Here is a 52847-nt window from a genome sequence, read left to right as displayed (position 1 = left end):
GCAGTGCACGCACCATGGCAGGTGAAAATCGGTGAGCGCGTCGGTATCGAGGGCCGCATCGCCGTCCGGGAGCGGCGTTGCCATCGATTGCGCCACGGCCGGGTTGGCGTCCTCGAGCTGGGTTTGCACGAAGGCGCGCGGAAACCCGGCGCCGCAATCCAGGCATTTGGCGTGGTGTATGTTGCCGTGCAATTCGAGCACGGCGCGGCTGCCGGCCTGGTGGTGCAGACCGTCGACGTTCTGGGTCAGGATGAAGCCGATCCTGCCGCTGGCTTCCAGCGCGGCCAGGGCCTGGTGCCCGGGGTTGGGCGTGGCCTTGGCCAGCACCGGCCAGCCCACCATGCTGCGCGCCCAATAGCGGCGCTGCACCGCGGGCGAGCGCCGGAATTCCGGCCCCTGGATGGGTTGCTTGCCCCGCCGCGTGCCCTCGCGGTCGCGGTAGTCGGGGATGCCCGACGCCGTTGACAGGCCGGCGCCGCTGAGCACCAGCGTACGCTTGTGCCGGTCGAGGAAGGCGGCCAGTTGCTCGGCGCGATCCTGGACCGTGAACTGGACAGTGGCTTGGACAAAACCGGCTTCTGCCATGTTGCGAAATCCTCCCTATGCATGGGATCGTAACACTCTTGCTGTGGCCCCTCGAACACGATTCCGAGGTAAAACCTCCCGTGAGGAAGTGTACTCATCCCGCACCGGCGGCGCAGTGCACAGCGATATCGACGGGAAGCGCTACCATCCCGACAGGCTGATGTGAGACAGCGACCATGGGCACGAGATTAAGTAGTAAATTGGTTCTCATGCCACGCTGAGACAAAAGAGCCCAGCAAGATCCACGTCCGATCAAGAAGATCAACGGAGGCATTATGCCGCAAGATGATGTGTCGGCCGACAAGAGCTCCGTCCTCGTCAGGTTCATCGAGAGGCTGAAGAAGCATCCGGTTACCTTGATCATCGTCGCGCTTGGTGCCGCCGTGGCCTTCGCTGCTGCTTTGAAACAGAATGTCGAACAACTCGCACCGAAAGAGGACGCGCCGCCCCTCGTTCGGGTCCAGCATTTTCAGGTCAGCGGGGATGCCGTTTCACTCATGCTGATGGGGAAGATAGATGGGAAACTGAAGGATTTGCTAGGTGGACGTCCGATCGTATGGCAGAACGACATCTACCGTGCCGCCGAGGCGTTGCATCGGCGATTCGGCCGCCCCCTCGGCGCGAACAGTTTCAATGAATCACTGTCCGATGCCGAGGCAAAGTCGATTTCGTCCGAAACGCCGTTGATCAGCGGCGCGATGCAGCAGTCGCTTGGCATCCCCGCAGAAGAGGCATTCGCGCACCTCGGGCAACCGATAATGGGAAAGGACTGGCAGATCGCGTTCGTTGAGGAGATGACGCCATTGGAAATTTCCGAAGCCATGGCGAGCGGCGAAATGCAAGCTTCCACTGTGCAGTTCTCGAAGCTCATCGGCTGCGACAAGGTATTGCATCTGTTGCGTTCGACGGATGCCGCGGAGCAGGACCTGTATGCGGAGTTGGCTAAGGGTGCATGTCGTGGGATGAAATTTGCCGTCACTGCACGTTATTTGGATACGTCCTGCGGAGGCCAGGGCTGGGAAGTGATATTGACCCTTCCCCAGATTCGGATGGACGTGCTCGTTGTACAGAATATCAGCGACAAGCCTATAAAAATCAACAAAATAGTGAGCCCAAATCATGAGCCAATGCGAGTCGGCGATGGAACCTTGCTCAAAGAGGATCGACTGATCATCCCGACAGGCCTGTCGCTCGCAAATTCCGGGGGAGCCAATCTGGAGCCTACGCCGGTTTTCCCGCTTTCGAGATTGCGGCCGCTGACCACGGGACTCGACCGATCCATTTCCTTCGTAACCACCCCCGAAATCGACACGGGTGCGGCAGCGGAGGAAGATGCCGTTGCCCCAGAATCGCTCCCGTCCAACGACGAAGCCACCGAAGGGGTGGAGGAGAGCGAGAGCGGCGAATCACCAGGCCCGAACGAATCGGCTGCGCCGGGCCAAGCTTCTTCTTCCGAATCGCTCCCGACAGGCGAGACAGGGACAACTATCGACACTGTCGCAGTCAACGGGGCTGAAGTTCCCTCAGCCCAGCCCGACGGCGAGGTACAGCCGCGCACGGTTACCGTCTTCGCATTGACTGCAAGAGAAATTCTTCAACGATATGGCGATGCCCAGTTACTTGCCTCGAGTAGCGCGAGTATCGCACCTGATTATTTGGTCGCGGACCTCGAGGTCAACGGGCGCAGGATCGCGGTCGACCCGATCTCTGCTGGCGGTACGTATATATCGAATTCATTCCCAGGCGGGAGTTGCCCTCGGTTGTACCTGCTGACGAACGACGGCGCGTTGCGCGGGATTGGGAAGATACTTGTTGGCCGAAACGCGAAAGCGCTTCTCGGATCGAACCGCAGGCATCTAACCGAATGGCCGGAGCAAATTATTGTCAGAGAGCTCGATCCGGAGACAAGCTATCTGCACGACGTCAGCGTCGTCTGTGAACGTCCCGATGGATCGACTTTCAGGGCGCCGGGAACGCTCGCGAGGTCGACGAAACCCGAATATCCACTTACCTTGAAACAAGGACAGAAGATCGCTTTCGGCTTCGCCGCTCCACCGGTAGCCGACGAGTGCGAGACGATCTATGTCGAGGTAAGCGGGTACTATATCGAAACTGCAATCAAGGTGCCCAAGTCCTAGGGAAACAAACTTCGCCGTTTTAAGCGCGCCACACCGTTTCGAGCGGTTCACGGAGGGCGCCTATCTTGCCGATACGGCGATCCCTCCCGCGATCATGCCGAAGGCAAGCACGTGATAAAGATGCGGCGCCTCGCCCAGGAAGGCCGAGGAGAGCAGGGCCGTGAACAGCGGCGTCAGGTTGATGAAGAAGGCGCCCAGGCTAGGTCCCGCGCGCTGCACGCCCGCGCCCCAGAAGCGCATGGCCAGGATGGCCGGCCCGATGGCCACGTAGAGCAGAGCCGCCGCCACCTGCCAGCTCCAGGCGATCTCGACACCCTTCAGGGCCCATTCGCCGCCCGCCAGCGCGGCCGACCACAGCGCGCCGTAGCCGACCTGGGCCAGCAGGAAGGCGGCCCAGTCCTGGCGCAGCGCCGGCACGTCCTTCTGCTGCATCAGCATCCAGCTGTAGAAGGACCAGGCGATCGAGGCCAGGATCATGTAGAGGTCGCCCACCACCAGGCGCAGCGCGGCCAGCTGCTCCAGGTCGCCGCGGCACAGCACCACCAGCACGCCGAGGATCGAGAGCACGGCGCCCGCCACCTGGCGCGGCTTGACCGGCACCCCGTAGAACAGGCGCGCGACCAGCAGCATCCACACCGGCATGCCGGACGCCACCAGGGTGACATTGATCGGGGTCGAGGTTTGCAGGGCCAGGTATTGCAGGGAGTTGTACAGGCCGACGCTGAGCAGGCCCAGCATGCTGTAGCGGCGCCAGTTCGCCAGCACTCCGTTACTGCTGCGCAGGGCGGCGCGGCCCAGTGGCACCAGGATGGCCAGCGCGAGCACCCAGCGGATCAGGTTCAGGGTCATCGGCGGGACGGCGTCGCGCACCAGGCGCCCGACCACGGCGTTTCCGGCCCACAGGATGGGCGGGATGGTCAGGAACAGGATGGTCGAGGGCGTGAGGGCTTGGCGGTTCATGGCGGGATGCGGCCCGCGAAGCGGGCCGGTAGAGCGGGGGAAGCTAGCGCCGGCGCGGCGTCAGCACGCTCGGCAAGGCCTTGGGCAAGGTGTCCGGGAAATCGCGCGAAAAATGCAGGCCGCGGCTCTCGTGGCGCGACAGGGCGCTGCGTACGATCAGGTGGGCGACTTCGACCAGGTTGCGCAGCTCCAGCAGGTCCGGCGTGATGCGGAAGTTGCGGTAATACTCGTCGATCTCCTCCTTGAGCAGCTCGATGCGGTGCTCGGCCCGTTCGAGGCGCTTGGTGGTGCGCACGATGCCGACATAATTCCACATGAAACGGCGCAGCTCGTCCCAGTTGTGGGCGATCACGACTTCCTCGTCGGCGTTGGTGACGCGGCTTTCGTCCCACGCCGGCAGCGCAGGGTTCTGCACCGCCGGCGCGGCCGCGATCTGGTGCGCGCAGGCGCGGCCCACCACCACGCATTCCAGCAGCGAATTGCTGGCCAGGCGGTTGGCGCCGTGCAGGCCGGTGCAGGCGGTCTCGCCCACGGCGTACAGGCCCGGGATGTCGGTGCGGCCGGCCAGGTCGGTGACGATGCCGCCGCAGGTGAAGTGCACCGCCGGCACCACGGGAATCGGCTCCTTGGTGATGTCGATTCCCAGCTCCAGGCAGCGCGCGTAGATGGTCGGGAAGTGCTCCTTGAGGAAGGCCGGGTCCTGGTGGCTGATGTCCAGGTGCACGTAGTCGAGGCCGCGCTTCTTCATCTCGAAGTCGATGGCGCGCGCCACCACGTCGCGCGGGGCCAGTTCGCCGCGCTCGTCGTGGGCCGGCATGAAACGCGTGCCGGCGGCGGCGCCCGCCTCGGGCGGCAGCTTGAGCAAGCCGCCTTCGCCGCGGATCGCCTCCGTGATCAGGAAGGACTTGGCGTAGGGGTGGTACAGGCAGGTCGGGTGGAACTGGATGAATTCCATGTTCGAGATGCGGCAGCCGGCGCGCCAGGCCATCGCGATGCCGTCGCCGGTCGCCGTGTCGGGATTGGTCGTGTACAGGTAAACCTTGCCGGCGCCGCCGGTGGCCAGCACCGTGTGCTCGGCCTCGACGGTCAGCACTTTGCCGTTGCGCTCGTCCTGCACATACAGGCCATAGCAGCGCGGCTGGCCCACTAGATGGGGCGCATTGCCCTGGACGCCCTTGCCGGTGAGCTTGTCCGAAGTGACCAGGTCGATGGCGCAGTGGTGCTCGAACAGTGCGATGTTGGGGTGCGCGCGCACCTTCTGCTCCAGGGTCACCTGGACCGCGTGGCCGGTGGCGTCGGCCGCATGGATGATGCGCCGCTGGCTGTGGCCGCCTTCGCGGGTCAGGTGGAAGCCCAGTTCCGCCGTCTCGTCGCGCGTGAAGGGAACGCCTTGCTCGATCAGCCATTCGATCGCTTCGCGGCCATGTTCGACGATGTAGCGGGTGGCCGCTTCGTCGCACAGGCCGGCGCCGGCTACCAGGGTGTCGGCGATGTGCTGGTCGTGGCTGTCGCCCGAATCGAGCACCGCCGCGATGCCACCCTGGGCCCAGTTGCTGGCCCCGTCGAGCAGTTCGCGCTTCGAGATGATCGCAACCCGCTTGGTTTGGGCCAGGTGCAGGGCCACCGACAGGCCGGCCAGGCCACTGCCGACAATAGCGACGTCATATTTCATGGCAAATGTCATATTTGTACAGAGGCATCACTATAAGCGATTTGCGTCCGGCGCGTTTGGGCGGCAGCGGCGGGCGCAAGATGCCGATACGGTACGACGGCGCACGGATGGGCAGGCAGGCCCGGGCTAGGATCGGGACTTTCACCACGACGAGGATTTGCCATGTCCAGTAACGACACTTCCGCCCACGCCGCCGCGCTCGCCGACAAGATCGGCGCGATGCGCTTCGCCATGTTCACCTTCCGCGACCAGCACGGCCACCTGGCCAGCCAGCCCATGACCAACCAGCAGGTCGACCGCGAAGGCGGCCTGTGGTTCTACGTACGCAGCACCACGGCGCTGTGGGACAGCATCCCCCATGACCCCGAGGTCAACGTCAGCTTCGCCAACAACGAGGACAGCACCTATGTCTCGGTCAGCGGCACCGCCGAACGGGTGGTCGACCGCAGCCAGATCAAGGCCTTGTGGAACCCGATGGTGCAGGCCTGGTTCCCGGCCGGTCCCGAGGACGAGCACGTGGTGCTGGTGCGCGTCGCGCCGCACGCGGCCGAGTATTGGGATTCGAACGACAGCAAGATGGTGCGCCTGTTTGCGATGGCCAAGGCCGCGGTGACGGGATCGACGCCGGACGTGGACGCAGACCACGGCAGCATCCGTCTGTAGGCCGCGCCGGCAGTCTTGCCGCGCTGCATAGCTTTCGCTTACAGTAGGCGTTTTGATACTGGAGCGCAGCATGGAGAACATCCAGCGCCGCACGCGATGATCGGGCCGCTGGAACTGGCGGCCAACGCTTTCACCGCCGTGGCCATCGTGCTGGCGGGACGCAACAGCGTCCACACCTGGTGGACCGGGATCGTCGGCTGCAGCCTGTTCGGCGTGCTGTTCGCCGAGAACCGGCTGTATGCGGACGTGCTGCTGCAGGTGTTTTTTGTCGCCACCGGCATCCTGGGCTGGTGGCGCTGGGTGCGCGGCGACCATGGGGCGCCGCTGCCGATCACCCATGCCGGCCCGCGCACCCTGTTGTGGATGGCGCCGGTTGGCATCGCCGCGACCGCCGGCTATGGCGCGCTCCTGCATTACTACACGAATGCCTACGCGCCTTTCGTCGATTCGGCGGTGCTGGTGTTCAGTGTGATCGCCCAGCTGCTCATGATGCAGCGGCGCATCGAGAACTGGCCGGTCTGGCTGATGGTGAACACGGTCGCCGTGCCGCTCTACTTCAGCCGCGAGCTGTACTTGACCTCGGCGCTCTACGCCGGCTTCTGGATCAACGCGATCGTTTCCTGGATCTGGTGGCGCAAGCTGGCCCGGCGCGAGGCGCAAGCGCAGGCGCAGCTGGCCATCACGGGCTGACCGTCAAGGGCTGACCGTCAAGGGCTGACCGGGGGCAGGTCGCCTTCGTCCTGGTTGCCGCCGGTCTCGGGCGCGCCCATCCCGGTGGCCATCGGGCCAGCCTGGCTGGAGCGGGTGTCCCGGGCGCCGCGGTTGGTGTGGGTCATGGCGCTGTCGGCGGCCTCGCCGGCCATGCCGCCCTGGCTTTCCAGCGTTTCGCCTGAAGGAGCGTTCTCGGTCTCGCCGGACTGGTTGCGGGTCAGGCCGTCGCCGCCGCTGCCGCCGGTTTCCCGCTGGGTTTCATGGCTGGGCGTCGCGCCTTGCTGGCCGGACGTCGCGCCACCGACGCCGATCGTGGTCGACGGATCGTCCTGGCGGCCTGGTGTGCTTGCGGGTGAAGTCATGACGGCCTCCTGTCGTGGGGGAGGCCTATTGTGGCGCGCGCCGCGACGCGGCGCTATCGGCGCGCCGTCGGCGCGGCTGTAGGACTAGGCTGAAGCGGCTTCAATTGTAGTGCTTGTACACTGCGGCCTTGCCGCCATTCTTGATCAGGAACACGTCGTAGGGATCGCTGCGCGGGCCTTCCATGCCCGGCGAGCCGAGCGGCATGGCCGGTACGGCCAGTCCCACGGCCTTCGGTTTCTCCGCCAGCATGCGCTTGATCTCCGCCGCCGGGACGTGGCCTTCGAGTGCATAGCCGTTCACGCGCCCCGAGTGGCAGGAACCGTACTGTTCCGGAATGCCGAATTTCGCGCGGTAGTCGGACGGGTTCTCGACATCCTGAGCCTTGACGGTAAAACCGTTCGCTTCGAGGTGCTTGACCCATTCCTTGCAGCAGCCGCAGGTCGCGGTCTTGAATACCTCGACCACCGGCTGGGCAGCCGCGGCGGCGAGGGGGAGCCCGAACAGCACCGCACTGGCGGATTGGATGAGGAAACGCTTGACCATGCCTGCTCCTGGTGGAATCTGTGAGCCTGCCGGCCTGGCCGGGCAGGAAAATCGCCGTCACTATACCAGCGCGCGGGGCGCGCATGGTCCGACCGCGCCCGCCAAATTGTATCGAAGCGTGTCAGGCCGGGATGGATCGGACGCATGGCCGGGCTACCGCGCGGCGCAGCGGCGATGCTATACTGTACATAAGCACAGTATTCCTCGCCTCCCATGTCCATCCCGCCGGCCCCGCAACCGCCAGTCTTCCTGCCCATCGACCTCGACCCCTTGCCAGAGGACGGCCTGGACCGGGCCGCCGCGACCCGCCCCGAGGCGGGCCTGGGCCGCCATACGCACGACGAGCCGGTGACGGATGCCCGCACCGACGCCGAGCTGGCGCGCGAGTATATCTCGCATGGCGAGCTCAGCCCCAAGTCGATCGCCAACGTGCAAAAGGAGCTGTACCGCTTCCTGACCTGGTGCCGCGAGGAAGCCGGCAAGACCTTCCGCCAGCTCAGCGTGGCCGACCTGAACGCCTACAAGGAATTCCTCAAGCAGCCGCCAGCCACCTGGATCTGCACCACCAAATGGCCGCGCAGCGACCCGCGCTACCGGCCGTTTTCCGGACCCTTGTCCGACCCCAGCCGGCGCCAGGCGATGATCGCTGTCAAGGGTGTGCTGACCTATGCCGAGCAGACCGGCTACCTGCGCCGCAATCCGGCGCGCCTGGTCAGGAATGTGCGGGCGCCGCATGCCAGCCGCATCACGCGCTATCTGACGCCCGAGGCGATCGCGCTGGCGCTGGCCACGGTGGAAGGGCGGCCGGCCGCCGGCGAAGCGGCCCTGCGCCAGCGCGAACGCGACCGTTTCCTGCTGGTGGCCTTCGCCCAGACCGGCGCGCGCCTCAACGAGATCGTCGGCGCCCACATGGGCGCGATCTACAGCGAAGGAGACGGGCGCTGGTGGCTGGACGTCATGGGCAAGGGCGCCAAGCCGCGCCGCCTGCCGGTGCCGCCGGCCATGCTGGCCGCCTTTCGCGACTACCGCCGCGCCTTCGGCCTGCTCGAACAGACCGGGCGCGCCGACCGCATGCCGCTGGTCCTGTCGAGCCGCAGCAAGGAATTCGTGCGCTTGACCGACGAAGCGGCGTCGGAAGCACTGAAGGCCGTGTTCCAGGCGGCGGCCGACGAGGCCGCGTCCAGGGGCGACGGCGACAGCGCATCGGCCTTGCGCCAGGCCTCGGCCCACTGGCTGCGCCACAGCATGCTGACCAACCACGCCAACAACGGGGTCCAGCTCAAGACCCTGCAGGATACGGCCGGCCACGCCAACATCGCGACCACCGCCGCCTACCTGCACAAGCAGGATCACGAGCGTCACGACGAGATCGTCGGCGCCCCGGGCGCCAAGGGACTGCTGTAGGTAGCCCTCAGACGGGAATCGAGGAAGTACCGCCGGCCGCGCTGCCGTAATTCTGTAACTCGTCGAGTGACAGACGGCGGTCGTTGAGGGCGGCAAGGATGGAAGCAAGCTGTTCCGGATCGGGCTGGATGTAGATGATGCGCTGCTCGAGCTGCTTGTCCCAGTAGGGCGTGTAGGGAACGGCCGTTTCCGCCATGACTTTCGCGTCGAAGCTGCCGTCCTGGAGTTCGCCTACCAGCGTGATGCGCGCCGTGTCCGGCGTCGTATTCTTCACGGTAATGTTCATGCTCTTCCTTTCGAATGATCAGTTCGCATGACCCATTGTCCCGCAGCGAAAGCCCGGGCGCAAACCGTCCGCGCCTGCCGTGCGCGCCGTGGCCGCGCTCCCCAGCGAAGGGAGCGGCGCGACGAAATCACGCGGCCAATCCCTGGTCGCCGATTCCGGGATGCCTCAGCGCCGGCCGTCCCGGGCTGCGGCCAGGTCCGAGAATATGTCCACCGGCAGCGGGAACACGATGGTCGAGGTCTTGTCGCCGGCGATCGCGCTCAGGGTCTGCATGTAGCGCAGCTGCATCGCGCCGGCCTGCTGGGACAGCACGAAGGCGGCCTGCTGCAGCTTCTCCGAGGCCTGCAGCTCGCCTTCCGCATGGATGATCTTGGCCCGCCGCTCGCGCTCGGCCTCTGCCTGGCGCGCGATGGCGCGGATCATCGATTCGTCGAGGTCGACGTGCTTGATTTCGACATTGGCCACCTTGATGCCCCAGGCATCGGTCTGCACGTCGAGTGCCTGCTGGATGTCCATGTTCAGGCGCTCGCGCTCTGCCAGCATTTCGTCGAGCTCGTGCTTGCCCAGCACCGACCGCAAGGTCGTCTGCGCCAGCTGGCTGGTCGCTTCCAGGAAGTTGGCGACCTGGATGATCGCCTTGTCCGGGTCGACCACGCGGAAATAGATCACCGCGTTCACCTTCACCGAGACATTGTCGCGCGAGATCACGTCCTGGGTCGGGACGTCGAGGACCACGGTGCGCATGTCGACCCGCACCATCTGCTGCAGCACCGGAATGATGATGATCAAGCCCGGACCGCGCACACCCCAGAAGCGGCCCAGCTGGAACACCACCCCGCGCTCGTACTCGCGCAGGATGTGGATCGCGGCCGCCAGCAGCCCAAGCACGAGGACCAGGAGTCCTCCGATGCCGATACCGATTTCGAAGATCATGCTCATCCTCCCCGTTTATCCTTCCTGCTCGTGCTCGACCGGTTCCACCCGTACCGTCAGGCCGTCGCGGCGCAGCACCCTCACCATCTGCATCGGCCGGAGGGGCGCGTCGCTGACCGCCTTCCATAATTCCCCTTCCAGCCGCACCCAGCCTTCACATCCGCCCGCCGTCCGCACGCTTTCGACCCGGGTCAGGGAGCCGGGCAGGCCGGCGGCCCCGCTGGTCACGGGCCGCCTGCGGGTGGCCAGCGCAACCCGGGCCACGCCCACCAGGAGCAGGGCGCTCATGATTCCCAACGCCAGGACCAGGACCGGCGGAATCCCGAAACCGGGCAGGGTGGTGTCGATCAGCATCAGCGACCCTGCCACGAAGGCCACCACGCCGCCCAGGCCCAGCACCCCGAAGCTCGGCAAGAAAGCCTCGGCCACCATGAACATCAGGCCGAGCAGGATGAGCGCCAGGCCGACGTAGTTCACCGGCAGCAGCTGCAAGGCGTACAAGCCCAGCAGGAGCGAAATCGCGCCGATCACCCCGGGCGCCACGAAGCCGGGATTCATGAACTCGAACACCAGACCATAAATGCCGATGGTCATCAGGAGCAGGGCCACGCTGGGGTTGGCGATCGTGGCCAGGAAGCGGTTGCGCCAGTCGGATTCGATCGGCACCACGGAAGCATCGCGGGTGTGGAGCTGATGGGTTTTCCCGTGCACGAGCAGCTTTCGGCCGTCGAGCTGGGCCAGGAGCGACGGGACGTCGTCGGCGATGAGTTCGATCACGTTCTGCTGCAGGGCGTCGTGGGCGCTCAGGCTCACGGCTTCGCGCACCGCGAGTTCCGCCCATTCGGCATTGCGGCCGCGCATCTGGGCCAGGCCGCGCAAGTAGGCGGCAGCGTCGTTCACCTGCTTTTTGGTCATGGGCGCGTCCGCATTCTTGCGCTCGGGCGCGTCCTTGCCACGCTCATTGCCGCCGCCCTGACCGGGTAGCGGCGCCTGGCCCGGCCCCGGCTGTTGCGGACCAATGCCGATCTCGACCGGCGTGGCCGCGCCCAGGTTGGTGCCGGGCGCCATCGCCGCCACATGGCTCGCATACAGAATATAGGTGCCGGCGCTGGCGGCGCGTGCGCCGCTGGGCGCAACGTACACGACCACCGGCAGCGGCGCGGTCAGGATGGCCTTGATGACGGCGCGCATCGAGGTGTCGAGGCCGCCCGGCGTGTCCATTTGCAGGATCACGAGCTGGAACCGGCGGCTGGCGGCGTCCTGGATACCACGTGCAATGTAGTCGGCTGTCGCCGGACCGATGGCGCCGTCGACGCTCAATAGGCCGACGCTGCGGCCACCCGCCGCGGGCGCATGCGTCCATGCCGCGAACGCCATCAGCGCCACGGCCAGTAGGGACCAGCATTTTCGCCAGCACATCGTTCTCTCCAAACATGCGCATCGACGCCGCGTCATGGCTTTGACCGCTGAGCGTTGCCATCGGTTTCGTTTGCTTGCATGTACGTCCGTGACGAACGCTGCGGAGCGAGTAAGTTCAGTCTACACCGCATTTTTACCATCGGGCGCGTTTGTGCCGCGTCAGCTTCGCAGCCGGCGATCGGCCTACAGTCTGGTTTCAGCGCCGCCGGCACCGGAGTCCGCGCATGGTCCCGTGCGGCAACCAACTTCGAGCAATGGAGCACAACATGAACCAGCAACCAGACAAACGTCCCCGCATCGGCCCGTGGGCGCTGGCGGCCTTGCTTGGGCCCCTGGCCCTGGCCGCCAGCAGCATGGCCAAGGGCGGCGGGCAGCCTGCCTTACCCGAACAGGAAGCCGCCGTGATCGCGCCGGACTTGGAAAGCCCCGACCATCGCGTATACGGTCCGCATTACTACAGCGTGGTGAACATGCCGATGGAGGAGGGCGCCAATGCCTACCTCAACGAGAAGGGGCAGCTAGCCTTTTCCTCGTCCGTCTTTGGCGATGCGGGCTTCTTCGATGGCGAGCGCATGTACTCGCTCGGCTCCCTGGGGGGCGGCTCCACTGTGGTACGGGGCCTGAACAACCGCGGCGTAGTGGTCGGCGACACCCTGGATGCCGGCGAACCCTTCGGCGCACAGCGCGCCTTCGCCTGGACCGCCGCACGCGGCATGCGCGCGCTCCCCGGGCCGCCCGGTGCCAGTGCACGCGCGGTCAACGACAAGAACCAGGTAGCCGGCGCCATCCCGGCGGCCGGCATTACCGCGCGCGCTGTGCGCTGGGATCCGGACGGACGGCTGCGCATGCTGGGGCCGCTCCCGCTGTCGCTGTCCGAGGCCTGGACCATCAATGACGCCGCAGTGGCGGGCGGCTTCGCCGACGTGGCGGACGGCAGCATCCACGCGACCGTCTGGGACAGCGCCGGCCGCGTCACCGACCTGGGCACCATGGGGGGCCTGCGCGGCTTCACCTATCACGTCAACAAATGGGGCGCGGCGGCGGGGGTCTCCGATAACGCCGCCAACGACAGCGAACTCGCCTTCTATTGGAGTCCGCGCAGCGGCAGGGTGCCGATCGGCGCACAGAGCGCCGGCATCCGCCTGGTCGCGGCCCTGAACGACCGCGGCGACGTGGCGGGCCTGACCCAAACCGGCGGGAATGTTCTGCCCTATCTCTGGTCACGCTCGCGTGGCCTGGTGCTGCTGCCGCGCGGCGGCGCACGGCTGGCCGACCTGGTCGACCTGAACAACCGCGGCGAGATGGTCGGCGCGCTCGAGCGCCGGCCGGGCCAGGGCTTCCGGGCGGTGCGCTGGCCCGGGCCGGCCAAGCCGCTGGACCTGACCACGCGCGTCTACCGGGCGCCGCCCGGTCTCGTGATCCATGCGGCGACAGCGATCAACGATGCGGGCGTCATCGCAGCGCATTCGAACGCGGGGCTGGTGCTGCTGCGTCCCGGCACCCGGGGCACCGACGCCCCCGTGCTCGGGCCGGTCGCCGGACTACCCGGTGAAGCGGCGCTCGGCGCCGAGCTGCGGCTGTCGCTCGGCTTCGTCGACAATTCACCCACGCAGAGCCACACGGCCCGGGTCGACTGGTCCGATGGCTGCACTGCGCCGCTCCCGCTCTTGCGCGAGGCGCGCGGCGTCGGCCGGATCGATTTCCAGCACCGTTTCTGCGTAGCCGGCATTCACACCCTGACCGTGACGATCGCCGATTCGGGCGGGCGCCAGACCCAGGTGCGCAGGGAGGTCTTCGTCCACGAACCGGGAATGGCCACACTCAGCGGCCGCGGAGCCCTCGCGGCCGCGGGCGACGCGGCCGGCCCGGCCTCCGGGCCGCTGCGCTTCACGCTCTGGTCGCCGCTCGGCGCGCAGGCGGCGCCCGCTTCGCAGGCAGGCAAGGCAGGGCCGCTTCTGGTCCTGTCCGGCCCGGTGGAGTTCCGTGCCGACCGGATCCTTGCCGCGACCAGGGTTGGACGGGCGGCGCGCCTGGAGGGAACAGGGCGCCTCAACGGACGCCCGGGCCACCGCTTCCAGCTCGAAGCGATTGATGCGGCGGAGGGGAGGGACAGCCTGCGCATACGCATCACGCACACCGACGCGGCAGGCCAAGAAGCCGTCGACTATGACAATGGCAGGCCCGCGAAGGCGAAGCCTGCCGGCGCGAAGGGCGCGCAAGGGCAGGACGAGGTGGTCGAAGGGCAGCTGGCCTTGCGCGACTGAAGCGCACCCGGAGCGGGGTGGCGTGCCAAGTCGCGAGGCAGGGCGCTTCGCCCGGAGGGCCGCGTACCGCTGGACCCTCCGGCAGGCCCCTTGCGGCCTGGGGGCCGGGCGGGTTTGCTATTGTCTCCACGCGAATCCACCGACCCCGGCGCCGCTTGCCGGAGATCCGCTCATGGAAGAGCCTGCCGCTGCGGCGCAAGTAAATTTCCAAGAAGCGAAACTTTGCTCAGGAAACGCACGAGAACTCACTCGACATTAGCAGATATATTGTCGAGTATGCGTCATCGACAGGGAAACGCTTGTTTTTCCCGGCTCCCCCCGGTACATTGCCTTCCTTGCAAGTTGGGGAGGGATTTCAGCAATGCGCGTACAAACCGTTTCCTCAGGCGCGGAAAGCGACGCGAACGAAGATGTGGTGGTCTTCCACGAGGCCCCCGGCAGGCTCGACCTGCTGGTGATCGACGGCGGCACGTCGGTCGCCGAACGCCACTACATCGACCCGGAGCGCGGCGATGTCGTCTGGTTCGCGCAGGGCTTCGCCGATCAGCTGGTCCGCTACGCGGACACGGGACTGGCGCAGCACGAGTGCGCGCACCGTGCAGCCGCATCCTTGCACGAGGAATTCATCCGGCGCGCCGGCGGCATCGAGGTGCCGCTGCACGCGTGGCCGATCGGCGCGATGACCTGGGCCCGCATCGAAGACGGCGAGCAAGGCCGACGGCTTCGGCTGTACAGCCTGGGCGACTGCACGACGCTCCTGTACACGCCGGAGGCAGGCGTGGCCGATCTCGATCCTTTCGTGAATCCGCAGGAAGCCGTGCTGCAGGCCGAGATCGCGCGGCTGCTTGCCCAGGGCGTTACCGACGCGGCGCAGCGGCGCGCACGGCTCCTGCCGATGCTGCGCGCGCGGCGCGAAGCGCAGAACAGCTGGCCGTCGCCGTCCATCCTGTGCCTGAAGCCGGCGGGTCCCTTTGCTGCGCGGACCGTCGAGCACGAGCTGCCGCCGGGATCGTCGCTGCTCGTGATGACGGACGGTTTCTATCGTCTCGTCGAACCCTACGGACTGTACACGTCCGAAGAACTGGCGCTGCGCTGCCTTGACCTTGGACTCGATGCGGTGCTGGACGAGCTGCGTGCGTACGAGCGCGTAAGCTTCGGCGGCGCCGCACTGGCGGTGAAGCGGGCCGACGACGCGTCCGCGATCTTGTGGCAGGCGGTTTGATGGCCAGGGAAGACCGCGCGCCGGAGACGGACAGTAGCTTGCCGTCTCACGCGGTCACAGGTCCCGGCAAAGGCGCGGTGTCGCGGGTAGTCCGCTTCCTACAAGCGGAGGGGGCTCACGCTGGATAGTGCGACACCGGTTCAGTTACCCCTCGAACTACCTGCCAACAGATAGCGCATTTAACATAATATAGATTATGCGTAAAACGGGGACGTGAACACATCGAGCAAAAACGCACTATGCCGGGACGTACAGACCGGCCCTCGACAGCCAGAGATACTCACTCTGGCTTTTTTTACAACTCGACTAGGAGGCACTGTGCGATACCCGAATCTCAGATACGGCAATCCCACCGAAATGGCTTACTACGCAATGGGCGTGCCTCTGCCCGTGCTGGCGCGCCGGCTCCGGCGCGACGAACGCACCGTGCGCGACTGGCTCAACAGCCGCACGCGCGTTCCCTGGTGGGTTCCTGAGATTCTAAGGCTCCAGCACCTAGAGGCCGATCTACGCCACCGGCAAATGGGCATGGGGCCGCTTCCCGCCCGCCTTGGTGTCGTCACGGCCGATGTGATCGCCCTGGCGCCGGTCGAGAAAAAGCCCGCACTCGGCGGGCTATCGGTTCGCGGTCCGGTCCGCAAGGTATCGGGCCAGTAAGTACACGGCCGCAGCCGCATACAGGATGTGAACCGGCTTCACTTCTTCTTGCGCTTAAAGCGGCCGTTTTTGCCGCGCGCTGGAGTGCGCTTCTTACCCATGCTTTTTTCCCTTCAGTTGGTCAACGAGGAACTCGATTTGCACCTGTAATTTCGTGATGCGCCTTTCGAGCACGATGATGTATCCGAACGCCGGAAACACAAGCACGTTCGCATACTGCAGCAGTTCGGCCATGGTCACTTCGCCGCCCCGCGCAATTTGATATACATGCGCTCACCAATGATGAACGACATGCTCGCGCCGCTCAGGTCATACAGGAGCGCGAGGAAGATCGGGTCCACTCCGGCATAGGTGCCGGCAACCGTTGCCGCCACCACGCCGCCGCAGACCACGTACCGGAACGCCCCGCGCAGGTTCACCACCCATTGCGCCGCGCCGTCTGGCAGCTTGTCCAGCTCGGCGAGCGCCTGGACGCGCCGCGTCTGCGCTTCCATCAGCTGGATTGCCTCCCCTACGTTCTGCGGCTGAGCGCCCGCGCTGCCGGTGAACTTGGCGATCAGGCCGCGCAGGCCGTCCGAGAGTGCCGGCACAAGGGCCGGCGCGATCATGGTCAGTAGGCTCATATGGTCAGCCCCACAGGGTGTTTCCCTTGTCGTCTTTCAGGGTCACGGATTGGGATGCAACCCAATCACGCAGCCGAGGGAAGCGCGACAAGATGAATGCGGCGATCAGGATGCCGCCGAGGACAATCAAAGCCTCGCGCGCCACTTCCGGCACGCTCGGCACGATCTTTTTCAGGTTGACAGGTACGGTCATTTCAATGGGTCCAATCGTAGATTGCGCCGCCAAGGGTCCAGCCCTCTTTGCCGGTGAAGTACTCCCCGACGTTGTTGACGCCTCGATAGATCAGGTTGTTGTCGGATGCTGGATTGAACGCGCCACGGAACAAAACTCCGTCCTGATAGTCCGCGATCTGGTTCCCGTCGCTATTCGTGAGGTACTGGTAGAAGTCGACCGCGTACGGCGCGCCCAGCGGCAGCAAATCGAGCGCGACATTCTCGCGCGGCGGATTCCACAGGTCGTACAGGTCGCCACCGATGGAGCCCTTGCTCCCGGTGATGCCCTGGTAGATCGCCGTCGCGCCCTGGTTGATCACGTTTCGGCCGTCCGCAGGATTGACGTACGGCGCGACGGCCGTCGCGGCCTCGCCCAGCTTTCGCTTGGCGAACCACGCCGCCGCCAGCAGCACCACGCCGGCAATTCCCACCGCGATCAGATCGCCCTTGACGCTCACGCTACCACCCCATCTGGTCTTGCCCGCCGTCGAGGTAGGCGTCAAACGGGCTGATCATGCCGAGGTAGTCGGTTTCGTACGTGCTTTCCAGCAGGCCCGGATACGGATCGCTGTAGGACACAAGCGAATCGCTCTCGCTTACCGGCTTGCCGTCCATGGTCGTGAGCTGGCCGTACCAGTTGCGGGTAAAGCCAGTGTCACTGTCGTTGCTCATCGAGTTGCTGAGGGCCTTCCAACCCGCGCCCAGGAGCGCGCCCCACATTTCGCCGTTGATGTTAGTCGCCGGCCGCTGTTCGGGCGTATACATGACGCCGGCCGCTTGGAGTTGCGCCGCCGTCATGCCACCACCGGCCAGCGCCGGGGGATTCGCCGCGGCGCGTGCCTGCGCCTGCTTTTGCACCACCAGATACACGGCCGCGCCGATTGCGGCCACCAGTACGAGCTCTTTCATACGTATTCCCCTGCCCGGTTCATGATGACCGTGTAGTAGTCGCGGGTTTCGGCCGGCGCTGCCGCCAGCCCCTTGCGTTGAACATTGCCGATACCCCAGTTGTACGCGGCAAGCGCTTCGGTCCACGTCCCGGTGGATCGGTACAGCTTCGCGAGGTAGCGCGCCGCGCCTGGCACTGCGTGCTGCGGATCGAGCGCCGCCGCTTCGCTGCCCAGCTCCTCGCGGGCCGTCGCCGGCATGAATTGGGCAATGCCCAGCGCGCCGACGCGCGAGCGCTTCGCGCCGCTGATGACCTCGGGCAGGAACCGCGATTCCTTCCAGAGCAGCCACGCGAGCACCAGCACGGGCACCCCATGCAGGCCCGCCGCCCAGGTGATCAGTTCTTCGTAGGGTGCGGAGCCCGAAGGCCAACCGCCGTTAATTTTGCTAGTCATGGTGTCCACCGCGTCCAGAATGTTGTTCGATTCGTCGTCGCCGGCCGTTGCGCCTTCACTCGGCCATGCGTAGTACATCGCCGCCGCGACGATCACCGCCGCCGCGAGGGCCGTACTGGCTTTCATGGTCACGCCTCACGCATGTTCAGGAATGGCCAGCAGTCCTCCCCATCCTTCGCCAAGAAGAACAGGGCGTAACCCGGAGGAACCGCGAGCGGCTGCGGCAAAGGGACCTCCACGCGGAGGGCGCCGGTCATCGTTGGAATGGTCAGCACCGATGCGCCGACGTCCGCGCCGAGGATTCGCGTGATCGCCTGGAGGGACGTTTCCGCACCACTCTTGACGATGTTTGCCCAGCCGAAGCCAGCACCCGCCACTGGCCCGCCCGGTTTCTTGTTCAGCGGCTTTTTCAGGCTTCCGAACCACGGGAAGTTGACAAGGTCCGGGTCCCCTTCCCATTGCGCGATGCAGATATTCACTTCGCTGGCGATGATCGCCCCTGCAGCATTGATCACCGCAACGTTGAGCTGCTCGACATATGCCGTGGATACCGCGCTAGCCGGATTTGCAAGGCCACCGAAGACCATATAGCCCGCGCCCACGCCCGCGCCTAGCCGAGTGCCGCCCACATAGCAGTTACCGCCCTCGGTGATCGTGCTGTAATCGGAATTCGTCTTGAACGTGCCTTCGCCTGCATACATCGTGTCGTCGCGAAAGTCGAAGTCTCCCGCGAGGATCACCCCGACGTTGCCCGCGCCGGACAGGTCTTTGACGCTCAGGCCCGTGAACTCCTCGCCCCAGACGCCCTGCCCTGGGATCAGGTCGATCACGCGCCCTTTGCTGGTCGTGACGCGAACACGGCCGATGCCGCTGATGTACTTGAAGAAGCGGCCGGTGGCTTCAATGCGCTGCGCGCCGCCCGCCGTAACTTGGAAGTCGTATTGCATGGCTCAACCTGCCTTTCGCTGGAAGGCCGCGAGAGCCAGCACACCGGCTACCGCGAGCACCCCCAAAATAATTTGTTTTTGCGAGTTGGTCGTGCCTTTCGCATCCGCGTAGGCGTCTGCGGTCGCGGCCTGCGCCACCTGATACGCCGATGCCGTTTTCGTCGTGGCATCCTGGTATGCCTGCCGCGCCGTCACAAGCGCGTCTTGCGACATGGTTGCCGCCGCGCTGTAGGCATCGGCCACGCGCTTGCTCGCGTTGTTCACGCTCACGTTCGCCGCGCTGAAAATGCTGTCCGCATAGTTGTAGGCAGCGAGCGTCTGTTTTGACGCCCCATCAAGCGCTTGCCCGACCACCGTCACCACGCCCGCAATCGCGCCGCCGTCGGTGACGTTGGTCACGTTCGTGCTTCGGTTCGACAGGTCGTAATTGCTGGTCGTGGTGGTGTTGACCTGCCGCTGGTCGTTGTTGGTGGTCTGGCTTGTGGTGGTCGTTTTGTTGCTGTCGAAAAGTCCCATTTCTTACCCCTACTTATGCTTGAGGTACAGGTACAGCCCGACGCCGATCAGCACCAGAAATGCCGGGTTCGCCAGCAGGCTACCCGCGCCGGCCGCTACGGCTCGCGCCGTTTCGCGCACGGTCGGCATTTCCGTTTTTGCGTTGGTGCTCGTCGCCGTGCCGCCCCCGATGTTCACCACGAAACCGGAGTTATCGAAGTTGGTGGTCGAGTTGAGCGCCGCCGTCTGGCTTGGCGGCGGCGAGCCCGCAATACTGCCGAGTGCCATGATTCCCGCGCTCCACGGGTCCATTGGGGCCGCAGCCCTCCCCGTCGCCATTACTTGCGCCCCGAGGTGGCGAACAGGATCACCGCGCCGATGATCAGCCACGGCATGAGCCCGCCCAGGCTACCGCCGACAGTCGGTGCGACGGTCGCGGTAATCTGCTGGTTAGTCTGGCCGAGCTGGTACACACGGCCCGATTGATCCACGCCGTAAGCCTGCGCCGGGTCGTACATGCCTTGGGTAGCACGAAGCTCCCGATCCACGTACGCCCCGATGGCATAGCCGGCTGTAGCCTGGATCCAGGCGTCCCAGCTACCGCTTTGCTGTTGTTCGTCCATGACGGCCCCTTAGAACGCGCCGAGCGGTTCCAGCAGTTCGGCCTCGACCGTGATCGTTTCGCCGGCCGAGAAGGTCGCGAGGACTTCCATGGTCTGTGCGTTGCGGGTGTTCAGGACTTGGCTTTGCACGTCGTCCACGATGGCGTCGTACACGTACAACCCGGCTTGCGGGACCTTGCGATATTCCGCCTGGTTGTAGTCGTTCAGCGTCTTGATCGATTCTTCGATCACAATGCCGTTTTTCTTGATCAGCAGGCCGGTCATATTCGCGCTGAAGAAGTGCAGACGCTTGAAGATCGAGCCGCCGTCGGCCGGCGCGAGGTGGGGAATCGGGATCGAGAAGGTCCCGGCCGCGCCGATGGTCAGCGTGGTAGCGTGAACCTTGGCGATCAGGCCCTTGGTCGCTTGCTGCGCCGGGTCCATTTGCGGCGCGTTCACTTCCGCGAAGGCTTCCAGTTGCGGAGCGGTCGCGCCGGCAATGGTGACTTCCAGCTTGAGATTGGAAATGCCGACGGTGGTGTCCAGGCAGCCCAGGTTCTGACCCAGCTCGGTCTTTGCGCGGATTTCGGCGAAGTCGATGGTCAGGAAGCCGGCATTCGCGGTGATGCCGCGATACTGGTTGCGCGAGTCCAGGCGGGGGCCGGTCGAGTCGTAAATGATCTTGCCGTTCGCCTTCAGGACGATACCGGTAATCATGGACTTGGTGAAGCTGGTGCCGCTCAGGCGCAGCATCAGGCGTTCGATGGTGTAGCCCAGCAGGCCGTTCAGGTCGCAGGTTGCGATGCCGTTCGGTACGACGTTCTGGAAGGAGTAGGTACGGATGCGTGCGCCCATGATTCCCCCTTAAGCCAGTGCGTCTTTGAGAACCGGCGCTTTTTTCGCGACGATCACAGCGCCCACCGCGATAGCGCCGGCACTCAGGGCCGGATGCGGGGCGAACTTGTAGACGGCGAAGCAGATGCCGAGGGCCATCCCCAGCTTCATCATTTCCGATTGCGTCAGCATTTCATGTGTCCTTAGTAAAAAAAGTGAGACTTCGTTTAAGAAGCCTCACTTTCTCCAATCGGACGCCGATGCGCGAATTTCTTGCCTTAGGCACGCTCCCTAAGGGGCCTTGCCGGGGACCTTGACGCGCCCGAATTTAATTTCCTTGGTGCGGACATTCTTGTGGATGTATTCCAACGGCTGGAGGGCTTGAATATCGCTCAGGGACACGCCCAGGGCGCGCGCCATGGTCTTTTGATCGTCGTCGTAGTTGAGGAATCCGCAGTGGATTTCCGTGCAGTTTGACCAGAACGCTTTATCAACCTGCGCCGGCCTCTGGCTGGCGCCGATCACGCGCAGCCCCTTATGCCGGCCCACGCTGGTGACCATCTTCCAGCCAGCCGGCGCGAACGATGGCGAGGTGACGAACGCCAGCTCCTCTACCACCAGCCGCAGATCGCCCACAGTTACCGCCGCTTTGCAGAACAGATCAAACTGTTTTTGCCGTACCTTGTCCTCAAACGAGGGCAGGAACGCCGTGCGGAACTGCTTGCCGGTGAGGGTCTGGAGCGCGCTCGCGATCTTCTCAGTCTGCATATCGGTCAGCGGGCCATACTCGCGCATGTAATCCCAGATCAGCAGGCGGCGCTCGGCCTTCTTCAACGCATAGTTCTTGATGTAGACGCCCTTGCCGCTGCCGGTCGCGCCGATGACCGCGATCACATCGGCGTCGTTCGCCTGATTCGTCCTCATGCCGCCGCCAGCGCCCGGTCCTGCGCCTCTTGGAATCCATAGTCCCCCGGCTTGAGCGCCGCCCCGCCTGCCGTGACCACTTCGGCCGGCCGGGACGGCTTGCTGTGCTCCAGCGGCTTGCTGGCGGCGCGCGCCGCGATATCGGCCTTGACGCCTTGGACGGTCGCCCAGGCGATAGGGCCGCACACGAACAGCGCGCCGATCTCCTCCTGATACTTCCCGCCCCACTCGGCCAGATTCACGTTGTACTTCGCCAGCACCGGCCCGAGGGACGCCGACACGGCCTCGCAGGCTTCGGGGGTGTACACCTCGGCCAGCGAGGGGTACAGCTTGCTCAGGATCGGCACGGACACGCCGAGGATCATCGCCACGCCCTGGCGGTTCGCATCGGCCAGCGTAACCGCCTGCGCCTCCTCCTGCGCCGCCTGGAGCGCCTCAGGCGCTTGCGCGGCCTGCTCGCCGTCCAGTTGGTCGGCCTGCAGCATCAGGCCGGCCAGCTCATTGCTTGGGCTCGCGCCCGGTTCGTTTTCGTTGATGTTCATGCGGCTTTGCCTTTGTTCAGGAACCCCAGCGGATCAAACGGGGTTGCGGGTTTCTTCGGTGCCTTAGGCTGCTCGACAGGTGCCGGCGCGGCCGGGGCCGGCGCGGGTGCCTTAGGCACGCTCTCAGGCGCTTGCGCGGGCAGCTTCGCGCGCCACTTCGTGGCGGCGGCGGTCCCCTTCTTCGCGAACGCGGACACGTCGCATTCGTCGCACGACACGGTAAGGGTGCCGGCTTCGTTCTCTTTCAGCACGACAGGATGGCCGCAGCAATCGCAAGGGATGCGGCCCAGCTTGGTTTTTACGGCGGCCATGGTCCTGCTCCTTACAGCGCGCGGATGTGCGAAACGTCCAGGCTGTACACGATGCCGTCGTGATCCATCTTCACGTCGACTTCGCCTTCCGAGACACCATTGACCACCACGCTTTTGTCGGCGACGACGTAGCCGGCCTGCCCCGCCGACAGCAGAACATCGCCGTCTTCGTCCATCACATCGTCTTTCACAGCCACCGATTGCATCGATTGAAAGCCCATTTTTACAGCTCCTTTTTCAGTTGTTGCCAGTTGAGGTAATCCGCGAGTTCGTGAAAGAATTCTTTCACCGGGCCGCGAAGGAAGAACCCGTATTGCTTGACCAGCGCGCACGCGCGCCGCTCCAGTTCAGTGTTTTTGTCACTCATCGTTGTATTTTCGTTTCAGGGTGTTCAGGTGGCTCTCCGCGTGGCGCGGGGAGTGCTTACGGAACAGGATGGCGGCGCGCGCATCGTCGGCGCGGCTCCACGTTTGCGAATCGGGGTTGCCGTAGCCCGCGTTCTCTACCCGGTCAACCTTGCCACGGGTCGCCCTGGCTTTCTTGTGCAGGTCTGGGGCGTTGTCCGGCCGCGTCCAGGCGGGCGCGCCGGTCGGCCGTTCCGGCCACGGCGTACAGTTATTTACACCAGTCCGAGGGAGGGTAAAGCGGACGTTGCCGCTTTCGTTTTTGCCCTCGACTGTCCACCTGTAATGCACCCCCTCATAGACCTCGTTGGGGAACGCTGCAGCGTAGACGCCGACCGGCTTCTTACAAACTTTCTGGCTGTATCGGCCGTTAATCTCCACCTCGCGCGCGGCCACGCGCACGGCCAGCCGGCGACGCGGCACTGTCGGCCCGCCCTGCGCCCAAAGGTAGGCGGCGAAGTCGGCTTGCTTCGCCACGGCCGGGTCGGTAGATTCGATTTTCTGGACGGCAGCGTGCGCCTCGCGCACTGCCTCGGGGGCGTTCTGGAGGGTCTCCGCCTTGATGCGGCGAAGCTCTCGCCACACCCCGATAGGCGCGCCGCCGATCTGCTGGAACTGGCGAATCCCCCAGGCCTGCGACCAGTAAGTGACGCGCGCCGATGGCGTGATTTCGACTTGGCCGAAAGTGTCTGGCGCAACGATGTATGTCTGTCCGCTTTCAAAGGTCTTGTGATCGCCAACACCTGTACCGTCAATGTTTTTGCTCACATACTTGGCAATGTAGCCCGCCGCCGTCCCCTTGCCCGCCTCGATGCGCACCAGCTTGACGCGGTTTTTCTGCGCGCCGGCTTCCTGGCCTTCGTCCAGCAGAGCGTAGTGCTTTACGGTCTCTTCCGCGTCAGCCGAGCGATCGCGCTCCACGAACAGCAGCAGGTGCCAATGCGGGCATCCGTCGCTGTGCGGCTCGGCGATGCGGAACCCGTACGGCCGGATTCCCTGGCGGTGAAGCGCGGCGCGGATCAGCGCCCACACGGCGACGAGGTAGGCTTGCGCGTCGCGCGGGTTCGAGCCGTCATACTTGGCATTCGTGCCGCCCACGGAGTGGAAGCGCGACGGGCAGGTGATCGTCCAGAACAGGCCCACGTGCCGCAGGGTGTCGGCCACCTCTTCAAATCCCCGGATGCGCGTCATCAGCTCATTGCGCCGGTTTGCCTTGTTGGCGGTGCCCTTGTCGGCCAGATCGGCGACAGAGTAGCTCTGGCCGTGTTCGTTGGTCGCAATCCGGTTCTCCAGCAGTTCCGCGTTGGCGCGGTTCTGGCGCTCCTGCATGAGCGCGGTTTCGCGGCTTACATAGGGATCCGTCTTGACGTAGGTAAGACCGAGCTGAATAGCGGTATGTTCAAACCGGCGCTTGAACTCGGTGCGCAGGTGGCGGCGCCACCATGCCTTATCGAGTGCGCGGGCGAGCTTTTCCTCATCGGTGTCGCCGCGCGGCGCGGCGATTCCGCGCCGGGCGCACACGCCCGCCACGGCTGCGAGAATCGCGTCAGCGGTCCCCAGGTCGTGGCAGAAGGCCCAGCACTGGCGCACGGAAACCTCGGCGGCGTGCCAGATCGCGGGCTCGCCGGTGGGCGCGCCGGTATCGGTGGCGAGGGGAATCCGCTCGTCGTCACACAATAGGCGGTCGATCAGATCGACCTTGCCTTGATGCGCCTCCTGCCCGTCGCGAGCGAACAGCGCGTACATGGCGCGCGCCATCCGGGTAGGGATGCCCCAATTCAGCGTGCGCATCAGTGAGCCCGGCTGGAGGTGGTCGGCATCGCGCCGCCCTGCATGCATTTCTGCACCTGCGCCAGATCGGCCATGAGCCGTTCCAGCGCTACCCAGATCAGGCCGCGCTCGAGCGCATCAAACTTGTTCAGGGTGTCGCCCGCGCGTTCCTTCGGCAGCTTGGCCGACATCACGGCCACCATGCGAGCCGCAAGCGGCGCGCGCAGCCAGAACGCCGCGCGCATCGCCTCGACATCGACCGGGCGCGCGACGATGGCGCGGAGGGCCTGTACGCGCTCCTGGCGCACTTCCTCAGGCACGCGCGCCACCTGCTCACAAACTGCGGCGAAGTCCGCCAGATAGGCGTAAGTGTTGATTTCCTCTGGCGTGGCGCGCGGGCCAGCGACGGAGGCCAGCGCGGCCAGTTCTAGGCGCTCGGCTTTCATGGTCAGCGCTTCCGCAGGTATTGGGTGCGCAGCAGGGCCGCAATGGCTTCGTTCGCGGTCTGGCCGCGCGCCTTGCGCTTCGCGTGGAACTGATCGACCAGTTCGGCCGGGAGGTTGACCGTCAGGCCCTTGAGGCCGCGCGCCTCGCGCATCTTGTCCAGGCGCGAGCGCTTCGGCGGACGTTCGCCGGCTAGATCGTGATCCGGCAGCAGATCGGGGGTGGTGGTGGCGTGGGGAGCTTTCATACGGCGCGCACCTGCTCAAGCATGAAAGCCACGGCGTTGTAGGCGCGGTTCCATACTTCGCCCATCGCTTCGCGCTGCTCGGGCGGGAGGGGCATCATCTCCACACCGGCGCGGCACTTGAATAGCTCGGCTTCGCGGTCCATAAGGGCGACGAGCAGTTCCACCCGCGCCGCTTCGCTTAGCTGCAGGGTGACGTTTTTGTAATCTTGTGTAACAGACATGTGGCCTCCTCAGGCGTTTTTGTCTCTCAGGCAGAAGTGCCGCGCGGCGGGCTTTGCGCCCCTTGCGCCTGAGGAGACTAGAGATTTCCGCGCGGCATGAGCGGATATTACAACGCTACGGCGTTATAACGCAACGGCAATATGTGGCGCGTGCGCTGCTTGTCGCATGCGAAACAACGGTGTAAGGTTCGCCCATCGCCGCACATGTGCGGCCTTAGCCCTGAGGAGAGCTATGACTACCATCGAATATTTGGACGCGGTGAAAGCCGCAAAGGGACTGACTTCGGACTATCAACTAGCAAAACTGCTAGGTTTTCCGTTGTCATCGGTGAGCAGCTACCGTACCGGCCGCCGTTTTTTTGATGACGAAGCCGCCTTGACGGTAGCCCTAGCGCTGGGAGTGAATCCGCTCGTCGTGATCGCCGCCGCGAATGCAGAGCGGGCAAAAACGGACGAACAAAAGGCCCGGTGGACGGGCCTCATGGAAAAATTTTCCGCGTCTTTTAACACCCTCCTATCCCAGTGGGACGGGCGTGAACGCAGGGCGTTTGCGCGCGGATAGGTAGTAACGTCCCCGTTTTACCAGTTATAGATTATGCGCTCTTCGGTCCGGTGTGTGCTCGCTCTCGTCCTCGCTGAGCTTGCTCAAGGAATGGAGCCTCTTCCAGGCACGGTACGATCCACCTGGTTCAGAACGTATAGCTGAGTGTGAGCCTCGCGGTACGCGGCTCAACTGGATGAAAGTGCACGTCCTCCTGGCCGCCGGATGCTTCGCCCTCCAGTCGCGACACGTAAAAGTAGTCGATGTCGCTGGCTTTCCGGTCCAGGAGATTGAAGACATCCAGCGTCAGACGCACGTTTCTTCCCAGCCGGTAGCCCAGTCGCCCATATACCATTGCCGTCGACGCAGACTGCACCGATTTGTCTTCCACCAGCGGCCGTGGGCCGAAGTAGCGGATCGTGAGGTTGCCGAACCAGTTGCGCCATTCGGTGACCGTGATGCCGAATGAACCGACGCGGTTCAGTGAGCCAGGAATAAACTGCCGCGCCGGGTCCAGGTCCCGGTAGCGCGCGCGGGACAGCGCCAGGTCCAGGTCCAGCAAAAGCCACGGGCGCACCACATAGTGATTGTTCCATTCGATCCCGTCGCGCCTGCTGGCGCGGCTCGCTTGCGTTTCGCCGGCGTCCCCGACGAACACGAGTTCCGAGGCAATGTCGAGCTGCCACAGCGCGAGCGAACTTTGCAGGCCGCGGATGGGTTCCGAGCGCAGCCCAAGCTCGGCACCTCGGGTCGGCACCAGCGGCGTCACCGGCAGTGAGGGCGTGCCGTCGTTCAGACGTGTCTGCGTCGTGCCGCGGGCATCGTTACTGTGGAATCCCCGCCCGCCATTGATGAAGAACTCGGTATCGCGCCACGGCCCGGCGACGAGCGACAGCTTCGGCAGAGTGATCGTGTCGTGCCTGCGGCCCGAATTTCCCTCGATACTGCTGGCGACATCGAAGCGATAGCGATCGTGGCGAAGGCCGGCGACCGTGCGCAGCCAAGGCTGCCACCGGATCGCGCTTTCGAGATACATGCCTGCACTCATTTCGCGAACCTTGTCTTCGCGTACGAGATCGCTCCGCTTCCTTGCGTTCGAACTGTAGAGAGCGACCGGGTCGAGCCAATCGCCGCGGCTCTGGATGCCGACGGTATTCTGAATTGAGAAACCCCCTGGCCGCGCATTCCACTGGTAGCGACCATTCACGCCTGCCATCCGGCGACGCTCGCTCTGGTTGAACTGGTCGCCGTTTTCCGGATTCTTCAGGAAATAGGTAAAGTTGCTGTACAGGTCGAGCGTCGAACGCATGAGGTAGGCTTCCAGGCTGAGGCGCCCTTCTCCGGCCGGCTTGCGTAGCGCATACGCCAGGCTATAGCGTGAGGTCTCGCCGCCGTCGCTCGCGTCTATCGTCCCGAAGCGGTCCAGTACCTTGTTCCGGACGGCGCGCAGCGGAACCTGGTCCGTGGCGTTCCAGCGGTTGCGGTATCCCATTGCCGTGATCTTGTAGCCGTCCTCTGCGTTTCCGGCGCTGTAGCGCAGCAGTCCTTTGTATTGCCGTAGCCGCTCCGCAACCGCCCATGGGCCGTCATTGCCGAGTCCTTCCACCGCATACAGGAGTGCACCGCCCTTCAGTTGCCGTGCATCGGCCAGCACCGCGCGCCGGTAGCCATTCCTTCCCACCGTCAGCGTTGCATGTCCCTCTTCCATCCGGTCGAGGAGGTGGATGCGCGCGGCGCCGGCGGAGGCAAAGTCGCCCTCCTCGGCAAAATACGGCCCCTTTCGGTAAGCGATGCGCTGGACAAGTTCGGGAATCAGGAAGTTCAAGTCCGTGTATCCCTGGCCATGCGCATGGGTGCGCATGTTGACTGGCATGCCATCGACGTAGGTGGCGAAATCGGTGCCGTGATCAAGGTTGAAGCCGCGCAGGAAGTACTGGTTCGCCTTGCCGTCGCCGCTATGCTGGGTCACGATAAGCCCTGGCACGAATTCCAGGATCTCGCTTGTCCGCAGTGCCGGGCGATTGACAATCAGGTCGGCATTGATTGTGCCTTCGCTGGCCGCGTCGCTCGAGCCGACCGCGTTGTCGTAGTGGCCGGTCACCTTGACTACCGCGACCGGTTCCGGACCCGCCGCATGGCAGCTCGCGCTCATCGCCAGCGCGATGGCCAGGGCCGAACTCCTTGCTTGCATGCCGTCTCCTGAGATAGCTACCGTTTATCATCCGCCGCCAAGCCGGCCGGGCGCGTCCGCGCAGGAACCGCGCCAGTGAGGGAGAACCGCGTCAAAGAGATATACGCAGACTTGCGCATGTCGGATTTAAGAATGCAGCGATAACACGCTTGGCCGAACGACCGACGAGCTGGCGCGACCGGCCGGGCGTACTGCGCGCTGTCCGTTTTTGCTGGCTTGAGATAGGAATGTTTGTATTGCCGAGTTAGAATCTTTGCAGCACGGCCCAGAATAATCCAGCAAGCATTTCCATAAAGGCTTACGTGACCTCCGACCTCGACATGAACGATCGCCTGCGTCACCTGCTCGGACGCACGGCGCTTGGCGACCACGCCGCATTTCGTTCCCTTTACGATGCCTCGTCGGCGAAACTGTTTGGCTTCGCGCTGCGTATATTGAACAAGGACGAACTCGCGGAGGAAGCGCTGCAGGAGGGTTTCGTGTCGATCTGGCACGCTGCGGCCGGGTACCAGCCACACTTGTCGGCGCCCCTGACATGGATGGCGACCATCGTGCGCAACAAGGCACTCGACATGTACCGGCGCCAGGCCGGCACGGCCGACATCGACGCAGAATCGATCGAGACCGACATCGTGCTGGCACTGCAGGACCCCGCCAGCGGGCCGCAGGACAGGCTGCAGTTGTCCGAAGAAGCGCGGGCGCTCGCACGGTGCATGTCGACCCTGGAGGGCAAACAGCGACAGGCAATCGGCATGGCGTATTTCCACGACCTGTCGCACAGTGAAGTCGCCGAACAGCTGAGCCTCCCGATCGGCACGGTCAAAACCTGGATCCGGCGCGGACTGGAAAAGCTCAAGAACTGTCTCACCAAGCGGGCCATGGCATGAATATCGATAACAATCCTGTGTTGCGCGAGCGGCTCGCTGCCGAGTACGTGCTCGGCACGCTCAAGGGCGGTGCGCGGCGCCGCTTCGAGCGCTGGCTGCAAACCGATGCGCTCTTGCGCGCGACCGTCACGCAGTGGCAGCGCCATTTCAGCGGCTTCGCCGAACTTCCGCGCGCGGTCACTCCCCCCGCGCGTGTCTGGACCGGCATCGAGCGTCGCCTGGGCATGTCGCGCGAAGCACCGTGGTGGCAGTTCTGGCGCGGCGCCGGTGCCCGCGTGTGGGGCGGGCTCGCGGTCGCAGCCGGCGCCCTGGCCGTGACCATGGCTGTGATGCTCAAGATCCAGGTGCAGCCGCCGGCGCTGGAGCAGGTGGCAACCCTCACCGACGACCAGGCACGCACCGCCCTGGTCGTTGCCGCCGACGCCCGCCGCGGTCGCCTCGAGGTGCGGGTGGCCGAAGGCATTCAGGTGCCGAGCGATCGCACTCTGCAATTATGGGCGATTACGAAAGCGGGCAAGCCGCGTTCGCTCGGCATCTTGCCGGACAACCGCAGCGCCAGTCTGGCGCTCGACGAGCGTGCGGTCGGTGCGGATGTGATGCTGCTGGCGATTTCTCTCGAGCCGAAAGGGGGATCGCCCGACCCGACCGGCCCGACCGGCCCGGTCCTGTACAAAGGCAGCTGGGTCAGGCTCTAGCCGGGTAGCAGGCGCAGGTCGAACGCACGTTCGGTGAACCAGAATGCGGCCACCAGGATGATTGCGCTCGACCCGCCGGCCAGTACCACGCGACGGTAGAAGCGCGTTGCGCGCAACGCGTAGCTGATCGGCAGGAACGCGGCGACGATGGCCAGCTGCCCGAGCTCCACGCCTGCATTGAAACCAAGGAGTGCGCTCGCCAGCGCGCTAGGCGGCAGTCCAAGATCGCCCAGCACGCTGGCAAAGCCGAAGCCGTGCAGCAGGCCGAAAACGAAGGCGGCCAGCCAACGCCGCGAATGCGTCAAGGGTACGACGTTATTGAGCGCGGCCAGGATCACCGACGCCGCGATAGCGGTCTCTACCCAGCGGGTAGGCAGGGAAACGATGCCCAGGGCGGCAAGACTCAAGGTGATCGAGTGCGCGACGGTAAAGGCGCTCACCACCTTGACCACGTCGACCAGGGCCAGGCGCAGGCTCGATACAGGTTGCCATCCGCCGGCGCGCCACGCCAGCACTGCCGGCAGCAGGAGCGAAAGCAAGAACAGGATGTGGTCGAAGCCGATCCAGATATGCCACACACCGTGACGCACGTAGTTCAGGAAGCCGGCTCGCGGTGCGTTTTCAAGCTCGATGCTCGCCTGCGCCTCATCCCCGCCGAGAACCAGGGTCTGGACCGCCGCACCGCGGCCGATGCCGACCAGGCCCCTGTGCTGGGGATCGATGTCGGCGAACAGGCGGTAGCCGATGGCCAAGGCCCCCCCTGCCTCGCAATCGACACGGAACGGCAACACCGTATAGGCGCCGTCGGTATGCCGATCGATGAGTTGCTCCCCTGCCTGCAAACGGCAGGGACGGCCGCCCCGTTCGATCCTCAAGCGCGAGAGCGCGTAAGCCGCGATGTCTACGTGGCGGGTGCGTACCTCATCCCAGGTGAGCTGACCGTCATTGTCGGCGTCCAGGCCGATCGCATGTTCCAGGTCGCGCAGTGCGATATCCCAGCGCCCTTGGACCGCCACTTCTTCCGGTTCGAGACGCAGATAGGCGTCGCTCGGTTTGTGCGCCCACGCAGGCAGTGCGATGCACAAGGTGACCCAGGCAAGCAAAAGATGGCGGATCATCCGGACTATCCTTTCAAGCGGCTGGCAAGCCGCCGCAAATGCACATCTTCGACCCCGGAACCTCGCATCCAGTCGAGCACCGATCGAGCAGCCGGTGCATCGTTCGCCGCCAGGGCAGCCTCCAGCAGGACGCGCGCATCGGCCGGTTCGCGCTGGCTGTCCCAGTTGCGACGCGCCAGTGCGAGCGCACCGGGTGCGTCTCCCAGCAGCCCGAGGCGATAGCGCGCGTGGTCGCGCAGGTGGACACCATCGCTGCGGCGGGCCGCGGCGTCGAAGCGTGCAGCCAACTCGGCCCGTGCGTCCTTGAGTTCGGCGCTCGCCGGCCGCGACGCCTGCAACGCCAGCGCACTGCGAAGCAGCAGGCCGTCGACGCCCTTGTGCGGCGTCAGCAAGCGGATGGCGTCTTCATGACGGCCGCCGTCCATCAGGAAGTCGGCATAGGCAGCGAGCAGGTAGGCGTCGCCCGGCGCCAAGTCCATGGCGCGGCTGAACCGCCCTTGCGCCGTCGCGGTGTCGCCGCGCCGTGCCGCCATCTCGGCCAGCGAGATCGCGATCCAGCCATCGACGGCGGGATCGCTTCCGCCATCCCTCGCAAACAGGCCGGCCAGCAGGCGTTCGCTCGCGAGAAGTTGACCGGTGACTGCGCCCACATTCGCGGCGCAGCCCGCGGCAACCAATGGCGCGGCCAACGCGGCCAGGCGCGCGCAGCTGCGCCTGGCGGCCGGATAGTCGGCGCGGACGGTTTCGATGGCGGCGCGGGTCAACCACGCCTGGGCGTTATCCGGCTGACGCCTCGTCACCGCCTCCAGGTCGGCCAAGGCAGCATCGAAACGGTGCTCGGACTGCAGAAGGCTGGCCCTCAGCAGGCGCACTTCAGGTGGCGGATCAGCCATATTCCACCATGGAGAAAGTGCCGCCTGCGCGTAGCCAAAGTAGCGCGGATCGGCCTCGCGGCGGCCCGCCGCGATGTAGTGGCGCGCAAGCTCGGCGGCACGCCCGAGCTTGCGCGGTTCCGCAGCCAGGCTGGCGCCGAGGCGGCGCAGCTCACGCTGGCGCGCGTCACCGCGCCAGGGCAGCACCTCGACCACGTCGGCGCCACTTGCCGGCCGGTGCGGCGCCGCCTGGGCCAGCCCCGCACCCAGGACCGGCAGTGTCAACAGCACCGCCAACATGCCCCTGCCCTTCATGGCCCGACCGCCCCTGGCTCGGTGTCGTCCGGCATGGAAGGCGCGCCGTCGTCGAGTGCGATCGGCTCGGTGTCGTCCGGCTGGGCGGCCACCAGCTGACTCACCCGCACGAAGTACGCATCGGTGCCCGCCATCGGCGGGGGCGGTGCCTGCACGGGCGGCGCAGGGTGCGAATCGTTGCTGCCGCCGCAGGCCACCAGCAACAGGCTAGCCGCGACGATCGATAGCTTCTTCATGATGTCCTCCTTATTGCTGCGGCGAGCCGGGCAGCGGGGTCTTCAGGTAGGGGAAGCTGCCGTTGACGAAGCTCGCATCCAGATAGGCGCCGTCAGTGAAACGCAGGCTGCCGGCCGGCGCATCGCCCGGGGCGCACCCCAGGTTCAGGGTGCACAGCTTGCCCATTACCACCCGCAGGGCGATATCGACCACGTCGTCACCCGGCCTGCGCCCGTTCGGGAAGCCCGCGTTGTCGCCGTCGATCACGCCCAGGCGTTTCTGCGCCGCGGGCGCGACCGGAGCGATCGACGTGTTCAGGCGCAGCATTTCGGATGGCGTGACCTGCGCGGGCTGGTTGAGGCCCTTCACACCCGTCAGGAACGCAGCCACGAGGTCATTGCGCGGGAAGTTGGTTGGCGCCTTGGCGCCGGCGCTGCCATACAGGATCTCGACCAGGGCGGGCAGTGTCGGGTTGGTGACGTAATCAGCGAACTGGGTGTCGGCCGAGGGTTTGCTGTGATTGAAGCGGTCCTTGTCCTTCAATCCAATCACGACCTCGTTCACCAGCGGCATGCCCAGGCGCGAGACCTGGGTCCAGGCACCCCCCTCTTTCGAGGCGCTGGCGCCAGGCGCGGGGTTGAGCAGACGCCCCTGGCGCATGCTGGCCGTCGTCCAGCCGCCGATGACGGGATCGTTGCCCGCGGTGAGGCAGGCGATGGCAACCTCGAGCTCGATGCTGGTGACGTTCTTGCCCGCCAGGTCGTCGCGGGTTGCGCGCTCCGCACCCGCGCTGAACTCGACCGCGGGCGCCTTGATGTTGATCAGGTCGAAGGTCTCCCCCAGGTTGACCACGAATGGATCCTTGCGCTGGCCGACGAACATGCGTCCAGGCGTGGAGCAACCAGGGATAGTTACCTCATACACGTGCTTGGCCGCATAGGAGGCATAGTCAGGGATCGACTTGTTGCCGATGTTGTCGACCGGCTTGTCGAAGACGGCGCCACCAGCGCCGGTGAGCTGGGTGCGCGTGCCGCCACGCCGGTCGCCGCGCGCGACATTGACGGTGTAGGTTTCGCGCACGTTCAACCCCGCCGGGTTACGGTCGTTGATGGCGCCGCCGTTGATGACGAGGGGAATGGAGACTTGCTTGCCGCCGACCGTCAGCTTGGTGTCCTTGTTGGTGTTCTGGAAACGGAATTGGAAGCTGATGTCTTCCTTGGCGTCGCCATTGTTGTCGATGTGGATCTCGTACAGCGCGTCCGGATCCATCGCAAAATAGTTGGGGCCGGCACCCGGATCCTGCAGCGGCACGTAGTTCGCGATCATGGTCACGAACGCCTGACGACCGGGTTCATAGCTGCGGAACATGTAGAAGTCGGTCGCGTCGATCTTCGGGTGCTTGGTAATGAACGGCGCCTCCCGGTGGCTCGATGCCTGGGCGGCCGGGCTGGCGAATGCTCCTGCGCACAGAGCCAGGGCAAGCGCCCGGCTGAGCGCTCGCGTTGCGATGAAGGACATGGTTTTTCTCCCGCTGACGTTGATAAGAAGGCATGACTGCATTCTTTATACGTACGGGGCCGCGCACTGGATTCAGCATGCGGAAGAAAAATCCCGAAAATTTACCTTGCGTCGTGTCGGCCAGGCGTTGGACGACCAGGCCAGGCGGGGCTCGCCCGAGGCAGGCTAGGGCCGATGCGGGCGTGTGCCGCCTGGCGCGAGACCGAGTATCCGCAGAGAAACAGACAACGGGATGTTCCGTCTGTCAAAAAAGCGTGCCGCCTGTAGCACACCGCGGGACGCCCGCAGGTCGATGCCCATATCGACCGCGAGGGCTGTGGCTGTATCGGTTCGTTTGATCATTCCACATGATAAGCCTGGTTTGCCGCGCGCACGGCTGATTCGGCATCCTGCCTGCTGAGAGAGCGGGACCGCACGCACGCCGGCGTCGCGCCGGCCCTTCCTCGGCGAGTCGCGCGTATGCAAGCCGAACCTGCTGAGCAGCCTTCGCCGCCGGGATTTGCCGCCCATTTCCTGCTCATTGGGGCACGCGGCGGCACCTCGGTGCTGGTCATGCGTGGCCTTGGTGGGCCGCGCAGGCCCTCCGGTTCAGGCGTTTGCCGCTAGGCTGAGACCCTCTCGCGCGCCGGCGCTTCCCGCCTCGGTCCGGCGCGCAGGAAGCAGGCCGCCACGGCGCTGATCACGATCAGGGTGAGCAAGGATCCCTCTACGCCGAAGGCGCCGCCGGCCAGCCATGACGGTCCGGCCAGCTGGCCTTGGAGCAGGCCGGACTGCGATGCATGGCCCGACACGGCTGTCGAGAACACCTGTCCCACGCAGAAGTTCCAGGCGACGTGGCTGGCGATGCACAGCCACAGCGTCCGGGTGCGCATGTAGATCGCCGCCTGCAGCACACCATAGGCCGCCAGCGCGGCCACGGCGACAGGGCCGACGCCCTCGTTCGGCAAGTGCGCAAGGGCGAACACCATGGCCGAGACGACGATGGCCCGCATGCTGCCGATCGCCTGCTCGGTAATCCGGAACACGATGCCGCGAAATACCGATTCTTCCGCGAGACCGACCAATAGCAATTCCGCCAGGGGCAGGAACAGCAGCGGCGTGATCCCGTTGACGCCGTCCAGCCGGTACACGCCGAGCAGTGCCAGCACGGCGAAGACCGTGCACACCATCCCTGCTCCCAGTCCCAGCCCCAGGGCGCTGTCACGCGCGGCGCCGGCGGCGGCGAACTCCGTCAGCGCACGCTTCTCGATACGGTGTGCAAAAAACCGGTAAGCCAGGAAGGAGAGCAGCGCCGCCAGCAGTTGCGGCCACACCACCCGGTACGGCTTGTCGACCAGGTGATGGACCAGGATCATGGTGAGCGGCACCGGCGCGAAGCTCAGCACGGCGCCGGTCACGATGCTGATGAAAGGATGGGCGTTGAAGCGCCTGCCTTGCGGCGCCGTGGCGGCGGAGATGGCGGTGGTGTCGTGCATGGACAAATCTCCTGTCGAGTACAGCAAACAATACTTATGCGGACGCCCTCTTGCCTGCCCTGCGCGCGGCTGCCGCTTTCGGCGGCGCGGTGTGCGCTTCGCCTTCCTGCAAGCGCAGGCGCGCGGATTCGATGCGCTCGCTGAACGGTCGCCGGCCGAGCGCGTCGATCGCCTGGGCCAGCGCCAGCGACAGCGGCGTGTCCAGATCGGCGTCCAGGCTGTCGGCCGCCAGCTTGGTGGCGCGCCAGCATGCCTGCACCCGTGGCAGCAGCGCACTGCCGGCCGCGCTCAGACTCACCACGCGCTGGCGCGCATCATGTTCGCCCGGTGCGATCCGGATCAGCCCTTGCTTCTGCATCAGGGCCACGGTCTGGGTCGCCGCAGGCTGGGTAATGCCCGACCGTGCGGCGATCTCGCCGATGGTGACTGCCTCGCGCGCCGCCAGGACGCGCATCACCGGCGTATAACGCGGCCGGTATTCGGGCAGGTCCGCGGCCACGTACGCCTCCTCGACTGCACTGTCGAGCAGTTCGATCAGATGGCGCAATTGGGTTCCGAGTCCTTGTTTCATAGAATGAATCATATCAGTGCTTATATAAGCGGTAAAGTAAATGCCCGGCCCGCACGCATTTCATGCTTGGAGGGTGGGATTCGGGCTGGTGAGGGCGGTCGAGCGACCGCCGAAGCGGCTAGGCTGCGCTGAGCTCGACGCGGTTGCGGCCGCGCTCCTTCGCACGGTAAAGCGCCTCGTCGGCGCGCACCAGGAGGGCATCCAGGGTATCGCCCTCCGCGCCCAGTTGCGCGACGCCGACGCTGATGCGCACCACCAGTCCTGCCGGCAGGTCGCCGCAATCGATGCGCTCGACCGCCTCGCGCAGCCGCTCGGCCGCGCGCAGCGCATCGAGTTCGCCCGCGCCGCGCAGCACGACGATGAACTCCTCGCCGCCGGTGCGGCCGACCGCATCGCCGGGACGCAGCGCGCCGCGCAGGGCGTGGCCGACCCGCTGCAGCACCACGTCGCCGAGCGCGTGGCCGTAACGGTCGTTGATGCGCTTGAAGTAATCGATGTCGAGCGCCGCGACCGACAGCGCGCCGCCCTCTTTCCTGGCGCCGGCGAAGGCCTCCGCCGCGAGCGCCATCAGGCTGCGCCGGTTCGGCAAGCGCGTGAGTTCATCGGTCATCGCCAGGTCGCGCATGCGCAGCCCGATCCTGCGCTGGCGCAGGCCAAGGATGCACAGCACCACGATCGCCGCCGCGCTCGCGGCGAGCGCCGCCAGCTGCCAGCGGCGGATCGACCTGCCCTTATCGAGCTCGATGCGCTGCACCGCATTCTGGTACTGCAGCCCGGCGTTGCGCAGGCGCGCTTGCTCGGACTCGAACTGGACGCGCAGGCGGGTCGTGCGTTCGTCCAGCATCCGCTTGTGCAGCGCCGCCTGCACGGCCATCATGCGCGCCTGCGCCGCGTAGGCGGCCTTCCAGTTGCCCAGGGCTTCGTGGGTCCTGGCCTGCTCCTCATAGATCTTCTGCAGGAAGCGGTCGTTACGCTCTGTTTCGAAGTGCTGCTGCGCCGCCTGCAAATCCGCCAGCGCCTGCGTATGGCGGCCGGCACGCCGCAAGGCGCCGCCCCGCGAGAGCCGGATCGCTGCGACCAGGCCCGGATCGGACTGGGGCAGGCCGGACGCGATCCGCAGCGCACCATCCAGCATGGCGAGGGCCGCGGCGTGCTCTCCCGTCTTGGACAGGACCACCGCATAGGCCCGCTGGTCGGTTGCGATATCCCCGGCCACACCGAGTTCCTTGTCGATCTTGAGGGCCAGCGCGAAATGTTCGCGCGCCTGCGCCAGGTCGCCCTTGTTTTCGCTGGTGCTGGCGATGTTGAAGTGCGCGGTCGCGGCGGCCTTGCGCTTGTTCGCCTTCTCGCTGGCGAGCAGCAGTTCGCGATAGCGCTCCAGGGCGCTGTCGTATTCGCCGACATTGCGGTCGGCATACAGATTGGCCAGGGCGTTCAGGACGTAGCGCTGGTTGTTGTCGTTGCCCAGCTTGCGTTCCAGGTCGTAGCTGGCTTTCAGGTCCTCGATGGCGCCGCCATACAGTCCGCGCAGGTAACGCTGTTCGCCGCGCAGCGCCAATGCCCGCGCCAGCACCGTATCGTCGCCGAGCCGCCTGCCCGCCTCGACACCGCTTTCGTAGTCGGCCAGCGCTTCGTCCTGCCGGTTCAGCTGCTCGTAGGCGTAGCCGCGGCAGACCTGCAGGCCCGGATCGGCGGCTCCCGCTTCACGGACCAGCGCCAGCGCTTTCTCGGGCGCGGTGACGCCGAGCAGCCAGCAGCTGCGCCGCCGGATCGCCTGGAGCGCGGCCGCGTCCTGCCGCGCGCCCGCGTCAAGCGCCAGGCGCTCGAACAGGGCCAGCGCACGAGCGGGGTCGGTTTCGCCGATCCGGTCGGCCTCGCGCAGCGCCGCATCAATGCCGGCATGCGCCGAAGCTGTCAGGCCGAGACTGGCAAAAACGAGGAGGAGGCTGCGGACGGCGCGGCGGGCGGTGGAAGGCATCAGGAAGGGCGTTTAGTGTTTACATGCAATATACATGAGCTTAGAGCAATAGCTCAACCACTCGAGCAGCTCCCTTCCCTTGCGCCGCGCCTATCCGGGCGGCGGCGCGGGCAGGAAGGCCGACAGGCGGATCTCCCCGAACTGCCGCAACAGTGAGCCCGCCGCCTGGGCCAGGGCGACGTTCAGGGTGCCCGTGATCGCTTCTTCGACGGCGCAGCCGGGATGGTCGACGCTGGGGCCGATGGCAAAGATCACGGGCTCCTCGAGCGCGCGGTAGACATCCAGCACGGTGATCGTGTCGGGGTCGGCGGCCAGGGTCCAGCCCCCGCCGCGTCCGCCCGCGGACTGGACGTAGCCGGCCGTGCGCAGTCCGGCCATCATCCTGCGCACCAGTACGGGATTCGTATCCAGCATGGCCGCGATTTCCTCGGAACTGGCGGCGCCTTTCCGGCCATGCAGGTGGATGAGGACATGCAGCATCCTCGACAGGCGAAAATCATTTCTCATTGTTAAGCTCTCCCGGCCGGCAGGATAGCGCAACTTGATGAGTTGCGATATAGCGTGGAGATTTCGCAACTCGACGAGTTGCAAGAGCGTGCAAGAGCTGGGTGAACCGTCGCCGCAGCATGGCTCGCACCGGGCTCCGCCACTCCTGGAGTTACGAGGGCTGTGCGCGGGTCGCCGAGTCCGACACCTCGTAAGCTGCAGAAAAGTAGAGGCAGAAACCGCAACTCGTCGAGTACCAGAAAGCGTGGAATGCGCAACTCGTCGAGTTTCAGTAGGCAATCTTGAGCTAGCTCAAGGCGTCCTCAACAACTCTCCTGGCCCCGTCCCGCGCCGCACGGTTCGATTTGACGGGTTTTCAAAATCGGCATATATTTTCTCGGGTTCCGAATGGAAACGTTTCCAGCACCAGCTTTCTCGAGAATTCTCAGAACCAACCGCGCAGTTGGACCCAGTGTGGAGCGCCCCCAGCGGCTGCATCCACTTTTCTTTGGAGTTAATAGAGGAGTCGAAGTGAATAAGCATAAGCAAAATCATCACTTTAAATGGAAACCTTTCCAGACAATGGCCGCCGGTTTGCTGCTGGCCTGGGGCGCCCAGGCCACGGCGAGCGTTACCAATCCGGCAATCGGCCAGCTGCTGTGGTCCGAGGAGTTCAACGGCAGCAGCTTGAACTCGAGCGCCTGGACCGCCACCGACGGCAACGGCTGCCAGATCAACCTTTGTGGCTACGGCAATGCGGAGCTCCAGTACTACAGCCCGAACAACGTCTCGATCGCCAACGTGCCCTTCGAATCCGGCACCCGCGCCCTGGCCATCCAGGCCCGCAGCCAGACGGTCGGCAGCAATGTCTTCACGTCCGGGAAGATCGATACCAAGGGCAAGGTCCAGGTGCAGTACGGCATGGTCGAAGTTCGCATGAGCACGCCCAATATCGCCACCGGACTCTGGCCGGCCGCCTGGATGCTGGGCGTGAGCCCGCAGACCTGGCCGCGCAACGGCGAGATCGACATCATGGAAATGGGCCACAAGGCCTCGGTGCGCGCGGCGGCCGGCTCGCCATCGGCGAACAACTTCGTCGGCTCCAATGTGATCACCTGGCAGCAGGCCGCCTGCGTGCCGGGCAATGAGAGCTGCGCCGCGTCGACCGCCTGGCAGACCAAGAACTGGTACGTGCCCTCGACCTCGCTCGCCAACCGCTTCGTCACCTACCGGCTGTACTGGACCGAGAGCGAAATGCGCTTCACCGTGGTCGACAATGGCGTCGAGCGGAATATGTACGATGCGCCGCTGCCGGTCAATTCCACGGCCCTGCAGGCCCCCTTCTACCTGCTGCTGAACCTGGCGGTAGGCGGCAACTTCACCGACGCCGCCTCGCCCGGCCAGGTGACGGCGCCGCTGCCGGCCACCATGTACGTCGACTATGTGCGCGTCTACCAGCTCGACGGCAAGGGCACCGTCAAGCTCGGCAACCAGACCGTGCCGGAAGTGGGAAAATTCGGCGTCTTCACCGACACCACGACCGTCAACAACAAGCTGGTGGCCGGCACCACCTCCGACATCTTCCTGTGGAACGGCGCCTCCACCGGCACCGGCAACATCCCGCCCTATGAGGGCAGCAACGTGATCGCCTGGAACTACACCGCGCCCGGTCAGTGGTTCGGCGGCGGCGTGCAGTCGCGCCAGGCCCGTGACCTGAGCAACTTCCGCAACGGCACGGTGAAGTTCCGCATCAAGATCCCGGCCAACGTCTCCTTCAACATCGGCATCGGCGACACCTATACCAACCAGAACTGGGTGAACTTCCCGGCCAACACCACCACGCACGGCCTCGTGCGCAACGGAGAATGGGCGACGGCGACCATCCCGGTGAGTACCCTGGTCGGCCCGAAAGTGGCGCTGCAATCGATCCTCGACATCTTCATGATCTCGAGCGACGCGAACCGCCTGCCTGGCGCCGGCTTCCAGTTCGCGATCGACGACGTCGTCTGGGATTCCGGCACCACCACCACCGAGCCGCCGCCGCCAACCGGCCCGACCTACGTGACCCAGACCTCGGCCACCAACCTGCAATTCACGGCCAACACCGGCAGTTGGGCCGACGTGCACTACACGGTCAACAACGGGGTGCAGCAGAACGTGCGCATGCGCCTGGACGGCGGCGCCAGCACCTATATCGCCGGCGGCCTCAAGATCGGCGACGTGGTGCGCTACAGCTTCACCTACTGGGACACGGCGCGTAACTTCGCCGTCGACACGGCCCAGCAAAGCTATACGATGAAGTAAGTCTGAAAGCACGGCGCCTCGGAGGGGCGCCGTGAGCCGCTGCCCGCCGTGCGCGGGCTTTTTTAGGCGCTGTCACCGCTGTGTGTTGAATTTGAACTGTCGAGCTTTGTCGGAGTCCAACCCGATCTCACAGACCAGCGGAGCAGCGATGGAAACGAAACGCTTTGGCAGGTGGCTGCGGCAGCTTTCCCTACTGACCAGGCGCCAGCGTCTCTAACTGATGGATGCCTTGCGGCCGGCGGTCGGGTTGGACCAGGTGTGCGAGGCGATTGCATGCGCGGCGCCGGATCCTTGCTGTCCTTCATGTCAGGCGCGGCGTTCCTATCGGCACGGTTACAGCCGGGGACTGCAGCGTTACCGCTGCCGCCCTTGCGGCAGGACCTTCACGGCCCTGAGCGGCACGCCCTTGTCGCGGCTACGCCACCGCGCCAAGTGGCTCGGCTACCTCGGCAACATGCTCGATGCCAAGAGCGTACGGACCAGCGCCAAGGCGGTCGAGGTGCACCGCGACACGAGCTTCCGCTGGCGCCACCGCTTTCTCGCGCTCGTCAAACACGACCGCCCAGAGCGGCTGGCAGGCATTGCCGAAGCCGACGAATTATTCCTATTGGAGTCGCAGAAGGGCTCGCGCTCGTCAACCTTCGCGCCGGCGAGCGCGTCCGTGGCGCCGTTCACGTGCAAAACGTGAATGCTTACCACCGGCGCTTCCGGCAATGGCTGGCGCGCTTTCATGGCGTTGCTTCGCGCTACCTGCCGAATTACCTGGGCTGGCAATGGGCGCTCGACGGGGCGCGCATCGCCACGCCAGAGCGATTTCTGCGCTGTGCGATCGGCGTCTTCAACACATAACGGGAACAGCGCCTTTTTTATCCGGCGGCCGGCTTGGGCGCCGGACCCGGCGGCGGCCCCATGCGCATATTCGCGTTCTCGATATCGGCCGCGATCAGCCAGCGCCCGTCCACACGGCGCAGCACCAGCACGAACTTGCCGAAGTCGCGCGCCTGCCCCGCCGGGCCGTAGGCGCCGACGATGGTGGCCAGGTCGCCGGATGCCCGGTAGTCGATCACGCGCAGGAAGGTCGGCATGGCGCCGCCGCCGGCGTAGGCCTGGGCGATCCGCTCCTTGCCGCGCGCCGGTGGCTGGTTGCTCGGCAAGGCGATGCCGTCCTCCGCGAACAGGGCGGCCAGCGCCTTCGCGTCGTTGGCGGCCCATGCCTTTTCATAGTCGCGCAGCACGCGCTCCACGTCCGGCGGCACGCTCACGGACGGCAGGGTTTGCGCCACCGCCGGCGCCAGGCTCAGTACGGCCGCCAGCATCGGCGCCATCAGGTAAGCACGCATCTCATCTCCCTTTCTATATTGGACATCGCCGGATTCTAGCGAACGCTGTCGCGGTGGGCCATGAAAAATTGATATGTATTTCCAGTCTGGGTCGACGCGACGCCATCCGCCAGCCTTGGTCCACTTCAACACGGCAGCACATTCACCCAACTGGCATGTTAGCGCCAATACTTCTGTGTTCGATGGCGGCCGGGGAACAGGGCTGAATGAAGGGGAAGCCGGACACCCCGCGCCTGCGTATTCGCGTTACCAAGGACGACAACGCCATCACCTGCGGTTGTTCGCGCGGCGACCCCGCCACTTGGCAGCCGCACGCGATGCGAATAGAGGCCACGGAAATGCACCAGAACGTGTTCGGCGGTTTTCTGGGCCTGAACCTTGGCGGCTACAACATTGGCGAGTGCTCCGTGCGGATGAGCCGATTCAGCTACCGGACACTCGCTGCTTGCGCACGCCTGGCGCGCCGGCCGGCTGCTCAAAAAACAACATTATGCACTGCACAAGGGAAATGATCGCGCTCACACTCCGCGTCGCCGGTACACATTCAACGGGTTGCGCCGCGCTCCCGGCGCGCGCCGATTTTCCTCGTGAAATCCGGCAGTTGCGGGCGCCGTCAAACAGCGCTTCTCCCTCTGACGCATAGCACCAATTGTGAACCGGCGCTCCACCCCGCGAAAGGAGCGAAAACGTATTGACGAAAATCCCATGAGAATTAATGGTTGCGCATAACATTTAGTGTTATATTACTTGACAGGTTGCGCAGCCGAGCACGCGTTCTGTATGGTAGCGCTACATCAAAGAGCCCCAGAAGACGGGCGCTGATAAACAACGGATGGAGACAACAACATGAGGCATTTCAACAAGACGGCTATCGCCGTGGGCGTCGCCCACGTGTGCTGGATGTCCGCCGCCTTCGCGCAGGAGGATGTTCCGGCCAAGGATCCCGCAGTCGTCACGATCACCGGCCAGCGCGCCGCGCTGAACAGCGCCCAGCAGCTCAAGAAAAACGCCGACGAAGTCGTGGATTCGATCGTCGCCGAAGACATCGGCAAGCTGCCCGACCGCTCCGTCACCGAAGTGCTGCAGCGCGTGCCGGGCGTGACCATCGACCGCCAGATGTCGCGCGGCGATCCGGAACACTTCTCTGTCGAGGGCTCGGGCGTCTCGGTGCGCGGCCTGACCTGGGTACGCTCGGAACTGAACGGCCGCGATTCCTTCTCGGCGAACGGCGGCCGCGCCCTGAACTTCGAAGACGTGCCGCCCGAGCTGATGGCCGGCGTCGACGTCTACAAGAACCCGTCCGCGGAGCAGATCGAAGGCGGCATCTCGGGCCTGGTCAACCTGCGCACCGCTTTGCCGTTCGACATCAAGGGCCAGCGTATCTCGGGCTCGGTCGAAGGCACCTACTCGGAACTCAAGAAAGGCAAGGTCAATCCATCCGGCTCCTTCCTTTACTCGAACCGCTGGAAGACCGGCGCCGGCGAATTCGGCGCCCTGTTCAACCTGGCCAGCTCGGAAAGCGGCACCCGCACCGACGCCTTCCAGGTCGAGCCCTACTACCCGCGCAACAACCTGGAAACCGGCCGCACCGTCTGGGTGCCGAAGGGCGCCCAGTGGCGCACCCTGGAATTCGAGCGCGAGCGCCAGGGCCTCTACGGCGCTCTGCAGTGGAAGCTCGATAACACCCTCAAGAGTCACGTCACCTACTTCAAGTCGAAGTACAAGATGCAGTGGGACGAGCAGGCCATCTTCTCGCAGGAAGGCACGCCTTACGACCTGCAGGTGACCAACGGCACCTATGACGCGGCCGGCGCCCTGCTGACCGGTGTGCTGACCAACCCGACCAACGGCGGCATCAACTTCGGCGACGACGTCCGCACCTCGACCCGCGATTCGGACACCACCGACCTCGCCTGGAACATCGAGTGGCGGCCGAACGACCGCTGGACCTTCACCTCCGACCTCCAGTACGTCAAGGCCAAGACCAGCGGCTTCGACTCCACCGTGGCCACCGGCCTCAAGATGCCGAAGGAACAGGTCGACCTGACCGGCGACGTGCCGCGCCTGATCTTCGACGCCAGCGACCTGGCCTACCTGCGCAACCCCAAGAATTACTACTGGGCGTTCACGATGGACCACCTGGACCGCAGCAAGGCCGATTCGAAAGCCTGGAAAGGCGACGCCAAGTTCCAGTTCGACCATCCGGTGCTGCGCGACATCCGCTTCGGCGCCCGCCTGAGCGACCGCGACGCGACCACGGTCAATTCGAACCCGAGCTACAACTGGGTGCCCGTCTCGCAGACCTGGCAGGTCGGCTGGAACATCCCCGACCTCGCCTACCTGAGCGATCCGCGCTTCCAGGCGCCAACCAGCCTGCACAGCTTCAACAACTTCTTCGGCGGCGACGTGAGCGTGCCGGCGGTGGTCTTCCCTGCCAAATCGCTGGCCCAGGGTTACCCGGCCACCTACGAGCAGCTGCACAAGTTCCACGACATCCTGTGCGCGGAACAGGCGGCGATCCAGGGCTGGGGCACCTGCGACCCATGGAAGGCGGCTGCCTTCGGCGGCAACAACCCGGCCGGCACCAACGACCAGTCCGAAAAGACCAAGGCACTCTACAGCCAGCTGCGCTTCGAGTTCGACAACCTGCGCTTCCCGATCGATGGCAACGTGGGTGTGCGCTACGTGAAGACCGATTCGACCTCGTTCGGCTACACCGTGTTCAACCCGACCTTCAATCCGGGCGGTTCGCCGACCGGTGTGCCGGTGCCGTCGATCGCGCCCTTCGCGGGCCGCATGGACTACGAGAACTCGTACCACAACTGGCTGCCGAGCCTGAACCTGCGCATGAAGGTCAGCGACAAGCTGCAGTTCCGCCTGGCCTTCGGCAAGGCCATGTCGCGTCCTGACTTCTCGCAGCTGCAGGCCTACACCACCCTGAACCAGGGCGTGACCTCGACCACCACCGATGGCGTGACCAATGTCACCAACGTCAACCACACAGGCGAGGCCACCGGCAACCCGATGCTGCGCCCGATCACCGCGCGCAACCTCGACCTGACCGCGGAATGGTACTTCGCACAGGCGGGCTCGGTGACCTTCGCGATCTTCGACAAGCGCCTGAAGGACATCATCGTCAAGCAGCTGTCGACCACCACCCTGAACGACGCGGCCGGCCGTCCGGTCGACTTCACGGTGACCTCGCCGATCAACGGCGCCCGCGGCACGGCGCGCGGTGCGGAATTCGCCTACCAGCAGTACTTCGACCGCCTGCCGGGCTGGATGTCGGGCTTCGGCGTCCAGGCGAACTACACCTATGTGGACAGCAAGCGTCACCTCTACACCCCGGTGTTCTCGCCATACTGCTCGGGCGGCAACAGCGCGGCCAACCTGAACCTGAACCTGAACGGCTGCGACGTCGACGGCCGCACCTTCGGCGACCTGCCGCTGGAGTACCTGTCGAAGAACTCGTACAACTTCGCACTGCTGTACGACAAGGGACCGTGGTCCGCCCGCCTGGCCTATAGCTGGCGCTCGAAGAACCTGATGGGCACCAACAACAACGGTACCCAGGGTGGCGACGGTCTCGACACGAACCCGGCCAGCCCGACCTTCGGCCAGCGCAACATCGCCTGGGGTCTGCCGATCTGGGCGGACGACTACGGCCAGCTGGACGGCGGCGTCAGCTACAAGTTCAACGACAACATCCGCCTGGACTTCCAGGCGCAGAACCTGACCGACTCGAAGTATCGCCAGCTGATGACCCAGCACATCGGCGACAAGGGCCGCGCCTGGTTCGTGACCGGCCCGCGCTACAGCGTCCGCCTGGGCATGTCGTTCTAAGCCAGTCCCGGTGCGGGCCGCCTGCCGGCGGTCCGCACCTTGCTCACCACACACCCCACACCGTCGCGCGCCGGCGCAGCCTGCCGCGCGCGACCCAAGAACACAGGGAGACAAGGCATGACAAGCACGTCGATCCGGCAGCGCCCGGCACTTTCTTCACCACGAACCACCGGGCCGGCCAAGGCAGTGCTTCTCGCCCTCGTTTCCACCCTCACCGCCGGCGCCGTCGCCGCGCCGCTGGTCACCCTCGACCGCAGCGGCGCCTGGGTCGCGGTCGAAGCCTACGGCCCCAACATCCTGCACGTCAGCATCGCCGCCGACAAGGCCGAGGCGCTGAAAGGCCCCGGCTACGGCATCCTGGCCAATCATGCCGACAACAGCGCCTTCCGCCACACCCCCGGCAAGGACGGCGACGTGTTCGCCTCGAAGGGCATGAGCGTGCGCATCAACCCGGCGCCGGCGCCGCGTGTGCCTAGCCAGGGCGAGAAATACTTCGCCCCCTCGCTGGCTCCGGTCGGGCTGCAGGTGAAGAACGCCATGGGTGAACAGATCCTCGACATGCTGGGCTGGGAAATGTCGCCCCAGACCGTCAACGGCGAAAAGACCTGGCAGGTCGGGGCCTCGTTCTTCGCGCCAGCCGACGAGCACTACTACGGCATGGGCCAGAACCAGGAATCGATGTCGGCGCTGTCCCTGCGCGGCCGCATCCTGGACTGCAAGCACTGGTACGACGCCCCGGGCGGCGAATCCGTATGCGTGCCCTTCATGATCTCGTCCAAGGGCTATGCCATCGTCTGGGACAATCCGTCCGCGACCCGCTTCACGGCCGCGATCAATGGCCAGACCCGCTTCCAGTCCAACGTCGGCGAGCGCGTCAGCTTCTTCGTGATCACCGGCAGCAATGTGCAGGACCTGTACACGAATTACGCGCGCCTGACCGGCAAGACCCCGATTCCGCCCAAGGCCGCCTTCGGCCTGATCCAGTCCAAGGCCCGCTACGAAAGCCAGGACGAGGTCATGCGCGTGGCAAACACCTACCGCCAGAAAGGCTACCCGCTGGACATCATGGTGGTCGACTGGTTCTACTGGACCCGCATGGGCCAGCTCGACATCGACCCGGCCCAGTACCCGGACCCGGAGGGCATGAACAAGAAGCTGCACGACATGGGCATGCAGTCGATCATCTCGATCTGGCCGCGCTTCGAAACCGCCGGCCGCTACTTCAACGAGCTGGACGCCAAGGGCTACATGTTGAAGGACAAGGACGGCAAGACCCAGGACGGGCTGCCCTTCCGCTCCGACCGCACCGGCGGCCTGATCGACTCGACCAACCCGGCGGCGCGCAAGTGGTTCTTCGAAAAGGCGCGCGATAACATCCTTGGCCGAGGCTTCGACTACCCGTGGCTGGACGAAACCGAACCGGACCTGGTGCCGACCGGCCTGTTCTACTCGGTCGGCTCGGGGGACCGCTACCACAACCTGTATCCGCTGGTGCACGTCGAAGGCTTCTCCGAGCAGATGCGGGCGTGGAAGCCGAACCGCCGCGCCATGGTGCTGGCGCGCGCCGCCTACCTCGGCTCGCAGCGTACCGGCGCCCTGTTCTGGTCCTCGGACATCCACTCGACCTGGGAAGCCCTGGCGCGCCAGGTACCCACCGCCCTGAACATGACCGCCTCGGGCATCGCCTACTACGGCAGCGACATCGGCGGCTGGCAGCATCTGCCGGCCAAGAGCCACGCCACCAAGGCGCCGCTGCTCGATCCCTCGGACGCGCGCAATGTGGTCGGTGACTACCACGACTACCCGGAACTGTTCACCCGCTGGTTCCAGTTCGGCGCCTTCACCCCGACCCTGCGCCTGCACGGCTCGCGCAAGGAGAATGAAATCTGGTCCTTCGGCAAGCAGGCGGAAGCCGTGATGGCCAGGTTCAACGCCCTGCGCTACCAGCTGATTCCCTACATGTACAGCCAGGCCAAGATGACCTACGACACCGGCGCGCCCTTCATGCGCCCGCTGTGGATGGACTTCAGCCACGACCCGAACGTGGCGAATATCGGCACCCAGTACATGTTCGGCCCAGCCTTCCTGGTCGCCCCGGTCACGGAACAGGGGCAGGTGGAGAAAGACGTCTACCTGCCGGCGGGCAGCGACTGGTATGACTTCTGGACCAACGAGAAGCTTGCCGGCGGACGCTGGATCAAGGCGCAGGCCCCGATCGACCGCATCCCGGTCTTCGTCAAGGCGGGTTCCATCGTGCCGCTGGGTGCGCCGGTCCAGTCGACGGCAACGAAGCAGGCCATCGCCCAGATCCTGGTCTATCCGGGCAAGGACGCCGAGTTCGCGTTCTACGACGACGATGGCCTGTCCTACGACTATGAAAAGGGCAAGAACACGGTCATCGGGCGCCTGCGCTGGAACCAGGCCGAGGGCAAGCTCTCCGCCACCGGCGGCGAGAAGGATTTCGCCGCCAATGCCGCCAAACTCGTCAAGGTCATCGGCCGCTAAAGGCTTGCCACAGGCGCCGCCGGATGGTCGACATCCGGCGGCGCCAGGGATGGAAACATGCAGAACCAGACTTTCTCTTCGCTCGACACCTTCGTTTTCTTCGTCTACTTCGTGGTCGTCGCCGGCTACGGCATCTGGGTTTACCAGCGCAAGCGCAAGACCAGCGGCTCGGCCTCGCACGACTACTTCCTGGCCGAGGGCTCGCTGACCTGGTGGGCCATCGGCGCCTCGATGATCGCTTCGAACATCTCGGCCGAGCAGTTCATCGGCATGAGCGGCTCGGGCTTCAAGATGGGCATGGCGATCGCGGTCTACGAGCTGATGGCGGCCCTGACCCTGATCCTGGTGGCCGTGTTCTTCATGCCGGTCTACCGCAAGAACGGCATCTACACCATGCCCCAGTTCCTGGAGCAGCGCTACAGCAAGCGCGTGGCCTCGATCATGGCGGTGTTCTGGCTGCTGCTCTACGTGGTGGTCAACCTGACCTCGATCCTGTACCTCGGCGCGCTGGCCATCAGCGCCATCGCGGGCCTGAACCTGTGGTTCTGCATGGTCTTCCTGGCCGTCTTCGCGGTGATCATCACCCTCGGCGGCATGAAGGTGATCGGCTTCACCGACGTGATCCAGGTGTTCTTCCTGGTGGCGGGCGGCCTGGTCACCACCTGGCTGGCCTTGGACCTGGTGGCGGCCCAGCAGGGCATGCAGGGCATCGGCGCCGGCTTCCAGCTGCTGCTGGAGAAGGCGCCCGGTCACTTCGACATGGTGTTCGCGCGCGACAACCCGAACTACATGGACCTGCCGGGATTGTCGATCCTGATCGGCGGCATGCTGATCGTGAACCTGAACTACTGGGGCTGCAACCAGTACATCATCCAGCGCGCCCTCGGCGCCGACCTCAAGACGGCGCGCAAGGGCATCCTGTTCGCCGCCTTCCTCAAGATGCTGATGCCGGTGATCGTGGTCCTGCCGGGCATCGCGGCCTATGTGCTGCACGAAAGCGGCGCGCTCGGCGCCACCATGGGCGTGGGCGGCGACATGAACCCCGACCGCGCCTACCCGGTCCTGCTGTCGCTGCTGCCGTCCGGCCTGAAAGGCGTGGCCTTCGCGGCGCTCACGGCCGCGGTGGTCGCCTCCCTGGCCGGCAAGGCCAACAGCATCGCCACCATCTATACCCTCGACATCCACAAGAAGGCGATCAACCACGACATCTCGGAGCAGCGCATGGTGTGGATCGGCCGCGTTACCGTGGTCGTCGCGATGCTGGCCGCGGTCCTGATCGCGCCCTACATGGGCATCGACAAGAAAGGCGGCTTCCAGTACATCCAGGAATACACGGGCTTCGTCTCGCCCGGCATCCTGGCCATGTTCCTGCTCGGTTTCTTCTGGAAGCCCGCGACGGCGGGCGCGGCGATGTTCGCGACCATCGGCGGCTTCATCGGCTCGATCATCCTCAAGTTCCTGCCGGATCTGATAGACCTGTCCTTCCTGGCGCCGATCGGCTTCGCCGTGCCGAACGCCGCCGGCGTCTACGAGATACCCTTCCTCGACCGCATGGCGATCGACTTCGTGGTGGTCGTGATCGGCATGGTCCTGATCAGCAAGCTCTTCCCCAAGCACGGCGCCGAAACCCGCCACCATATCGAGATCGACCGCGGCATGTTCAAGGTCGAGCCGGGTTTCGCGCTTGGCTCGGCCATCATCTGCCTCGGCCTGCTGGCGGTGTACAGTATCTGGTGGTAACGCTCTCATCGCACCACCCTCACAACAACGAATTAGGAGACCGATCCATGACCAAGCCCTTGCAGCCAACCCGCTGGGCGCTCGCCCTTGCCGCTGCATTCGCCGTCCAGTTCACCCTGCCCGCTGCGGCGCAGAGCGCGCCGCAGCCGCAGTCGCAATCGCAGGACCCGGCCCAGGCGCGTGCCGCCAAACTGGTCAGCCAGATGACGCTGGACGAGAAAATCAGCCTGGTGTTCGGCTATTTCGGTACCGAATTCCAGGGCAAGCAGCCACCCAAGGAAGCCCTGGTCCAGTCGGCCGGCTATGTGAAGGGCATCGAGCGCCTCGGCATCACCGCCCAGTGGCTGACCGACGCCGGCATCGGCGTGGCTTCCCAGCCGGGCAAGAAGGTCCGCGAGCGTACCAGCCTGCCGGCGGGGATCGCCACCGCGGCCACCTGGAACCCGGAGCTGGCCTTCAAGGGCGCCGCCATGATCGGCAAGGAGGCGCGCCTGTCGGGCTTCAACGTCATGCTGGGGGGGAGCGTGAACCTGGCGCGCGAGCCGCGCAACGGCCGCAACTTCGAATACACCGGCGAGGATCCCCTGCTCGCGGGCGTCATGGCCGGCGCCCAGATCGCAGGGGTGCAGTCCAACCACGTGGTCTCGACCCTCAAGCACTTCGCCTATAACGACCAGGAAACCGGCCGTAACCAGGTAAACGTGAAGATCGCCGACCCGGCCGGCCGCATGTCCGACTTGCTGGCCTTCCAGGTCGCCATCGAGCGCGGCAACCCGGGCTCGGTCATGTGCTCCTACAACCGCGTCAACGGTCCCTACGCCTGCGAGCACGATCATCTCCTGAACAAGGTCCTGAAAGGCGACTGGGGCTTCAAGGGCTATGTCATGTCCGACTGGGGCGCGACCCACTCGACCATCCCGGCCGCTTTGAGCGGCCTGGACCAGCAGTCCGGCTACCCCTTCGACAAGTCGCCCTACTTCGACGGCGCCCTGAAGGAAGCGGTGCAGAACGGCCACGTGCCGGAAAGCCGCCTGGACGACATGGCCAGGCGCATCCTGTGGGCCTTGGGCGCGCACGGCGCGCTCGATCATCCGGTCAAGGACGAATCGCAAAAGATCGACTACACGGCCCACGGCAAGATCTCGCAGCTCGATGCCGAGGAAGGCATCGTCCTGCTCAAGAACGACGGCGGCGTGCTGCCGCTCGCAGGCAACGTCAAGCGCATCGCCATCATCGGCGGCCATGCCAACAAGGGTGTGCTCTCAGGCGGCGGTTCGGCCCAGGTCTATCCGCGCGGCGGCCTGGCGGTGCCGAACGAGGGACCGAAGCAGTGGCCGGGTCCGATGGCCTACCTCCCGGATTCCCCGATGCAGGCCCTGGCCAAGCGGACCAAAGCCGTCTTGAGCTGGAACGACGGCAAGGACCTGGCCGCGGCCGCCAAGGCCGCCGCCGCCGCCGACGTGGTGCTGGTCTTCGCCACCCAGTGGACCTCCGAAGGCAATGACGTGCCGAGCCTGGCGTTGCCGAACAAGCAGGATGCCCTGATCGAGGCCGTCGCCAGGGCCAACCGCAAGACCGTCGTCGTGCTCCAGACCGGCGGCCCGGTCACCATGCCCTGGTTACCGAACGTGGCGGGCGTGGTGGAAGCCTGGTACCCGGGCAGCAATGGCGGCGAAGCGATCGCGCGCGTGCTGAGCGGCGAAGTCGACGCCTCCGGCCGCCTGCCGCAGACCTTCCCGGCATCCGAGGCCCAGCTGCCGCGTCCGAAACTGGACGGCATCGACTTGCCCAAGGACAGCCGCTTCGACGTCGACTACAACATCGAAGGCGCCGCGGTCGGCTACAAGTGGTTCGACCTGAAGGGCCACAAGCCGCTGTTTGCCTTCGGCCATGGCTTGTCCTACACCAGCTTCTCGCATGCGAACCTGAAGGCCGAACCGGCCGAGGGCGCGATCCGGGTCAGCTTCAGCACCACCAATACCGGCCGGCGCGACGGCAAGGCGGTCCCGCAGGTCTACGTGGCCAGGGCCGGATGGGAAGCGCCCAAGCGCCTGGGCGGCTGGGACAAGGTGCCCTTGAAGGCCGGCGAGAGCCGTACCAGCACCGTGCTGGTCGATCCGCGCACCCTGGCCGTCTTCGACGGCGCCAGCGGCAAGTGGAAGATCGCGGCCGGCGACTACCAGGTGATCCTTGCCACGGCGGCCGACGCCCCGGTGGCGACCGTGACCGTGCGCCTGGCGGCGCGCGAGTTCGCGGCGGGCGGCCGCTAGGCGGACAGCCTGGCTTGCAAGCTTTCTATTTCATGGAATCGACAAATGCAATTTAAGTCCATCCTCCCGGCAGTAGCGGCGATCCTCATGACCCTGCCGGCTGCCCAGGCCCAGGACCGCAACATCGCCATCGATGCACGCGCCATCCAGGGTCCACTCAACCAGATGCACAAGCTGGTGATCGGCGCCGGCCGCGCCAACGAAGGCTTGCGCGCCGACTGGCAGCAGCAGCTGGCCGAGAT

56 protein-coding genes and 1 pseudogene (1 of these 57 only partly in view) are annotated in these 52847 nt (G+C 65.3%); 18 read left to right on the top strand and 39 right to left on the bottom strand.

What is annotated here, in order from left to right; translation table 11 throughout:
• The coding region (locus V7778_RS04300) for a Sir2 family NAD-dependent protein deacetylase (RefSeq protein WP_335552104.1) at positions 1-585 on the bottom strand (585 nt) is incomplete at its 3' end.
• A gap of 275 nt (positions 586-860) precedes the next feature.
• Between V7778_RS04300 and V7778_RS04295 the strand changes: the two genes are divergently transcribed.
• Positions 861-2723, top strand: a complete 1863-nt coding sequence (locus V7778_RS04295; protein WP_335552103.1) for a hypothetical protein — start codon at positions 861-863, stop codon at positions 2721-2723.
• A gap of 60 nt (positions 2724-2783) precedes the next feature.
• On the opposite strand, the gene V7778_RS04290 is transcribed toward V7778_RS04295, so the two are convergent.
• Both V7778_RS04290 and nadB read right to left on the bottom strand, forming a co-directional pair.
• Positions 2784-3683, bottom strand: coding sequence for a DMT family transporter (locus V7778_RS04290; protein ID WP_335552102.1), 900 nt, complete (start codon positions 3681-3683; stop codon positions 2784-2786).
• A gap of 43 nt (positions 3684-3726) precedes the next feature.
• Entirely contained in the window at positions 3727-5355 is a 1629-nt protein-coding gene (gene nadB, locus V7778_RS04285) for an L-aspartate oxidase (RefSeq protein ID WP_335552101.1), read from the bottom strand.
• A 162-nt stretch (positions 5356-5517) separates the two neighbouring features.
• On the opposite strand from nadB, the gene V7778_RS04280 reads away from it, so the two are divergent.
• Both V7778_RS04280 and pnuC read left to right on the top strand, forming a co-directional pair.
• Complete coding sequence (locus tag V7778_RS04280) at positions 5518-6018, top strand: pyridoxamine 5'-phosphate oxidase family protein (RefSeq protein ID WP_335552100.1); 501 nt, start codon at positions 5518-5520, stop codon at positions 6016-6018.
• Between the two features lie 96 nt (positions 6019-6114).
• A complete protein-coding gene (gene pnuC, locus V7778_RS04275) occupies positions 6115-6708 on the top strand; it encodes a nicotinamide riboside transporter PnuC (protein ID WP_335552099.1) in 594 nt (197 codons plus the stop codon).
• A gap of 17 nt (positions 6709-6725) precedes the next feature.
• Here the strand turns inward: pnuC and V7778_RS04270 are convergent, their stop codons facing one another.
• Both V7778_RS04270 and V7778_RS04265 read right to left on the bottom strand, forming a co-directional pair.
• Positions 6726-7091, bottom strand: a complete 366-nt coding sequence (locus tag V7778_RS04270) for a hypothetical protein (RefSeq protein ID WP_335552098.1) — start codon at positions 7089-7091, stop codon at positions 6726-6728.
• A gap of 100 nt (positions 7092-7191) precedes the next feature.
• Complete coding sequence (locus V7778_RS04265; protein ID WP_335552097.1) at positions 7192-7635, bottom strand: DUF411 domain-containing protein; 444 nt, start codon at positions 7633-7635, stop codon at positions 7192-7194.
• Between the two features lie 213 nt (positions 7636-7848).
• Here V7778_RS04265 and V7778_RS04260 point away from each other — a divergent pair, with 213 nt between their 5' ends.
• Positions 7849-9039, top strand: coding sequence for a tyrosine-type recombinase/integrase (locus V7778_RS04260; RefSeq protein WP_335552096.1), 1191 nt, complete (start codon positions 7849-7851; stop codon positions 9037-9039).
• Between the two features lie 7 nt (positions 9040-9046).
• Here the strand turns inward: V7778_RS04260 and V7778_RS04255 are convergent, their stop codons facing one another.
• From V7778_RS04255 to V7778_RS04245, 3 genes are all read right to left on the bottom strand, one after another.
• On the bottom strand, positions 9047-9325 hold the full coding sequence (locus V7778_RS04255) for a hypothetical protein (RefSeq protein WP_335552095.1): 279 nt from the start codon (positions 9323-9325) through the stop codon (positions 9047-9049).
• 165 nt (positions 9326-9490) lie between these two features.
• On the bottom strand, positions 9491-10258 hold the full coding sequence (locus V7778_RS04250) for a slipin family protein (protein ID WP_335552094.1): 768 nt from the start codon (positions 10256-10258) through the stop codon (positions 9491-9493).
• 15 nt (positions 10259-10273) lie between these two features.
• Complete coding sequence (locus tag V7778_RS04245; protein WP_335552093.1) at positions 10274-11677, bottom strand: NfeD family protein; 1404 nt, start codon at positions 11675-11677, stop codon at positions 10274-10276.
• A gap of 266 nt (positions 11678-11943) precedes the next feature.
• On the opposite strand from V7778_RS04245, the gene V7778_RS04240 reads away from it, so the two are divergent.
• The 3 genes from V7778_RS04240 (at position 11944) to V7778_RS04230 (ending at position 15820) form a co-directional block, all read left to right on the top strand.
• Positions 11944-13941, top strand: coding sequence for a hypothetical protein (locus tag V7778_RS04240; RefSeq protein ID WP_335552092.1), 1998 nt, complete (start codon positions 11944-11946; stop codon positions 13939-13941).
• A gap of 361 nt (positions 13942-14302) precedes the next feature.
• Positions 14303-15163, top strand: a complete 861-nt coding sequence (locus tag V7778_RS04235) for a hypothetical protein (RefSeq protein ID WP_335552091.1) — start codon at positions 14303-14305, stop codon at positions 15161-15163.
• Between the two features lie 357 nt (positions 15164-15520).
• The gene (locus V7778_RS04230) at positions 15521-15820 is read left to right on the top strand and encodes a hypothetical protein (RefSeq protein ID WP_335552090.1); all 300 of its coding nucleotides are present in this window, start codon (positions 15521-15523) and stop codon (positions 15818-15820) included.
• 93 nt (positions 15821-15913) lie between these two features.
• On the opposite strand, the gene V7778_RS04225 is transcribed toward V7778_RS04230, so the two are convergent.
• The 21 genes from V7778_RS04225 to V7778_RS04125 all read right to left on the bottom strand — a co-directional run bounded on the left by V7778_RS04225 (position 15914) and on the right by V7778_RS04125 (position 25740).
• Complete coding sequence (locus V7778_RS04225) at positions 15914-16054, bottom strand: hypothetical protein (protein ID WP_335552089.1); 141 nt, start codon at positions 16052-16054, stop codon at positions 15914-15916.
• A gap of 2 nt (positions 16055-16056) precedes the next feature.
• The gene (locus V7778_RS04220) at positions 16057-16443 is read right to left on the bottom strand and encodes a hypothetical protein (RefSeq protein ID WP_335552088.1); all 387 of its coding nucleotides are present in this window, start codon (positions 16441-16443) and stop codon (positions 16057-16059) included.
• A gap of 4 nt (positions 16444-16447) precedes the next feature.
• Positions 16448-16636: a hypothetical protein gene (locus V7778_RS04215; protein ID WP_335552087.1), complete on the bottom strand. Its 189-nt coding sequence runs from the start codon at positions 16634-16636 to the stop codon at positions 16448-16450.
• Position 16637: 1 nt separating this feature from the next.
• Positions 16638-17114, bottom strand: coding sequence for a hypothetical protein (locus tag V7778_RS04210; protein ID WP_335552086.1), 477 nt, complete (start codon positions 17112-17114; stop codon positions 16638-16640).
• Between the two features lies 1 nt (position 17115).
• A complete protein-coding gene (locus V7778_RS04205) occupies positions 17116-17565 on the bottom strand; it encodes a hypothetical protein (protein ID WP_335552085.1) in 450 nt (149 codons plus the stop codon).
• Positions 17562-18125: a lytic transglycosylase domain-containing protein gene (locus V7778_RS04200; protein WP_335552084.1), complete on the bottom strand. Its 564-nt coding sequence runs from the start codon at positions 18123-18125 to the stop codon at positions 17562-17564. Before V7778_RS04200 ends, V7778_RS04205 begins: the two co-directional genes overlap by 4 nt.
• A gap of 2 nt (positions 18126-18127) precedes the next feature.
• On the bottom strand, positions 18128-18946 hold the full coding sequence (locus tag V7778_RS04195) for a hypothetical protein (protein ID WP_335552083.1): 819 nt from the start codon (positions 18944-18946) through the stop codon (positions 18128-18130).
• Between the two features lie 3 nt (positions 18947-18949).
• The gene (locus V7778_RS04190; protein WP_335552082.1) at positions 18950-19462 is read right to left on the bottom strand and encodes a hypothetical protein; all 513 of its coding nucleotides are present in this window, start codon (positions 19460-19462) and stop codon (positions 18950-18952) included.
• A gap of 9 nt (positions 19463-19471) precedes the next feature.
• On the bottom strand, positions 19472-19729 hold the full coding sequence (locus V7778_RS04185; protein WP_335552081.1) for a hypothetical protein: 258 nt from the start codon (positions 19727-19729) through the stop codon (positions 19472-19474).
• 50 nt (positions 19730-19779) lie between these two features.
• A complete protein-coding gene (locus V7778_RS04180) occupies positions 19780-20064 on the bottom strand; it encodes a hypothetical protein (RefSeq protein WP_335552080.1) in 285 nt (94 codons plus the stop codon).
• A gap of 9 nt (positions 20065-20073) precedes the next feature.
• Complete coding sequence (locus tag V7778_RS04175; protein WP_335552079.1) at positions 20074-20898, bottom strand: major capsid protein P2; 825 nt, start codon at positions 20896-20898, stop codon at positions 20074-20076.
• Between the two features lie 9 nt (positions 20899-20907).
• Positions 20908-21069, bottom strand: coding sequence for a hypothetical protein (locus V7778_RS04170; protein WP_335552078.1), 162 nt, complete (start codon positions 21067-21069; stop codon positions 20908-20910).
• A 99-nt stretch (positions 21070-21168) separates the two neighbouring features.
• A complete protein-coding gene (locus tag V7778_RS04165; RefSeq protein WP_335552077.1) occupies positions 21169-21801 on the bottom strand; it encodes a hypothetical protein in 633 nt (210 codons plus the stop codon).
• On the bottom strand, positions 21798-22343 hold the full coding sequence (locus V7778_RS04160) for a hypothetical protein (protein WP_335552076.1): 546 nt from the start codon (positions 22341-22343) through the stop codon (positions 21798-21800). Before V7778_RS04160 ends, V7778_RS04165 begins: the two co-directional genes overlap by 4 nt.
• On the bottom strand, positions 22340-22654 hold the full coding sequence (locus V7778_RS04155) for a hypothetical protein (protein ID WP_335552075.1): 315 nt from the start codon (positions 22652-22654) through the stop codon (positions 22340-22342). Before V7778_RS04155 ends, V7778_RS04160 begins: the two co-directional genes overlap by 4 nt.
• Positions 22655-22665: 11 nt before the next feature.
• The gene (locus tag V7778_RS04150; protein WP_335552074.1) at positions 22666-22875 is read right to left on the bottom strand and encodes a hypothetical protein; all 210 of its coding nucleotides are present in this window, start codon (positions 22873-22875) and stop codon (positions 22666-22668) included.
• A gap of 2 nt (positions 22876-22877) precedes the next feature.
• The gene (locus V7778_RS04145) at positions 22878-23021 is read right to left on the bottom strand and encodes a hypothetical protein (protein WP_335552073.1); all 144 of its coding nucleotides are present in this window, start codon (positions 23019-23021) and stop codon (positions 22878-22880) included.
• The gene (locus tag V7778_RS04140) at positions 23014-24849 is read right to left on the bottom strand and encodes a replication endonuclease (protein ID WP_335552072.1); all 1836 of its coding nucleotides are present in this window, start codon (positions 24847-24849) and stop codon (positions 23014-23016) included. The genes V7778_RS04145 and V7778_RS04140 overlap by 8 nt, the downstream gene beginning before the upstream one ends.
• Complete coding sequence (locus V7778_RS04135; protein WP_335552071.1) at positions 24849-25274, bottom strand: hypothetical protein; 426 nt, start codon at positions 25272-25274, stop codon at positions 24849-24851. The genes V7778_RS04140 and V7778_RS04135 overlap by 1 nt, the downstream gene beginning before the upstream one ends.
• A 2-nt stretch (positions 25275-25276) precedes the next feature.
• Positions 25277-25519, bottom strand: coding sequence for a hypothetical protein (locus V7778_RS04130; RefSeq protein ID WP_335552070.1), 243 nt, complete (start codon positions 25517-25519; stop codon positions 25277-25279).
• On the bottom strand, positions 25516-25740 hold the full coding sequence (locus tag V7778_RS04125) for a hypothetical protein (protein ID WP_335552069.1): 225 nt from the start codon (positions 25738-25740) through the stop codon (positions 25516-25518). The genes V7778_RS04130 and V7778_RS04125 overlap by 4 nt, the downstream gene beginning before the upstream one ends.
• Before the next feature lie 232 nt (positions 25741-25972).
• On the opposite strand from V7778_RS04125, the gene V7778_RS04120 reads away from it, so the two are divergent.
• Positions 25973-26302: a DUF3693 domain-containing protein gene (locus V7778_RS04120; protein WP_335552068.1), complete on the top strand. Its 330-nt coding sequence runs from the start codon at positions 25973-25975 to the stop codon at positions 26300-26302.
• Positions 26303-26429: 127 nt separating this feature from the next.
• On the opposite strand, the gene V7778_RS04115 is transcribed toward V7778_RS04120, so the two are convergent.
• Positions 26430-28472, bottom strand: coding sequence for a TonB-dependent receptor (locus V7778_RS04115; RefSeq protein WP_335552067.1), 2043 nt, complete (start codon positions 28470-28472; stop codon positions 26430-26432).
• A gap of 320 nt (positions 28473-28792) precedes the next feature.
• Here V7778_RS04115 and V7778_RS04110 point away from each other — a divergent pair, with 320 nt between their 5' ends.
• Complete coding sequence (locus V7778_RS04110) at positions 28793-29359, top strand: sigma-70 family RNA polymerase sigma factor (protein WP_335552066.1); 567 nt, start codon at positions 28793-28795, stop codon at positions 29357-29359.
• Positions 29356-30054, top strand: coding sequence for an anti-sigma factor (locus V7778_RS04105; protein WP_335552065.1), 699 nt, complete (start codon positions 29356-29358; stop codon positions 30052-30054). The genes V7778_RS04110 and V7778_RS04105 overlap by 4 nt, the downstream gene beginning before the upstream one ends.
• Here V7778_RS04105 and V7778_RS04100 read toward each other — a convergent pair.
• The 8 genes from V7778_RS04100 to V7778_RS04065 form a co-directional block, all read right to left on the bottom strand.
• Complete coding sequence (locus V7778_RS04100) at positions 30051-31172, bottom strand: HupE/UreJ family protein (RefSeq protein WP_335552064.1); 1122 nt, start codon at positions 31170-31172, stop codon at positions 30051-30053. The genes V7778_RS04105 and V7778_RS04100 overlap by 4 nt on opposite strands.
• Positions 31173-31177: 5 nt before the next feature.
• Positions 31178-32344: a tetratricopeptide repeat protein gene (locus tag V7778_RS04095; RefSeq protein ID WP_335552063.1), complete on the bottom strand. Its 1167-nt coding sequence runs from the start codon at positions 32342-32344 to the stop codon at positions 31178-31180.
• An 11-nt stretch (positions 32345-32355) separates the two neighbouring features.
• Positions 32356-32595, bottom strand: coding sequence for a hypothetical protein (locus V7778_RS04090; RefSeq protein WP_335552062.1), 240 nt, complete (start codon positions 32593-32595; stop codon positions 32356-32358).
• A gap of 10 nt (positions 32596-32605) precedes the next feature.
• Positions 32606-34093 (bottom strand): DUF4331 domain-containing protein, encoded by a 1488-nt coding sequence (locus tag V7778_RS04085; RefSeq protein WP_335552061.1) that lies wholly within the window; start codon positions 34091-34093, stop codon positions 32606-32608.
• Positions 34094-34695: 602 nt separating this feature from the next.
• Positions 34696-35568, bottom strand: a complete 873-nt coding sequence (locus tag V7778_RS04080; RefSeq protein WP_335552060.1) for a CPBP family intramembrane glutamic endopeptidase — start codon at positions 35566-35568, stop codon at positions 34696-34698.
• A 34-nt stretch (positions 35569-35602) separates the two neighbouring features.
• Complete coding sequence (locus V7778_RS04075) at positions 35603-36139, bottom strand: MarR family winged helix-turn-helix transcriptional regulator (protein ID WP_335552059.1); 537 nt, start codon at positions 36137-36139, stop codon at positions 35603-35605.
• A 118-nt stretch (positions 36140-36257) separates the two neighbouring features.
• Positions 36258-38117: a GGDEF domain-containing protein gene (locus V7778_RS04070; protein ID WP_335552058.1), complete on the bottom strand. Its 1860-nt coding sequence runs from the start codon at positions 38115-38117 to the stop codon at positions 36258-36260.
• A 90-nt stretch (positions 38118-38207) separates the two neighbouring features.
• Positions 38208-38624 carry an Rrf2 family transcriptional regulator gene (locus V7778_RS04065; RefSeq protein ID WP_335552057.1) on the bottom strand — a complete coding sequence of 139 codons (417 nt, stop codon included), beginning with the start codon at positions 38622-38624 and terminating at the stop codon, positions 38208-38210.
• 561 nt (positions 38625-39185) lie between these two features.
• On the opposite strand from V7778_RS04065, the gene V7778_RS04060 reads away from it, so the two are divergent.
• Positions 39186-40907, top strand: a complete 1722-nt coding sequence (locus tag V7778_RS04060; RefSeq protein WP_335552056.1) for a glycoside hydrolase family 16 protein — start codon at positions 39186-39188, stop codon at positions 40905-40907.
• 220 nt (positions 40908-41127) lie between these two features.
• Positions 41128-41756: pseudogene (locus tag V7778_RS04055) on the top strand (IS1/IS1595 family N-terminal zinc-binding domain-containing protein).
• 17 nt (positions 41757-41773) lie between these two features.
• Here V7778_RS04055 and V7778_RS04050 read toward each other — a convergent pair.
• Positions 41774-42247 carry a YybH family protein gene (locus V7778_RS04050; protein WP_335552055.1) on the bottom strand — a complete coding sequence of 158 codons (474 nt, stop codon included), beginning with the start codon at positions 42245-42247 and terminating at the stop codon, positions 41774-41776.
• Positions 42248-42453: 206 nt separating this feature from the next.
• Between V7778_RS04050 and V7778_RS04045 the strand changes: the two genes are divergently transcribed.
• The 6 genes from V7778_RS04045 to V7778_RS04020 all read left to right on the top strand — a co-directional run.
• Positions 42454-42759, top strand: coding sequence for a hypothetical protein (locus V7778_RS04045; RefSeq protein ID WP_335552054.1), 306 nt, complete (start codon positions 42454-42456; stop codon positions 42757-42759).
• Between the two features lie 334 nt (positions 42760-43093).
• Positions 43094-46090, top strand: a complete 2997-nt coding sequence (locus V7778_RS04040) for a TonB-dependent receptor (protein ID WP_335552053.1) — start codon at positions 43094-43096, stop codon at positions 46088-46090.
• Between the two features lie 186 nt (positions 46091-46276).
• Positions 46277-48595 carry a glycoside hydrolase family 31 protein gene (locus tag V7778_RS04035; protein ID WP_335552052.1) on the top strand — a complete coding sequence of 773 codons (2319 nt, stop codon included), beginning with the start codon at positions 46277-46279 and terminating at the stop codon, positions 48593-48595.
• 57 nt (positions 48596-48652) lie between these two features.
• Entirely contained in the window at positions 48653-50335 is a 1683-nt protein-coding gene (locus V7778_RS04030) for a sodium:solute symporter family transporter (RefSeq protein WP_335552051.1), read from the top strand.
• A 47-nt stretch (positions 50336-50382) separates the two neighbouring features.
• The gene (locus tag V7778_RS04025; protein ID WP_335552050.1) at positions 50383-52605 is read left to right on the top strand and encodes a beta-glucosidase; all 2223 of its coding nucleotides are present in this window, start codon (positions 50383-50385) and stop codon (positions 52603-52605) included.
• 45 nt (positions 52606-52650) lie between these two features.
• On the top strand, positions 52651-52847 hold the beginning of the coding sequence (locus V7778_RS04020; protein ID WP_335552049.1) for a GH39 family glycosyl hydrolase. Its footprint extends 1369 nt past the window's final position; 197 of the gene's 1566 nt are visible here — the first part of the coding sequence; its start codon is at positions 52651-52653; its stop codon lies beyond the right edge, outside the window.

Source organism: Massilia sp. DD77, from assembly GCF_036961685.1.
Taxonomy (GTDB): Bacteria; Pseudomonadota; Gammaproteobacteria; order Burkholderiales; family Burkholderiaceae_D; genus Telluria.
This window is presented reverse-complemented; position numbering and strand designations above follow the sequence as displayed.

Bases quoted from the DNA above. Each gene is read 5' to 3' on its own strand.
- V7778_RS04295 (WP_335552103.1), top strand. From the start codon at position 861: ATGCCGCAAGATGATGTGTCGGCCGACAAGAGCTCCGTCCTCGTCAGG.
- V7778_RS04290 (WP_335552102.1), bottom strand. From the start codon at position 3,683: ATGAACCGCCAAGCCCTCACGCCCTCGACCATCCTGTTCCTGACCATC.
- nadB (WP_335552101.1), bottom strand. From the start codon at position 5,355: ATGAAATATGACGTCGCTATTGTCGGCAGTGGCCTGGCCGGCCTGTCG.
- V7778_RS04280 (WP_335552100.1), top strand. From the start codon at position 5,518: ATGTCCAGTAACGACACTTCCGCCCACGCCGCCGCGCTCGCCGACAAG.
- pnuC (WP_335552099.1), top strand. From the start codon at position 6,115: ATGATCGGGCCGCTGGAACTGGCGGCCAACGCTTTCACCGCCGTGGCC.
- V7778_RS04270 (WP_335552098.1), bottom strand. From the start codon at position 7,091: ATGACTTCACCCGCAAGCACACCAGGCCGCCAGGACGATCCGTCGACC.
- V7778_RS04265 (WP_335552097.1), bottom strand. From the start codon at position 7,635: ATGGTCAAGCGTTTCCTCATCCAATCCGCCAGTGCGGTGCTGTTCGGG.
- V7778_RS04260 (WP_335552096.1), top strand. From the start codon at position 7,849: ATGTCCATCCCGCCGGCCCCGCAACCGCCAGTCTTCCTGCCCATCGAC.
- V7778_RS04255 (WP_335552095.1), bottom strand. From the start codon at position 9,325: ATGAACATTACCGTGAAGAATACGACGCCGGACACGGCGCGCATCACG.
- V7778_RS04250 (WP_335552094.1), bottom strand. From the start codon at position 10,258: ATGATCTTCGAAATCGGTATCGGCATCGGAGGACTCCTGGTCCTCGTG.
- V7778_RS04245 (WP_335552093.1), bottom strand. From the start codon at position 11,677: ATGTGCTGGCGAAAATGCTGGTCCCTACTGGCCGTGGCGCTGATGGCG.
- V7778_RS04240 (WP_335552092.1), top strand. From the start codon at position 11,944: ATGAACCAGCAACCAGACAAACGTCCCCGCATCGGCCCGTGGGCGCTG.
- V7778_RS04235 (WP_335552091.1), top strand. From the start codon at position 14,303: ATGCGCGTACAAACCGTTTCCTCAGGCGCGGAAAGCGACGCGAACGAA.
- V7778_RS04230 (WP_335552090.1), top strand. From the start codon at position 15,521: ATGGCTTACTACGCAATGGGCGTGCCTCTGCCCGTGCTGGCGCGCCGG.
- V7778_RS04225 (WP_335552089.1), bottom strand. From the start codon at position 16,054: ATGGCCGAACTGCTGCAGTATGCGAACGTGCTTGTGTTTCCGGCGTTC.
- V7778_RS04220 (WP_335552088.1), bottom strand. From the start codon at position 16,443: ATGAGCCTACTGACCATGATCGCGCCGGCCCTTGTGCCGGCACTCTCG.
- V7778_RS04215 (WP_335552087.1), bottom strand. From the start codon at position 16,636: ATGACCGTACCTGTCAACCTGAAAAAGATCGTGCCGAGCGTGCCGGAA.
- V7778_RS04205 (WP_335552085.1), bottom strand. From the start codon at position 17,565: ATGAAAGAGCTCGTACTGGTGGCCGCAATCGGCGCGGCCGTGTATCTG.
- V7778_RS04200 (WP_335552084.1), bottom strand. From the start codon at position 18,125: ATGAAAGCCAGTACGGCCCTCGCGGCGGCGGTGATCGTCGCGGCGGCG.
- V7778_RS04195 (WP_335552083.1), bottom strand. From the start codon at position 18,946: ATGCAATACGACTTCCAAGTTACGGCGGGCGGCGCGCAGCGCATTGAA.
- V7778_RS04190 (WP_335552082.1), bottom strand. From the start codon at position 19,462: ATGGGACTTTTCGACAGCAACAAAACGACCACCACAAGCCAGACCACC.
- V7778_RS04185 (WP_335552081.1), bottom strand. From the start codon at position 19,729: ATGGCACTCGGCAGTATTGCGGGCTCGCCGCCGCCAAGCCAGACGGCG.
- V7778_RS04180 (WP_335552080.1), bottom strand. From the start codon at position 20,064: ATGGACGAACAACAGCAAAGCGGTAGCTGGGACGCCTGGATCCAGGCT.
- V7778_RS04175 (WP_335552079.1), bottom strand. From the start codon at position 20,898: ATGGGCGCACGCATCCGTACCTACTCCTTCCAGAACGTCGTACCGAAC.
- V7778_RS04170 (WP_335552078.1), bottom strand. From the start codon at position 21,069: ATGCTGACGCAATCGGAAATGATGAAGCTGGGGATGGCCCTCGGCATC.
- V7778_RS04165 (WP_335552077.1), bottom strand. From the start codon at position 21,801: ATGAGGACGAATCAGGCGAACGACGCCGATGTGATCGCGGTCATCGGC.
- V7778_RS04160 (WP_335552076.1), bottom strand. From the start codon at position 22,343: ATGAACATCAACGAAAACGAACCGGGCGCGAGCCCAAGCAATGAGCTG.
- V7778_RS04155 (WP_335552075.1), bottom strand. From the start codon at position 22,654: ATGGCCGCCGTAAAAACCAAGCTGGGCCGCATCCCTTGCGATTGCTGC.
- V7778_RS04150 (WP_335552074.1), bottom strand. From the start codon at position 22,875: ATGGGCTTTCAATCGATGCAATCGGTGGCTGTGAAAGACGATGTGATG.
- V7778_RS04145 (WP_335552073.1), bottom strand. From the start codon at position 23,021: ATGAGTGACAAAAACACTGAACTGGAGCGGCGCGCGTGCGCGCTGGTC.
- V7778_RS04140 (WP_335552072.1), bottom strand. From the start codon at position 24,849: ATGCGCACGCTGAATTGGGGCATCCCTACCCGGATGGCGCGCGCCATG.
- V7778_RS04135 (WP_335552071.1), bottom strand. From the start codon at position 25,274: ATGAAAGCCGAGCGCCTAGAACTGGCCGCGCTGGCCTCCGTCGCTGGC.
- V7778_RS04130 (WP_335552070.1), bottom strand. From the start codon at position 25,519: ATGAAAGCTCCCCACGCCACCACCACCCCCGATCTGCTGCCGGATCAC.
- V7778_RS04125 (WP_335552069.1), bottom strand. From the start codon at position 25,740: ATGTCTGTTACACAAGATTACAAAAACGTCACCCTGCAGCTAAGCGAA.
- V7778_RS04120 (WP_335552068.1), top strand. From the start codon at position 25,973: ATGACTACCATCGAATATTTGGACGCGGTGAAAGCCGCAAAGGGACTG.
- V7778_RS04115 (WP_335552067.1), bottom strand. From the start codon at position 28,472: ATGCAAGCAAGGAGTTCGGCCCTGGCCATCGCGCTGGCGATGAGCGCG.
- V7778_RS04110 (WP_335552066.1), top strand. From the start codon at position 28,793: ATGAACGATCGCCTGCGTCACCTGCTCGGACGCACGGCGCTTGGCGAC.
- V7778_RS04105 (WP_335552065.1), top strand. From the start codon at position 29,356: ATGAATATCGATAACAATCCTGTGTTGCGCGAGCGGCTCGCTGCCGAG.
- V7778_RS04100 (WP_335552064.1), bottom strand. From the start codon at position 31,172: ATGATCCGCCATCTTTTGCTTGCCTGGGTCACCTTGTGCATCGCACTG.
- V7778_RS04095 (WP_335552063.1), bottom strand. From the start codon at position 32,344: ATGTTGGCGGTGCTGTTGACACTGCCGGTCCTGGGTGCGGGGCTGGCC.
- V7778_RS04090 (WP_335552062.1), bottom strand. From the start codon at position 32,595: ATGAAGAAGCTATCGATCGTCGCGGCTAGCCTGTTGCTGGTGGCCTGC.
- V7778_RS04085 (WP_335552061.1), bottom strand. From the start codon at position 34,093: ATGTCCTTCATCGCAACGCGAGCGCTCAGCCGGGCGCTTGCCCTGGCT.
- V7778_RS04080 (WP_335552060.1), bottom strand. From the start codon at position 35,568: ATGCACGACACCACCGCCATCTCCGCCGCCACGGCGCCGCAAGGCAGG.
- V7778_RS04075 (WP_335552059.1), bottom strand. From the start codon at position 36,139: ATGAAACAAGGACTCGGAACCCAATTGCGCCATCTGATCGAACTGCTC.
- V7778_RS04070 (WP_335552058.1), bottom strand. From the start codon at position 38,117: ATGCCTTCCACCGCCCGCCGCGCCGTCCGCAGCCTCCTCCTCGTTTTT.
- V7778_RS04065 (WP_335552057.1), bottom strand. From the start codon at position 38,624: ATGAGAAATGATTTTCGCCTGTCGAGGATGCTGCATGTCCTCATCCAC.
- V7778_RS04060 (WP_335552056.1), top strand. From the start codon at position 39,186: ATGGCCGCCGGTTTGCTGCTGGCCTGGGGCGCCCAGGCCACGGCGAGC.
- V7778_RS04050 (WP_335552055.1), bottom strand. From the start codon at position 42,247: ATGCGTGCTTACCTGATGGCGCCGATGCTGGCGGCCGTACTGAGCCTG.
- V7778_RS04045 (WP_335552054.1), top strand. From the start codon at position 42,454: ATGAAGGGGAAGCCGGACACCCCGCGCCTGCGTATTCGCGTTACCAAG.
- V7778_RS04040 (WP_335552053.1), top strand. From the start codon at position 43,094: ATGAGGCATTTCAACAAGACGGCTATCGCCGTGGGCGTCGCCCACGTG.
- V7778_RS04030 (WP_335552051.1), top strand. From the start codon at position 48,653: ATGCAGAACCAGACTTTCTCTTCGCTCGACACCTTCGTTTTCTTCGTC.
- V7778_RS04025 (WP_335552050.1), top strand. From the start codon at position 50,383: ATGACCAAGCCCTTGCAGCCAACCCGCTGGGCGCTCGCCCTTGCCGCT.